This is a genomic window from Pseudomonas sp. TE31087, from assembly GCF_057284075.1.
Map to the genome: position 1 here is coordinate 2598306 of NZ_JBXVNN010000001.1, position 54904 is coordinate 2653209.

Consider the following 54904-nt stretch of genomic DNA (forward strand, 5'->3'; position numbering starts at 1 on the left):
GCCGCGCAGCACGCCCTTGGACAGACGGTAGAGGCTGTTGAGGTTGGTGTCGATCACATCGAACCACTCGTCGTCCTTCATCCGCAGCATCAGGTTGTCGCGGGTGATGCCGGCGTTGTTGACCAGGATAGCCGGCGCGCCAAACTGCGCGCCGATGGCGCCCAGCACCGCGTCCACGGACTCAGCGCTGGTGACGTTCAGCTCAAGGCCGGTGCCGTTGATGCCGTGCTCTTTCAGGGTGGCGGCAATGCGCTCGGCGCCCGACGCGGTGGTGGCGGTACCGATCACGGTCGCGCCCTGGCGGCCCAGCTCGAGGGCGATGGCCTGGCCGATACCACGGCTGGCGCCGGTGACCAGTGCAACTTTACCTTGCAGGCTCATGCAAGCTTCTCCGAATTCAGGCCAGCGCCGCACGGGTGGCGGCGACGGCGTCTGGGGTGTTGAGGTTGTAGGTGGTCACGCCGTCGGCGCAACGCTTGTTCAGGCCGGCCAGGACCTTGCCCGGGCCGCATTCGACCAGGTTCACCGCGCCGCGCTCGGCCAAGGCCTGCACGCACTCGACCCAACGCACCGGCTGGTACAGCTGCGCCAGCAGGTCCTGCTTGAGGGCGTCGAGGTCGGCGGCGATGGCGGCGGTGACGTTCTGCACCACCGGGATCTGCGGGGCCTTCCATTCGATGGCGTTGACCGACTCGGCGAAACGCTCGGCGGCCGGCTTCATCAGCGCGCAGTGCGACGGCACGCTGACCGCCAGCGGCAGGGCGCGCTTGGCCCCGGCCTCTTTGCACAGCTCCATGGCGCGATCCACCGCCGCCTTGTTGCCGGCGATGACCACCTGGCCAGGGGAGTTGAAGTTCACCGCGCTGACCACTTGGTCTTCGGCGGCCTTGGCGCAGATCTCGACCACGACCGCGTCGTCCAGGCCGAGGATCGCGGCCATGGCGCCGTGACCGGCCGGCACAGCTTCCTGCATCAGCTGACCGCGGCGCTCGACAAGGCGCACGGCGTCTTTGAGCGACAGGCTGCCAGCGGCGACCAGGGCGCTGTATTCACCCAGGCTGTGACCGGAGACAAACGCAGGCTGCGCGCCACCCTCTTCCAGCCACAGGCGCCACAGGGCGATCGAGGCGGTCAGGATGGCCGGCTGGGTCTTGTCGGTCTGGTTGAGTTGTTCTTCCGGGCCTTCCTGGACCAACTTCCACAGGTCGTAGCCCAGGGCCTCGGACGCTTCCTTGAAGGTCTCGACGATTACCGGTTTTTCGGCGCCCAGCTCTTTGAGCATGCCCAGCGACTGGGAACCTTGACCAGGAAAGACGAATGCGAGGGATGCAGACATTGAACAAGCCCTTATGATCTTGTCGTCGGATAGGGTGCGCCGGGCCATGGGCCGGGCGCGCAATCTGAAAGCTTGGATGGAGCGGCGGACCAAGCGGTCACATTTAAGCACTTCATGGGCGACATGCCCAAAGGCTTTGTATTTCCAGTCATGGCCTCATCGCGGGGCAAGCCCGCTCCCACGCCACTCAGGGCAACAGGTCTTCGAGGCGCCCATGCAGGCGCTGCGGCAGGTTCTCCTGGATCTCGATCAGCGCGCGCTGGATCGCACTCTGCAACCCCTGCACGCCCGCCGAGCCATGACTCTTGATGACGATGCCCTGCAACCCCAGGAAGCTTGCGCCATTGTGTCGCGCCGGCGCCAGGTCGGCCTGCAGGCGCTTGAGCAACGGCATGGCCATGGCCCCCGCCGCCCGCGCCAGCAGCCCGCCACGGAACAACGCCTCGATGCGCGCACCGATCATGGTTGCCAGGCCTTCGCTGGACTTGAGCAGGATATTGCCGACGAAACCGTCGCACACCACCACGTCCGCCTCGCCACGGTACAGCCCGTCGCCCTCGACGAAGCCGATGTAGTTCAGGCCCCGGGCGTTCTGCAGCAGACTGGCGGCCAGCTTGACCTGCTGGTTGCCCTTGATGTCCTCGGTGCCGATATTGAGCAGCGCCACCCGCGGCCGCTGCACGCCCAGGGCCTGCGCGGCCACCGAGCCCATCACGGCGAACTGGTAGAGGTTTTCAGCGCTGCAATCAACATTGGCGCCGAGGTCGAGCAGCTGGCAGTAGCCGGCCTGGGTCGGAATCGCCGCCACCATCGCCGGGCGATCGATACCAGGCAGGGTCTTGAGCACCAGGCGCGACAAGGCCATGAGCGCACCGGTATTGCCGGCACTCACGCAGGCCTGGGCCTTGCCATCGCGCACCAGTTCGAGGGCGACGCGCATCGACGAGTCCGGCTTGCCCCGCAACGCCTGCGATGGCCGCTCGTCCATGCCGATCACTTCGCTGGCCGCAACAATCTGCAGGCGCGCGCGATCCGCAGCCGCAAGGCCGCTGACGAGATCTTCAAGGAGGGAGGGTTGACCGACGAGGGTCAGGTGCAGCGAGGGGGTAGCCGAAAGGCAGGCAATGCTAGCCTGGACAATGTTGCGGGGACCGAAGTCCCCGCCCATTGCGTCGATCGCGATGATCTGAGCGGACAAGGATTACTCGTCGGCGCCCTTGTCGATCACTTTGCGACCACGGTATACGCCTTCTGGCGATACGTGGTGACGCAGGTGTACTTCACCGGTGCTCTTCTCTACCGACAGAGCTTCTGCCGACAGGGCGTCGTGCGAACGGCGCATGTCACGGGCAGAGCGGGATTTTTTGTTCTGCTGAACAGCCATAATTGATTAACTCCTAAACGTTTGGGTCACGCTTTAACTGCGCCAATACACTGAACGGGTTGGACCGCGATACCTCGTCCTTGCTCGGCTCGGGCTCATCGAGTCCCGCCGGCTGCTGGCATTCTTCCGGATGATGAGCAGGCACGATCGGCAGGGCGAGCAACAGCTCTTCCTCGACCAACGCCTGCAGATCCAAAGGATCTTCGCCCAGTTCCAGCACGTCATAGCCTTTCGGCAACGACTGGGTGTTCGCACCCTCCTTCACCACGGCGTATGTACATTCGCTGTGGATCGGTAGGGTGACCAGCTCAAGACAACGCTGGCAAACCATCTTGACTTCGACATCCAGCGCGCTGTGGATTACCACTACGTGCTGTTCATCTCGTTCAAAATCGAACTTCGCCTGCACCGTACCGACATTGTCGGAAAGCGGGTCGCAGAGTCTTTCCAAATCAGCGAGTTGCAGCGAACCTTCGAGGGTTACGCCACGATCAGCCAATTTGCGCGGGTCAACGTGAGGTGGAATCGGGTCATTCAACATAGGCGCAGCATTCTAGGGATGCACCCCCTCCCTGTCAAAGGAAATTAGGTGTCATCTCGCATGTTAGAATTCGGGGTAATTGCCCAGGAGTCTACCATGCTTCCCTTGTTACTGGCTTCCAGCTCTGCGTACCGCCGCGAACTGCTCACCCGCCTGCGCCTGCCCTTCACCTGGGCGAGCCCCGACCTTGACGAACGGCGCCTCGATGGCGAGCCCGCCGTCGAGCTGGTCCGCCGCCTGGCCCGACAGAAGGCCGAGGCCCTGGCCGCCAGCCACCCCGACCACCTGATCATCGGCTCCGACCAGGTGGCGGTGCTGGGCGAGCAGATCCTCGGCAAGCCCCACACCTTCGAACGCGCCTGCGAGCAGTTGCTGGAGGCCAGCGGGCAGCAGGTCACCTTCCTCACCGGGCTGGCGCTGCTGAACAGCGCCACAGGCCACTGCCAGGTCGATTGCGTGCCGTTTACCGTGACGATGCGCGAGCTGGATCGGGAGCGCGTGGAGCGCTATGTGACAGCCGAGCAGCCGCTGGACTGCGCCGGCAGCTTCAAGGCGGAGGGATTGGGGGTCAGCCTGTTCCAGAGCACCCATGGCTGCGATGCCACGAGCCTGATCGGGCTGCCTCTGATTAGACTGGTGGACATGCTGCACAAGGAAGGTGTGCGGGTGCCCTGAGCACCAGCCCTCTCAAGGCATTAAAAATTAGCGCCTGACTTGGAATTGCCGGGGCTGCTTTGCAGCCCTTTCGCGGCACAAGGCCGCTCCTACAGGCGAGCGTGCCCCCCCCTGTAGGAGCGGCCTTGTGCCGCGAAAGGGCTGCAAAGCGACCCCTGCATCTTGGACCGACCCACGACGATGAACCTTCAGCTCAACGCAGCGAAGGCCCCTGGAAGCCCATGTACAGCGCCAGGCGCTCCGCCACGCTGGCACCGATACGCTTGGAGAAGCGATCGAACGGCGACTCCTGCACGGTGAAGTCCACCAGTTCCTTCTCCCCCACGATGTCGCGGGCGACATAGCTGGCACTGCCCAGCCCATCCACCAGCCCCAGCACCTTGGCCTGCTCGCCGGACCAGATCAGCCCGCTGAACAGCTCCGGATGCTCCTTGTCCTTCAACCGCTCGCCGCGCCCCTGCTTGACCATGGCAATGAACTGGCGGTGTGTGGTGTCCAGCACGCCCTGCCAGAACGCGGTCTCCTCGGGTTTCTGTGGCGAGAACGGATCGAGGAACGCCTTATGCTCGCCAGCCGTATAGGTACGACGCTCCACCCCCAGCTTGTCCATGGTCCCGACGAAGCCATAACCGGCCGCGGTGACACCAATGGAGCCGACCAGGCTGGCCTTGTCGGCATAGATCTCGTCGGCGGCGCTGGCGATGTAGTAGGCGCCGGAAGCACCCAGGTCGGCGATCACCGCATACAGCTTGATGGCCGGGTACTCGGCGCGCAGGCGACGGATCTCGTCATACACGTAGCCCGACTGCACCGGACTGCCGCCCGGGCTGTTGATGCGCATGACCACGGCCTTGGTCTTCGGGTCCTTGAACGCCTCGCGCAGGCTCTTGACGATATTGTCGGCACTGGCCGGCTCCTGGTCGGCAATCACCCCGCGCACCTCGACCAGCGCGGTATGGTTGCCGCTGCGCGAGGCCGCCTTGTCCACATCCATCAACGGCGTGAACAGGAACAGGATGCCGAACAGGTAAACGAAGGTCAGCAGCTTGAAGAAGATCCCCCAGCGCCGCGCCCGGCGCTGCTCCTGGACGCCGGCCAGCAAGGTCTTCTCCAGCAGTTTCCAGCTCTTGCGCTCCTCGCCGGTTTCGTCCGGCTCGGGCGCCTTCCATTCGTCAGTCATGCTCACCTACCTTGGAAATTGATCTGCGCAGGCTCGGCCAGCCATTCGCGCAACTGGGAAAAATGCTCGATGCACACTTGCGGACCGAATTCGGCCAGGGCCTGCAGCGACATGGCGCCGTAGCCCACGGCAACCGAATGCATGCCGGCATTGCTGGCCATCTGCAGGTCGAACGCCGAATCTCCGACCATCAGCGCCCGTCCAGGTTCGACCCGGCAATGGGCGAGAATTTGTTCGAGCATCAGCGGATGCGGCTTGCCACGGGTTTCGTCGGCCGCCCGGGTGATATCGAAATAACCTTCCCAGCCATTGGCCTTGAGCACCCGATCCAGGCCGCGTCGCGCCTTGCCGGTGGCCACCGCCAGGCGATAGCCCTCGGCACGGAACGCTTCCAGCGACTCGACCACGCCGTCGAACAACGGCGACGGCTGTTGGTCCAGCGCCATGTAGACGTCGGCGTAGTGCTGACGGAACGCCTCGACCTGCGGTGCATCTAGGTGCGGGTACAGGGTAGCGATCGCCTCCCCCAGCGCCAGGCCGATAATACCCTTGACCGCCTCGTCGCTACTGGCGACCTCGCCGGCACGCCCGGCGGCCACGTTCATCGCCTCGACGATGCGCCCGATGGAATCGGCCAGGGTGCCATCCCAGTCGAAGATCAGCAGGTCATAACTTTTATTCATGGATCAGGACGCCAGCCGCTCGATGGTCTTGGCCCACATCTCGTCCACCGGCGCCTCGAGCTTGAGCTCGCCACCGTCGGGCAGCGGCACGGTCAGCTGGTAGGCATGCAGGAACAGACGCTTGCCGCCCAGCTCGCGGATCTCGCGACTGAAGTCTTCATCGCCGTACTTGCTGTCGCCGGCGATCATGTGCCCGGCATGCAGGGTATGCACGCGGATCTGGTGGGTACGCCCGGTGATCGGCCGCGCCTCGACGATGGTGGCGAACTCGCCGAAGCGACGCAGCACGCGGAACATCGTCAGCGCGTCCTTGCCCTCGTCATTGACCTCGACCATGCGTTCGCCGGAACGCAGGTTGCTCTTTTGCAGCGGCGCGTTGACCTGCTTCTTCGAGGTCGGCCAGTGGCCGCGCACCAGCGCCATGTAGCGCTTGTCGACGCCATCACCGCGCAGGGCGGCGTGCAGGTGGCGCAGCATGCTGCGCTTCTTGGCGATCATCAGCAGGCCCGAGGTGTCGCGGTCCAGGCGATGCACCAGCTCGAGCTCCTTGGCGTCCGGGCGCAACTGGCGCAGCGCCTCGATCACGCCGAAGCTCAGGCCGCTGCCGCCATGCACGGCGATGCCGGCCGGCTTGTTCATCACGATCAGCGCCTTGTCCTCGTAGACAATCGCGGCCTCCAGGCGCTGCAGCAGCCCCTGGGCCACCGGCGCCGGCTCGTCGCGCTCGGGCAGGCGCACCGGCGGCACGCGCACGATATCGCCGGCCTGCAGCTTGTACTCGGGCTTGATCCGGCCCTTGTTGACCCGCACCTCACCCTTGCGCAGGATGCGGTAGACCAGGGTCTTGGGCACGCCCTTGAGGGCCGTGATGAGGAAATTGTCGATGCGCTGGCCGGCAAGCTCCGGCGGGACTTCGATCAGCTGAACGCCGGAAGTCGGGGGGGTATTGGTCGTCATGGCGGGATCATAACAATTTTTTATGGAATTGAAGCACTTAATCATTGCTGCTATAGTCGCGAACGCCGCCAAAAGCGGCAGGCCAGCGGCACCAGGCTCTACGCCGGCCCTGACCATCGCAATTCCCGAGGACGCGAGGCCGTCCTACGGAGCGTTCGCCAGTTTAACTAAATGCCTGGAATCGCCACCAGCGCTGTGTAGAGAAGACCGAAAAAAAACGACAAGTGCGGTGTTTCACCTGCTTATCCCGATTCTTTTCGCCGTACCTCTGCCCGCCACCGTCGTTTCCGCGCATTCGGGTGAATGCCTCGGAAATACCTGCCTTGGATATGTTATGGCGCCAGCCCGGAACCGGGCTGGCGAAAAATGCAACCCGTTGCGGATTCAGCGCGCGGCAGCACCGAATTTTCAGGGATACGTGCAGGGTGGAGATGTACAGCCCTCGGACCGTGTGGCACCGAACCCGTCCCAGCGCCCCACTCAACGGGCGATGAGCGGACAAGGTCCTCAACAGACGCCCTAGTGGCGTCCACGGCCGACCGGTTGATTCCTCCTCCTGACTGAGTGCACCAGGCCCGCTCGATTGATTCGGATAACCTTCGAAAAGCTCGACAGGTCTTTTGGCACCGCAAAACAGGACGCGTCGTCGCGACAACGGCAGGCTGGGCAACCGGCTGGTGCCGAACGTCGCCAGACACGGGGGTGGCCCGCCACCCTTTGCGCACCTTGGCACCGACCCTGAGAAGTCGTGTGTGCCGCACGCCGTTTCCGGCAGCCCGGAAACCGACGGTACAACATGAAAAGAATGCTGATTAACGCAACTCAGCCCGAAGAGTTGCGTGTAGCCCTGGTGGACGGCCAACGTCTCTACGACCTGGACATCGAGTCCGGCGCCCGCGAGCAGAAAAAGGCCAACATCTACAAAGGCAAGATCACCCGGATCGAGCCCAGCCTCGAAGCCGCCTTCGTCGACTTCGGCTCCGAACGTCACGGCTTCCTGCCGCTGAAGGAAATCTCCCGCGAATACTTCAAGAAAGCTCCTGAAGGCCGGGTCAACATCAAGGAAGTCCTGAGCGAAGGCCAGGAAGTCATCGTCCAGGTCGAGAAGGAAGAGCGCGGTAACAAAGGCGCCGCCCTGACCACCTTCATCAGCCTGGCCGGCCGCTACCTGGTGCTGATGCCCAACAACCCGCGTGCCGGTGGCATCTCCCGCCGCATCGAAGGCGAAGAGCGCAACGAACTGCGCGAAGCGCTGAACGGCCTGACCGTTCCGGGCGACATGGGCCTGATCGTGCGCACCGCAGGCCTGGGCCGCAGCAGCGAAGAAATGCAGTGGGACCTCGACTACCTGCTGCAGCTGTGGACCGCCATCAAGGAAGCCTCGCAAGACCGCGCCGCGCCGTTCCTGATCTACCAGGAAAGCAACGTCATCATCCGCGCCATCCGCGACTACCTGCGCCAGGACATCGGCGAAGTGCTGATCGACAGCATCGACGCCCAGGAAGAAGCCCTGACCTTCATCCGCCAGGTGATGCCGCAGTACGCCAGCAAGGTCAAGCTGTACGAAGACAGCGTGCCGCTGTTCAACCGTTTCCAGATCGAAAGCCAGATCGAAACCGCCTTCCAGCGCGTGGTCGACCTGCCGTCCGGCGGCTCGATCGTCATCGACCCGACCGAAGCCCTGGTGTCCATCGACATCAACTCGGCGCGCGCCACCAAAGGCAGCGACATCGAAGAAACCGCCCTGCAGACCAACCTGGAAGCGGCCGAAGAGATCGCCCGCCAGCTGCGCCTGCGTGACATCGGCGGCCTGATCGTCATCGACTTCATCGACATGACCCCGGCCAAGAACCAGCGCGCCGTCGAAGAACGCGTGCGCGAATGCCTCGAGGCCGACCGTGCCCGTGTGCAGGTAGGCCGCATCTCGCGCTTCGGCCTGCTGGAAATGTCCCGTCAGCGCCTGCGCCCATCGCTGGGCGAAAGCAGCGGCATCGTCTGCCCGCGCTGCTCCGGCACCGGCATCATCCGTGACGTCGAGTCGCTGTCGCTGGCTATCCTGCGCCTGATCGAAGAAGAAGCACTGAAGGACCGCACCGCCGAAGTGCGCGCCCAGGTGCCGATCCCGGTGGCCGCCTTCCTGCTCAACGAGAAACGCAACTCGATCACCAAGATCGAACTGCGTACTCGCGCACGCATCATCATCCTGCCGAACGATCACCTGGAAACCCCGCACTTCGAAGTCCAGCGCCTGCGCGACGACAACCCGGACGTGCTGACCAACCAGTCCAGCTACGAGATCGCCTCGGCCGAGACCGAAGAAGCGCCGCAGCCGACCGCCACCCGCACCCTGGTGCGCCAGGAAGCCGCGGTCAAGACCGCGCCGGCCCGTGCCAACGCACCGGTTCCGGCCACCGTTGAAGAACAGCCTGCCCCTGCCGCGCCGGTCGCTGCCCCTGCCGCCGCCGAGCCGAGCCTGTTCAAGGGCCTAGTCAAGTCGCTGGTCAGCCTGTTCGCCGGCAAGGAAGAGCCCGCCGCCGCACCGGCCGCCGCCACCGAGAAGCCAGCCACCGAGCGCTCGCCACGCAATGAAGAGCGTCGCAACGGTCGCCAGCAGAGCCGCAACCGCAACGGCCGTCGCGAAGAAGACCGCAAGCCACGCGAAGAGCGCGGCGAGCGCGCCCCGCGTGAAGAGCGCCAGCCTCGCGAAGAGCGTGCCCCGCGTGAAGAACGCGCGCCACGTGAAGAGCGCCAACCGCGCCAGCCGCGTGAAGACCGCCGCGGCAACCGCGAAGAGCGCGTGCGCGAACTGCGCGAGCCGCTGGACGCCGCACCGGTCGCCCGCGAAGAACGCGCCCCGCGTGAAGAGCGTGCCCCACGCGAAGAGCGCGCTCCACGCGAAGAACGCACTCCTCGCGAAGAGCGCGCACCGCGTGAAGAACGCGCCCCTCGTGAAGAGCGTGCACCGCGTGAAGAACGCGCCCCTCGTGAAGAGCGCGCCCCACGCGAAGAGCGTGCACCACGTGAAGAACGTGCCCCTCGCGAAGAGCGTGCACCGCGTGAGGAACGTGCCCCTCGCGAAGAGCGCCAGCTGCGCCCTGAGGTGCAGGCCGCCGAACAGGCCGTGGAGCTCGCCGAGGAGCAACTGCCGAACGAAGAGCTGCTGCAGGACGAGCAGGAAGGCGCCGATGGCGAGCGTCCACGCCGCCGCTCCCGTGGCCAGCGTCGTCGCAGCAACCGTCGTGAGCGCCAGCGCAACGCCAATGGCGAGCTGATCGAAGGCGGTGACGAAGACGCCGGCGAAGAGCAGCCACAACAGCACCAGGCCACCGAGCTGGGTGCCGAACTGGCCGCCGGCACTGCCGTCATCGCTGCCGTTGCCACCAGCAACATCAGCGCCGACGCCGAGGCCGAAGCCAACCAGCAGGCCGAGCGCGCCAGCGCCGCTGTCGCCGAGACCCAGGTGGAAATCACCGAAGTCGTGGCCGAGCAGGTCGCCATCGCCCCGGTGGTCGAGCAGCCTGTCAGCGAGCCAGTGGTCGCCGCCGAGCCGAGCATCGAGCCTGTCGTCGAAGTGGCGCCGCAGCCAGTGGTCGAAGAAGCCGCCGCCGAGCAGCCGGCCGCCGCCGTTGTCGAGGCAGCCGTCGAGCCTGCAGCGGTCGTGGAAGCCCCTGTGGTGGAAGCGGGCGAGATCGAGAAGGCACCGGTTGCCGAAGTGGTCGAAGCCCAGGCGCCAGTCGCCGAGCAACCTGCTCCGGTGGTCGAAGCCGTCGAAGCTCAGCCTGAAGTGGTCGAAGCCCCGGTGGCCGAGCCTGCGCCAGCCGTGGTTGCCGAAGAAGCGCCGGTCGAGCCGTCCACCATCATGCTGCCGAACGGCCGTGCGCCGAACGACCCGCGTGAAGTGCGTCGCCGCAAGCGTGAAGCCGAAGCAGCCGCTGCTGCCCTGGCCGCCGCTGCCCCGGCCGAAGCCCTGGAAACCGCTGATGAGCACAAGCCTCATCACGGTTGATAGCCTCGGCTGAATGAAAAAGCCCCGCCAGTGCGAACTGGCGGGGCTTTTTCTTTGCCGGTGTGGATGGCACCGGCTCTGCCGGTGATCGCGGGGCAAGCCCGCTCCCACGCAGTCCCTCTCAGCCGCGGGACGGTGGCGTGGGAGCGGGCTTGCCCCGCGATAGGGCTGGCACAGGCCAACCCATCAGTACAGGTTCGGCTCCATCTCCAGCTCCACCCCGAAGCGCTCGAGGATATCCGCCTGGATCCGCCGAGCCAGCGCATGCAACTGCGCCCCGCTCGCCTGGCCGTAGTTCACCAGCACCAGCGACTGCAAGCGGTGCACCCCGGCATCACCATCGCGATAGCCTTTCCACCCCGCCTGCTCGATCAGCCAGCCGGCCGCCAGCTTCACCTGGCCATCGGCCTGGGGATAGGCCACCACGCCAGGGTGCCCGGCACGGATGCGCTCGACCAATTCAGCGGGCACCACGGGGTTCTTGAAGAAGCTCCCAGCGTTACCCAGCTCAGCCGGATCCGGCAGCTTTTCCCGACGGATACTGCAGATCGCGTCGCTGATCGCCTGCGCGCTCGGCTGCTCGACGCCCTGCTCCGCCAGGCGCTGACGCACCGGGCCGTAGTCCAGGTGTGCCTGCAAGGTGCGGCTCAAGGCAAAGCGCACGCGCAGGATCAGCCAGCGCCCGGGGCTGCGCTTGAACAGGCTGTCGCGATAACCGAACGCGCAGTCCTCCAGCGAGAAGTCCCGCAGCTCGCCGGTCTCGCGGTCCAGCGCGGTCAAGCCGGCGAACACATCCTTGATCTCCACGCCATAGGCACCGACGTTCTGCATCGGCGCGGCGCCCACGGTGCCGGGGATCAGGCTGAGGTTTTCCAGCCCGCACAGCCCCTGCCCAAGGCTCCACTGCACAAACGGGTGCCAGGGCTCGCCGGCCTCGGCCTCGACCACCACCCGCTCGCCGTCGTCGCTGAGCAGGCGTCGGCCACGGCTGGCCATATGCAGCACCAGGGCCTCGACATCGCGTGACAGCAACAGGTTGCTGCCGCCGCCGATCACCAGCACCGGCACCTGCCACTCGGCGGCCTGGGCCAGGGCCTGGCGGACTTCGTCGTCGTCATGGGCCTGGGTGAAGTAGCGGGCACTGACATCGATGCCGAAGGTGTTGTAGGGCTTGAGCGACACCCGCTCCTGCCAGTGCGTCGTCATAACCGCCCCTTGATTTCCACGACCAGCTCGCGACAGGCCGCCTCGATCAGATCCAGCACCTGCTCGAAGCCTTCGGCACCACCGTAGTAAGGGTCTGGCACTTCGTCCAGGGCCGCGCCATAGCGGCGCAGGAACAGGTCGAGCTCGCCCTTGGCGTTGTGCGGGCGCAGGGCCTGCAGGTTGCCCAGGTTGCTCTTGTCCATGGCCAGGACCAGGTCGTACTCGGCGAAGTGCGCCGCCTTGACCTGCTGGGCGCGCTGGCGCGACAGGTCGTAGCCACGGGCCAGGGCGGCCTTGCAGGTACGGCTGTCGGGCGCCTTGCCGACATGCCAGTCGCCGGTGCCGGCGGAGGCCACCTGCACCACATCACCCAGGCCTGCGGCCTCGAGCTGGTGGCGCAGCACGCCTTCGGCGGTCGGAGAACGGCAGATATTGCCGAGGCAGACGAACAAAACGCGCATCAGGCCTCCAGCAAGCGCCGTACGCGCTCCAGGTCTTCAGGGGTGTCCACGCCCACGGCCGGCGCCTCGATGGCGTCGGCGACATGGATGCGCACGCCGTGCCACAGGGCGCGCAGCTGCTCCAGCGATTCGGTCTGCTCCAGCCAGCACGGGCCCCAGGCGACGAAGTCCTGGAGGAAGCCCACGCGGTAGGCGTACATGCCGATATGGCGGCGATAGGGCACGCCCTCCGGCAACTGGTCGCGGTTTTTGGCGAAGGCGTCGCGGGCCCAGGGCAGCGGCGCGCGGCTGAAGGTCAGGGCCAGGCCGTGCTTGTCGCTGACCACCTTGACCGCGTTGGGATTGAAGATGGTTTCTGGCGCGTGGATCGGCTCGGCCAGGGTGGCGATGCCGGCTTCCGGGTGCGCCGCCAGGTTGGCCGCCACCTGGTCGATGATCACCGGCGGAATCAGCGGCTCGTCGCCTTGCACGTTGACCACGATGGCATCGGCGGCCAGGCCCAGCTGGGCAGCCACCTCGGCCAGGCGATCGGTGCCCGACTCATGGTCGGCGCGGGTCAGCAGCACTTCGGCGCCGAACGCTTGGCAGGCTTCGACAATGCTGGTGTCGTCGGTGGCGATGACCACGCGGCTGGCACTGCTCTTGCGCGCCTGCTCCCACACATGCTGGACCATCGGCTTGCCGGCGATCGGCAGCAATGGCTTGCCCGGCAGGCGCGTGGAGCGCAGCCGGGCGGGAATCACCACGGTGAAGTCCAGGCTCATTTGTCCAGGCGCTCTTCATCGGTCAGGGTGCGCGCCTCGCTTTCCAGCATCACCGGGATGCCGTCGCGGATCGGATAGGCCAGGCCCGCGCCCTTGCTGATCAGCTCGGTCTTGTCGGCGCTGAGCTTGAGCGGGCCCTTGGTGATCGGGCAGGCCAGGATATCGAGCAGTTTGGTGTCCATGGAGGTGTCCTTGCGACGGAAAATGAAAAAAGGCTCAGGGGCGGCCGGGCAGCAGGCGGTCGAGCTGGGCGTCGAACCAGGCGCTGAAGGCGGGCGTCGGCACGGCGTCGACCGCCAGGTACCACCAGTCGTCGGCGGCGAAGGGCCGGCATTTCACCGCATCCTTCTCGGTCATCACCAACGGCAGCGGCGGGCTGAACGACAGCACTTCACGGCTGTAGGGCGCATGGTCGGCGAAAGGGTGCGGCACCGGCTGCCAGTGTAGCCCCAGCAGGGTGTTGAAGAAACGTTGCGGATTGCCGATGCCGGCCACGGCGTGCAGCGCCTGGCCAGCCGGGAACAGGTCGAGCTCGCGGCGTTCGCCGCTGCGCAGGTTGATCAGCGCCGAGGGTTGCAGGCGGAAGGCAAAGCCATCGTCGCGGTCGGCCTCGGCGCCGTTGAACAGCACCGCGTCCGCCTCGCCCAGCCGCTCGGCCGGTTCACGCAACGGGCCGGCCGGCAGGCAGCGGCGATTGCCCAGGCCCCGGGCGGCGTCGATCAGCACCAGCTCCAGGTCACGGGCCAGGCGGTAATGCTGCATGCCGTCGTCGCACAGAATCAGGTCGGGTGCGTCACTGGCCAGCAAGGCCTGCACGGCGCGGGAACGGTCGGGGTCGATCACCAGCGGCACGCCGGTGCGCTGGACGATCAGCAAGGGCTCGTCGCCGGCCTGCTCCGCAGGCTGGTCAGCCTGGACGCGCCAGGGATAGTGCGGCGGCTTGGCGCCATAGCCACGACTGACCACGCCGACCTTGAGCCCCTGCCGGCGGCAGTGCTCGATCAGCCAGAGGATCATCGGTGTCTTGCCGGTACCGCCGACGGTGATGTTGCCCACCACGATCACCGGTACCGGGGCACGGTAGCTGGGGCTTTCGCCGCTGAGGAAGCGCGCGCGCTTGCGCGTCACCACGCGCCGGTACAGCGCCTCCAGCGGACGCAGCAGGGCCAGCGCCGGATGCCCGGCGTACCAGGCGGCGAGCAGACGGTCGGCGAAGGCCATCAGGGCTTGCCCTGCGCGGCCTCGACGGTGGTCATGCGCAACTTGCTGAAGCCGAGCTTGCCGGCCGCGTCCATTGCGGTGATCACAGCCTGGTGCGGGGTCTTGCCGTCGGCGCTGATGGCCAGCGGCAGGGTGATGTCACCGCCGGACTCCTTCTCGATCGCCTCGGTCAGGGTGTCCAGGTCGCTCTTGGGCAGCAAGTGGTTGTTCACCGAGTACACGCCGTCGGCGCTGATGGTGATCTCCACCAGCTTGCCCTGATCGGCCGGCGGCTGCTCGGCGCTACTGGCCTCGGGCAGCTCGACGCGCAACTGGGTCTCGCGGGTGAAGGTGGTGGTGACCACGAAGAACAGCAGCAGCACGAAGACCACGTCGATCAACGACGCCAGGTTGATGTCGACGTTCTCGCGCTGGCGATTGCGCCGGAACTTCACGCCTTGCCTCCGGCCACTTCCACTTCGCGGTCGCCCTGCAGCACTTCCACCAGCTTGATCGCTTCCTGCTCCATGCCCACCACCAGCTCATCGATGCGGCGCAGCAGGAAGCGGTGGAAGAACACCGCCGGGATACCGACCATCAGGCCGGCCGCGGTGGTAACCAGGGCCTTGGAGATACCCCCGGCCAGAACGGCGGCGTTGGCGGTCATCTGCGAGCCCATGAAGGCGCTGAAGATGTCGATCATGCCCAGCACGGTGCCCAGCAGGCCCAGCAGCGGGGCCATGGCGGCGATGGTGCCGAGGGTGCTGATGTAACGTTCCAGCTCGTGGATGACCCGCGAGGCGGCCTCCTCGATGCACTCCTTCATGATCTCGCGGCCGTGGCGCGAGTTGGCCAGGCCCGCGGCGAGGATCTCGCCCAGCGGCGAGTCGGCGCGCAGGGCCTTGAGCTTGTCACTGGTGAGTTGTTTGTCCTTGATCCACATCCACACCTGGCCCAGCAGGTGCGGCGGGGTGACACGGCTGGCGCGCAGGGTCCACAGGCGCTCGACGACGATCGCCATGGCGGCGATGGAGCTCAGGATGATCGGCAGCATCATCCAGCCACCGGACTTGACCAATTCCCACACAGTTAGCATCCCCTCGGAAAAAGGCCGCCACTCTACCATAGGACCGCCTGGGGCTCATCTGCCGGAGGTCAGGGAAACGTTCGGTCCGCGTAATCGCGGGGCAAGCCCGCTCCCACGCCAGCATGGAACCCTCGTTGGAGCAGGCTTACGTGGGAGCGGGCTTGCCCCGCGATGGCGTCGGCTCAGCCCTCGTCAACCTCTCGCCAGAACCGCCACCCCCTGCGCACACCCTCCACCCCACCCCGACTCCCCAGCACCAACCGCAACGCCCCCTCCACCGCCGTGTCATGCACCGCCACCCCATCCCGCCGATAACGCTCGATCACCTGCCCATGGGGATGCCCGAAGCCATTGTGCCGCCCTCGGGAAATCAGCACCCCACGCGGCGCCGTGGCCTGGACGAACGGTTCGCTGGACGACGTGCGGCTGCCATGGTGCGGCGCCTGCAACCAATCCAGTCGAGGATCGTCGGTCGCCGCCAGCCACGCCCGCTCCGCGCCGGCCTCCATGTCCCCGGCCAGCAGCAGGCGCTCGCCCTTGGCCTGCACCCGCAACACACAGGAGCGCTCGTTGCTGGAAGCCCCCTGCGGCCAATGCCAGAGCTCGAAATCAACGCCATCCCACCGCCAGCGCTCGCCACTGCGGCACAGCGACGCCGCCTCAAGCCCGGCGACCTCGCCGGCCAGCACTCGCGCCACCGGCAGCCCACGCCGCACGGCCGCCGCCCCACCGGCATGGTCGGCATGGCCATGGCTGATCAGCATCACATCCAGCGCCTTAACCCCGAGCTTGCGCAAGGTCGGCAGTACTACCGTCTCGCCCAGGTCACTGCCACCCTGGGCCGGACCTGCGTCATACAGCAGCGCGTGATTTCGCGTACGCAGCAACACCGCCAGGCCCTGCCCCACATCCAGCTGCCAGACTTCCGCCTGGCCCAAAGGCAGCTGTTCGCGTGGCGCCCATAGCGCCAACAGCATGACCGCGCCCGGTGCCCGCAACGGCACGCCACGGGGCAGCAGCACCAGCAAGGCGCCAAGGCATACCAGCAGCCAGGCGAACAACGGCAGTGGCTCGGGTATCCAGGCCGGCTGCAGGCCCGCCAATCGCGTCAGTACGGCAAACAAGCCGTCCAACGACAGGCCTGCCAGCCACAGCATCCCCTCCCCCAGCCCAGGCACCGGCAGCAGGGCCGTACCCAGCAACGCCAACGGCAGCACGCCCAAACTAAGCCACGGCACCGCCAGCAGATTGGCCAGCGGCGCGCTGAGGCTGACGGGCAGCCCCAAGGCCAGCAATACCGGCAACAACCCTACGGCGATCACCCACTGGGCACGGGTCCAGGCCTGCCAGGGCCGCCAGGCGCCCAGCCGTGCGGCAAAACACAACACCAGCACCGCCACGGCAGCGAACGACAGCCAGAATCCCGGCAACAGGCTGGCCAGCGGCTCGACCAGCAGCACGCCCGACAGCGCCATCAGCAACGGCACCCAGGCGCCCAGATGGCGAAAGCGCAAGCGCCAGAGCAGCACCACCGCCAGCATCAGGCACGCCCGCTGCACCGGCACGCCGAACCCCGCCAGCCAGCCGTAACCCAGTGCCGCTGTCATCGCCAGGCCGCAGGCCCAGGGCAGCCACGGCAACCGCCGGGGCCAGCCCCCCAGGCGCGCCAGCCCCGCCACCAGCCCGTAGATCAATCCAGCCAGCAAGCCAATGTGCTGCCCGGAAATCACCAGCAGGTGCACCGTGCCGGTGGCCTGCAGCACCTGCCAGTCCTCCCGCGCCAGGCCTGCGCCATCCCCGAGCACCAACGCGGCCAACGCCGCCTCCCGGCCATGGGCATCGGTGGTCAGCAAGCGCTGGCGCAGGCCGTCGCGCCAACTACTGGCCTCCTCACCCTGGCGCGTACCGGCCTTGACCGTGCCGGTGGCACCGACCCGCCGCGCCAACAGCGTGGCCTCCTGATCAGGACCATATGGGTTGAGCAGGCCCTGCGGCCGGCGCAGGTTGACCGCCAGCCGCCACTGTTCCCCCGCCCGCAGCGGCGGCCCGTCGAACCAGCTCAATTGCACCCGCTGCGGCAACCGGGCCCGGCGCGACTGCGGCTGCTCCAACTCGAAACGCACGCCGCGCTCGGTGCGGGTCGGCAGGCCCACCACCCGCCCCTCCAGCCACAGCGTGCGGCCGTCCAGCGCGGCAGGCAGGCGGTCGTCCAGGGCCTGCTGCGCCGACCAGCAGGCCCAGCAAACACCCAGCAGGAACCCGCCCAGCGGCCAGGCCCGGGTACGCAGGCAGGCCAGGGCCAGCAACAGCAGTGGAATCAACCATCCGACCGGTGGCAAGGCAGGCAAGAAGCGCAGGCTCAACAGCCCGAGGACCAGCGCCAGCATCCCTGTGCGCATGAGATAGAGCTCCAGAAGCGAAAACGCCCCCTGAGGCTTAGCCGATTGGCGGGAAAAACCTGCTAATCAATTGTCACAAACTCTGAACGAGGTTGCGCTTGAATGAAGGCATACTGACGCCCTTCAACCCCGCCGGGAGCCCACATGCCGCGCCGTCTGTTCAAACGCTACATGCCGGACCCGACCAGCATCCGCGAACACAAGTCCTTACGCTTTTTCGGCAAGCTGCTGCACGACCCCAACCTGTGGCACCTGAATCGCCATTCGGTGGCGCGGGCCATGGGCGTCGGCCTGTTCGCGGCGCTGATCCCGATTCCCATGCAGATGCTGCTGGCCGCCGCGCTGGCGATCCCGGTGCGCGGCAACCTGCCGATCGCGGTGAGCCTGGTGTGGCTGACCAACCCGCTGACCATGCCGCCGGTGTTCTTCGTCACCTACATGACCGGCGCCTGGCTGATGCAGGTGCCGCCGCGCACCCTGCCCGAGGAAATCACCGTCGACTGGGTCACCGACCAGCTGGCGACGATCTGGCAACCGTTCCTGCTCGGCTCGGTGGTGTGCGGGGTGGTGCTCGGCGTGCTCGCCTACTTCACCACCATGGGCTACTGGCGCTGGTGGGTGGGCCGGCAGTGGCGCCGGCGCCAGTGCCGCTGTGCCCTCACCCGCAGCTCAGGCACGCATGCCGCGGCCGCTGACCAGCAGGCGCACGCACAGCAGGTAGAGCAGCGCGGTGGCCACCAGCATGAAGCTGATCGCCGTGCCGATGCTGATGTCCGACACCCCTAGGATGCCGTAGCGGAACGAGTTGACCATGTGCAGCACGGGGTTTGCCAGCGACACGGTCTGCCAGAACGGCGGCAGCAGGTTGATCGAGTAGAACACCCCGCCCAGGTAGGTCAGCGGCGTCAGCACGAAGGTCGGAATGATCGAGATGTCGTCGAAGTTGCGGGCGAATACTGCGTTGACAAAGCCCAGCAGCGAAAAGATCGTCGCCGTCAGCAGCACCACGATGACCGTCACCCCCAGGTGATGCACCTGCAAATCGGTGAAGAACAGCGACAGGAAAGTCACGATCACCCCCACCGCCAAGCCGCGCAGCACGCCACCCAGCACATAACCGACGAGGATGGTGTGCGGCGACACCGGCGAGACCATCAGTTCCTCGATGGAGCGCTGGAACTTGCTGCCAAAGAAGCTCGACACCACGTTGCCGTAGGAGTTGGTGATCACCGACATCATGATCAGCCCTGGCACGATGTACTCCATGTAGGTGAAGCCGCCCATGTCGCCGATCTGCCGGCCGATCAGGTTACCGAAGATCACGAAGTACAGGACCATGGTGATCGCCGGCGGCAGCAGGGTCTGCGGCCAGATGCGCAAGAAGCGCCGCACTTCGCGGTAGACGATGGTGTTCAGGGCGACCCAGTTGGTGCGCAGCTCCACACTCATACGGCCACCTTCGACAGGTTCTTTTCCACCAGGGACACGAACAGCTCCTCGAGTCGGTTGGTCTTGTTGCGCAGGCTCTGCACCTCGATGTTCTTCAGCGCCAGCTGGCCGAACAGCGCGGTGATGCCGATGTCCTTGTCCACCTGCACCTCCAGGGTGTGCGGGGTGATCAGCCGGCACGGGTAGCCCTGCAGCTCAGGCGCGGCGGGCAAGTCATGCTTGAGGTCGAGGACGAAGGTCTCGACATGCAGCTTGCCCAGCAGCTGGCGCATGCTGGTGTTCTCGACGATGGTGCCGTGGTCGATGATGCCGATGTTGCGGCACAGCTGCTCGGCCTCTTCGAGGTAGTGGGTGGTGAGGATGATGGTGATGCCCTTCTGGTTGAGCTCGGTGAGGAAGCTCCACATCGAACGGCGCAGCTCGATGTCGACCCCGGCGGTCGGCTCGTCGAGGATCAACAGGCGCGGCTCGTGGATCAGCGCCCGGGCGATCATCAGCCGGCGCTTCATGCCGCCGGACAGCGAACGCGACGGCACGTCGCGCTTGTCCCACAGCCCGAGCTGCGTCAGGTACTGCTCGGCGCGCTCCTTGGCCACCTTGGGCGGGATGCCGTAGTAGCCGGCCTGGGTGACGACGATGTCGAAGGTCTTCTCGAACTGGTTGAAGTTGAACTCCTGGGGCACCACGCCCAGGCAGCGCTTGAGCGCCGCAGGCTCGCGGTCCAGGTCGTGGCCGAACACGTTGACCGTGCCGCTGGTCTTGTTCACCAGGGTCGAGAGAATGCCGATGGTGGTGGACTTGCCGGCGCCGTTGGGGCCGAGCAAGGCGAAGAAGTCGCCTTCGGAAACGTCCAGGTCGATGCCCTTGAGGGCCTGGAAACCGTTGCCGTAGGTCTTGGTCAGCTGTCGGATGGACAGGGCGGAACTCATAGCGGGTCGGGTACCGAGAAAAGGGTGCGGGACACGCCAGGTGAAGTCACTGGCGCAGTGAGTGCGGCCATGGTGCAAGGGCTGGCCGCACAAGTACAGTCACATCTATTGATAATGACTATCGAAGTGGCGTCACGTCAGGGCGGTCATCACCGCTGCCTGGTAGGCCGGGCGCTGCTTGAGGAGCGCGTACCAGGCTTCGAGGTGGCGCATGGCCGGGCGTTCGATGGGCATTTCGAACCAGGCGTAGATGAAGCTGCCCAGGGGAATGTCGCCCATGCCGATCTGCTCGCCGGAGAGGTACGGCTGTTTGGCCAGGGTCTCGTCGGCGATGGCCAGCAGTTGCGCGCACTGTTTGTGCGCGGCGTTGATCGCCACCCAGTCGCGCTGGTCCTCGGCGGTGCGCAGCAGGCCCCAGAACAGCGGACGGAAGGGACCGGCGAAGGACGAGGTGGTCCAGTCCATCCACTTGTCGGCCAGGGCGCGCTGGCGCGGGTCGTCGAGGTACCAGCCTTGTTCTTCGCCGTACTCGGCGCACAGGTAGCGCACGATGGTGTTGGACTCCCACAGCACCAGGTCGCCGTCTTCGAGCATGGGCACCAGGCCGTTGGGATTGAGTGCCCGGTAATGCGGTTCGTTGACCACGCCGAAGGCGCCGCCGGCATCGATGGACTCGAAGTCCAGGCCCAGCTCGTGGGCGATCCACAACGCCTTGCGCACATTGCTCGAATTCTTGCGGCCCCAGATCTTCAGCATGGCAACGTCCTTAATGAATGCGGGAGAGGGGTCAGTCTACTCCAAGCGGTGGGCGGTGCCAGTGAAAGCGGGGGGCCGCTTTGCGGCCCTTTCGCGGCACAAGGCCGCTCCTACAGGGACCGCACCACGGCAGAACTGGCGCATATCCTGTAGGAGCGGCCTTGTGCCGCGAAAGGGCTGCGCAGCAGCCCCAGCGACCTCAGAGACTGTCAGATCTTTCCGAACCTGAAACCAAATGCTTCAGCCAGCAAAGCTTGGGAACTATCCTACGCGCTTGCCGGAAGCCGCCACGTTGTCGGGGAAATACCCCGGGGATAACTTCATCGGGTCGCCACATTGGGTGACCGGGTGTGAGAAACCCGACTACATATGACAACCAGCGGCTTCGTCATGGTGGCCGTGTGCGGGCAGGCTTCGGTCTGGCCGGGTTTGTCCTATGTCCCGGTTTTCTCACCTCGTACACGGCCGCCACCCTTACCTCGTGAGAAAGGACCTGGCTGGTGGTTTTCAGTAACCACATAGGACTCTTGACCATGAAAAAAATCGTCCCAGACCCACCCCGTCTCTGCCACTTCATCACCATCCGCCCCACCCTCCCCCGCGACGACGCCATGGCCGCCGCCGTCGAAGTGGCCACCGCCATCTCCGATGTCCTCGACATCTACTTCAAGACCGAGCCCGGCGAAGCCCAGGACCGCCTGTTCACCGCCAGCGACTACCTCGGCCAGCTCGCCTGCGCCCTGCTCGAGCACAAGCCGCAGGTGCAGCCATGAGCCGCGGGCATACCGCAGGCCGCACCACCTGCCTGGACCTGTTCAAGGTCGAGCCGGGCGTTACCTTCGAAGACGCCTTCAGCGAGTTGTCGGTGCTGCTCGGCTGCATCCGCCACCTGACTTGCGAAGCGGAGATGGAAGGCGACCTGCTGGCCGGCAGCTCGGCGCGGATCCTCAGCGCGATGGCCAAGGCGCTGATCGATGACATGGAGGTGGGGTTGAACCGCTCCAGATGATCTGATGACCGCATCGCGGGGCAAGCCCGCTCCCACGCCCGCATTGCATATCTGGCGTGGGAGCGGGCTTGCCCCGCGATGACTGCATGACATTCCCCACCGAACTCCCAGCGCCCCACCCTGTCATTTCCTAGGCAGGCCATCCACCCCAACACGTCTAAGCTCTGTGGATCGCCCCCGCCCCCCGCTTCCAAGGAGGAAGAATCATGCTGCTGTTGTGGTTGCTGGTCCTGGTGCTAGGCGCCGCGTATCTACTGCATCGACGCCTGGCGCCGTTGCAGATCCTCGCGGCAATCGCCGCCTACACACTGCTCATGGGCCTGTTCAGCACGGCGCCGGGCTGGCTGCTGACGCTGATCTGGGTGGTGATCGCCCTCAAGGTCGCCTTCTTCGTCCTGCCAGAAATGCGCCGCAAACTGTTCACCGCGCCGATGTTCAGCTGGTTCCAGCGCACCCTGCCGCCGATGTCGCAGACCGAGCGCGAAGCCATCGACGCCGGCACCGTGTGGTGGGACGGCCACCTGTTCAGCGGCCGCCCCGACTGGAACACCCTGCTCGACTACCCCGCGCCCAAGCTCAGCGAGGAGGAACAGGCCTTCATCGACGGCCCCACCGAGCAGCTGTGCGCCATGGTCAGCGACTGGCAGATCGGCCAGGACCTCGACCTGCCGCCGCAAGCCTGGGACTTCATCAAGCAGCACGGCTTCTTCGCCCTGATCATCCCCAAGGAATACGGCGGCAAGGGTTTCTCGGCCTACGCCCACTCCCAGGTGGCGATGAAACTGGCCACCCGCAGCGGCGACCTGGCCTCCACGGTGATGGTGCCCAACTCCCTGGGCCCGGCCGAACTGCTGCTGCACTACGGCACCGACGAACAGCGCAGCCACTACCTGCCGCGCCTGGCCCGTGGCGACGACATCCCCTGCTTCGCCCTCACCGGCCCCCTGGCCGGCTCCGACGCCGGGGCCATGCCCGACACCGGCGTCATCTGCAAAGGCCAGTGGCAGGGTGAAGAAGTCATCGGCCTGCGCCTGAACTGGGAAAAGCGCTACATCACCCTCGGCCCGGTCGCCACCCTGCTGGGCCTGGCCTTCAAGGCCTACGACCCCGACCACCTGTTGGGAGAGCAGACCGAGCTGGGCATCAGCCTGGCGCTGATCCCCACCGACCTCCCCGGCGTGGAGATCGGCCAGCGCCACCTGCCGCTGGGCGCCGCATTCATGAACGGCCCCAACAGCGGCAAGGACGTATTCGTGCCGCTGGACTGCCTGATCGGCGGCCAGGCCATGCTCGGCAAGGGCTGGATGATGCTGATGAACTGCCTGTCAGTGGGCCGCTCGATCTCCCTGCCGGCGGTCGGCACGGGCGCGGCCAAGTACACCAGCCTGGTCACCGGCCAATACGCCCGCGTGCGCGAACAGTTCAACGTACCGCTGGCCGCCTTCGAAGGCATCCAGGAATCCCTGGCACGCATCGGCGGCAACGCCTGGCTGATGGACAGCGCCCGCCTGCTCACCGCCAAGGCTGTCGACCTGGGGGAAAAACCCTCGGTGCTGTCGGCGATCCTCAAGTACCACCTCACCGAGCGCGGCCGCGAGTGCATCCAGCACGCCATGGACGTGCACGGCGGCAAGGGCATCATCATGGGCCCGAACAACTACCTGGGCCGCAACTGGCAAGGCGCGCCGATCTTCATCACCGTCGAGGGGGCCAACATCCTGTCGCGCAACCTGATGATCTTCGGCCAGGGCGCAATCCGCTGCCACCCGTTCGTGCTCAGGGAAATGGCCCTGGCCGGGCGCGAGGACCACGACCAGGCGCTGAACGAGTTCGACGACCTGCTGCTGCAGCACATCCTGTTCGCCGCCGGCAACGCCGCCAGCACCCTGGTGCTGGGCCTGGGCCTGGGGCATTTCGAGAAGGTCCCGGGCGATGCCTTGAGCCAGGGCTACTTCCGCGCCCTCAACCGCCAGGCGGCGGCGTTCGCCCTGCTGGCCGACCTGTCGATGATGCTGCTGGGCGGCGCGCTCAAGCGGCGCGAACGCCTGAGCGCCCGGCTGGGTGATGTGCTCAGCTACCTGTACCTGTCCAGCGCCGCGCTCAAGCGCTACCACGACCTCGGCTCGCCCGAGCATCTGCGCCCCCTGCTGCGCTGGGCCCTGGAGGAAAGCCTGGGGCAGGCCGAGAAAGCGCTCGATGCGTTGCTCGACAACTTCCCCAACCGCTTCCTGGGCTGCGCCCTGCGCGTGCTGGTGTTCCCGTTCGGCCGCCGGCATACCGGGCCCAGCGATGAACTGGATGCCGAGGTGGCGGCGCTGATCGGCCGCCGCAAAGGCGACCCGGCGCTGGAAGAGCTGCTGGCGGGCTGCTTCAGGCCTCAGGCCGACGGCGACCCGGTGGCCGCGCTGCAGACCGCCTGCGACCTGCTGGACGATGCCGCCCCGCTGCACAAGGCGCTGCATCAGGCCATCAAGGAAGGTAAGGTGCAGGCGACACCAGGGCAATCGGTGATCGACGCCGCCATCGAAGCGGGCGCCTTGCAAGCGGAGGAAGGCCAACGCCTGCATCAGGCCGAGCAGGCGCGGCGGGTGGTGATCGATGTGGATGCGTTCGACAAGGAAGTGCTGTTGCCCGAAGCAGGCAAAGTGCGCTGAACATTCATCGACAACATCGCGGGGCAAGCCCGCTCCCACGAACAAGCCGTGAACATGTGTTCGTGGGAGCGGACTTGCCCCGCGATAGCGCCAGCACAGGCAGCTACGCTGCCAGCCTATGCAAAACCGGCGTATACTCCGCCCCCCGTTTCAACCACCCCGAGGACCGCCGCCATGGCCAACCCCCACCTGGAATACCACCTGCAACTGCTCCACCACCTGCGCACCATCCTGGCGGCGCTGGGTGAAGCCGAACAGGTCCCGGAGGAAAGCCACGCCCTGTTCCTCGAGCGCTTCGACGAACTGCTCACCCTGCTGCCCCAGAACCCGCTGCAAAGCCAGTACCTGGGCCAGGACCTGATCTGCCAGGTGATCCAGCGCTACCCGCAGATCGCCCACCTGGTGCCGCGTGACCTGCTGTGGTTCTTTGGTGGCGATTGCCTGCATTTCATGCCGGATGAAGAGTTGGAGCTTTACCAAACGCTGGAAGAGCGCCGCTACGAGGCCGAGCAGAACGGTGAACCGTTTGATTGGCACCAAGAAAAGCAACTGCTAGCCAAGCCTGCTCAGGGTGATATTCACTGATATAGATGCATCCCGGCCCCATCTGGGCCGGGAACCCCAATCACCTGAGCGGGACAAGTGAATTCACTCCGCCAAATCACGATCTAGCAAGTCAGGGGGAATCCTAGCCTCACCCCCGAAAAAATGATGCGCCGAAGAACATAAGAACTCTGCTTCCAGTCGAAGTCGTTCTACCTGCGAAGGGGGCTGCTTCCCTTTACTTTCTTCATAACGCCTCCACGCATCGACCGCCCGTTTACATATCTCCAGCTGGACTTCCAAATCCGTCGTTTCGATCGTCACGGTCATTGCTCCTTCCTTGTTCAAGGCAGAATGGAGTGTGATCAGGCGCGCCCAACATTCTCCCCCGACAGAGTAATAACTGATGGTATGAGTACGAACATCGGGCGTAACGAGTAGCGCCATGCCGTTGTACGCCCCCAGACGACATTAGCCAACTAGTAAAATTGATAGGTGTGCAGAGCCAGCTCGCCCCAAAAAACCAATCTCGCGAGCAAAAAAAAACGCCACTTCAAACGAAGTGGCGTTTTCAATTTGGAGCGGGAAACGAGACTCGAACTCGCGACCCCGACCTTGGCAAGGTCGTGCTCTACCAACTGAGCTATTCCCGCAGGGTGAAGCTTTACCGCATGTGGCGTGAAGCGCCTTGACGACCTTCACCACCTGCACCGTCGGAAACGATGCGTTGAAACTGGAGCGGGAAACGAGACTCGAACTCGCGACCCCGACCTTGGCAAGGTCGTGCTCTACCAACTGAGCTATTCCCGCAAATATGGCGTCCCCTAGGGGACTCGAACCCCTGTTACCGCCGTGAAAGGGCGGTGTCCTAGGCCACTAGACGAAGGGGACTAAGCCGACGCTTTTCAGCGCACCAGAACATGAACCTCACGATTCAGCCTGGATTTTCTTTTCCTGCCCTGCCGAAGCAGTGCCGGAGAAACTGGAGCGGGAAACGAGACTCGAACTCGCGACCCCGACCTTGGCAAGGTCGTGCTCTACCAACTGAGCTATTCCCGCAATATGGCGTCCCCTAGGGGACTCGAACCCCTGTTACCGCCGTGAAAGGGCGGTGTCCTAGGCCACTAGACGAAGGGGACACGCTGCTCGCATTACCTATTAAAGTACTGCTTGCTTTCACTCCCTGCCGCGTTTCGCTGTGTGCTTTACGCTGCAAGTGGCGCGCATTCTATGGATGCCTTGGAAGGTCGTCAACCCCTTTGTAGAAATTTATTTAAATCAATGACTTCCCGTCGTCATGGGCGGTGGTGCAGGATGCGTCCGGGGATTGGCGTTGCTTTTCTGACGTTGGCTCGGCAAGCTCGTAGCGATGTGCCACTATCTGTAGGTTTTGGATTACGGGCCGATAGATAGAGGTAAGGCTGAGGGCCCCATCGCGGGGCAAGTCGCATCGGCGCACCGCCGCTCCCACGAATCCGCCACAGGTTCAATGGAGCGCAGGACTGTCCGCCAGGCTGCACTGTTCGCTTTCGGGCGGACTCACTACACTCTCGATAGATGCAAAACTTCTTCATGAGGCGTTAACGGTGACACCACTTCTGATCACCCTGCTTATCGTTGCGGGTATCGCGCTGCTGATCGTGATCGGCTACCTCAACAATGTGGTCGAGAACGGCAAGCTCGAGCGTGCACGGCTCAAGGTCGAGCTGGCCGACCGCCTGCGCCGCTGCGGCGAAATCACCGAGACCTTCCCCGGGCAGTTCATGACGCCTGCGCTCAAGCTGCTGTTGACCCGCCTGGAACTGAACCTCAACCAGCGCCAGCTGGCGCTGGACAAGCACAGTGGTGACCTCAAGGCACGTATCGCCGAGCTGGAGGGGCTGATCGGCCAGGGTGAGAGAATCCCGGTCAGCAACCCGCCCTCGCCGATCCAAACCGAGGTCAAGGCCAAGGATGTGCGCTTTTTGCTGGAGCTGCTGCACAACCAGATCGTGCGCGCCACCCAGGAAGGGTTCCTCGCGACCAACGAGGGCAAGTACTGGGTCAAGGAGATCCGCCATATCCTGGTGTTGCTGCATATCGAGTTCTTCAACAACCTCGGCCAGCAGGCCCTGCAGCAAAACCAGCCGGGGCAGGCGCGCCTGGCGTTCGAGCGTGGCGTGCAGTACCTGCGCAAGCAGCCTGAGCCCAAGCAGTATGAAGAGCAGCTGACTTACCTGGAGAAACTGCTGAACCGGGCCAACGCCCAGGTGCTGGACCAGATGGAGCCGGCGGAGAATGAACAGAATGCGCTGACCCAGGGGCTCAAGACTGATGAGGATGAGACCTGGAAGAAGAAGGTTATTTACGACTGATTGGTTGCCTGACGGATCCTGGGGGCGCTTTGCGCCCCTTTCGCGACACAAGGCCGCTCCTACAGGGGATCGCGGTTGCTTGGACCGGCCGGCAAGGGCTGCAAAGCAGTCCCAGCGATCTTGAGATAGAAAGGGGCCTTCGCAGGCCCCTTCTTCATTTCAGCAATCGGTCAACTCGAGGAACACCTCGACCAACCGCTCCAGCCCCACCTGGTCGGCCTCGCTGAAGCGCGCCAGCTTCGGGCTGTCCAGGTCGAGCACGCCGATCAGCCTGCCGGCCTTGACCAACGGGATCACCAACTCGCTGTTGGACGCGCTGTCACAGGCGATATGCCCGGGGAACGCATGCACATCCTCGACCCGCTGGGTCGTGCGGGTAGCCGCCGCGGCACCGCACACGCCCCGGCTGAAGGGGATGCGCACGCAGGCCACCTGGCCCTGGAACGGGCCGAGCACCAGTTCTTCGTTGCGGTTGATATAGAAGCCCGCCCAGTTCAGGTCCTCTACCTGGTTGTACAAAAAGGCCGAGAACTGCGCGGCGTTGGCGATGAAGTCGCGCTCGTCGGCGAACAGCGCCTGCACTTGCGCGGCCAGCAGGTCGTAGCCATCGAGGCCTTGGCCACTGGCGTTGAGGTCGATCATTTATTTCTGCTCCAGCAATTGCAGCCCGACCCAGTAGCGGGCGAACTGATAGGCACAACGGCCATTACGGTTGCCGCGGCCGGTGGCCCAGCGCACGGCGAGGATGTCGAGCGCTTCGCTGCGCTGCCACTGCAGCCCGGCCGGGCGCGCCAGCTGGCCGATCCAGTGCTCGACCACGTTGAGGAAATGCTCCTGGCTGAACGGGTAGAACGACAGCCACAGGCCGAAACGGTCGGACAGGGCGATCTTGTCCTCCACCGCCTCGTTGGGGTGCAGCTCGCCGTCGACCATCTTCCAGTTCTCGTTGTCGCTCTGCTTCTCCGGCACCAGGTGGCGGCGGTTGGAGGTGGCGTACAGCAGCACGTTGTCCGGGGCTTGCTCCAGCGAGCCGTCGAGCACGCTCTTGAGCACCCGGTAGTCGCCCTCCCCGGCTTCGAACGACAGGTCGTCGCAGAACAGGATGAAGCGTTGTTCAAGTTTTTGCAGTTGCTCGACCACCCGCGGCAGGTCGGCCAGGTGGTCGCGCTCGATTTCGATCAGGCGCAGGCCCTGGCCCGCATGCTCGGCCAGCAGCGCACGCACCAGCGACGACTTGCCGGTGCCGCGCGAACCCCACAGCAGGGCGTGGTTGGCCGGCATGCCGTTGATGAACTGGTGGGTGTTGCGGCCCAGCTGCTCACGCTGCTGGTCGACGCCGATCAGGTCGGACAGGCGGATGTCGAGGCTGACTTCGAGGGGCATCAGGTAGCCGCTGCGGCCGTCGCGTTGCCAGCGGGCGGCCAGGGTACGGGTCCAGTCGATGTCCGGGCGCGGGGCCGGCAGCAGGGGTTCGAGGCGGGCGAGGACGGATTCTGCGCGGTCTAGGAAAGCGGTAAGGCGGGTGTCCATGAGGGCTCCTGCAAATCAGGTTTCGGTACCGTGCCGGCCCCTTCGCGGGTAAACCCGCTCCCACAGCAGGCAGTGGCCCCTGTGGGAGCGGGTTTACCCGCGAAGGGGCCGGCACGGACAAAAGCTGAATGTTCGACAGACCCGCCAGCAGCCAGGGCTGATCGGCTATGCTTGCGCAGCGCACGGAGCAAGTAACCGGCTTGGGACCCATGGATATCAAGTTCACCAATCGCCTGTCATACAAGCAAGCCCGGTTGACAGTCCTGGTCGGCTTCATCCTGGGAACATTGCTCAGTCTCATCCAGATCGGCATCGATTATGCCAGCGAAGACGCGTCCATCAACCGTGAAATTCAGGCACTGCTGAAGATCAGCCACGACACGGCCTCGCGCATCGCCTACAACATCGACACGGAGCTGGCCCAGGAGCTGACCGGCGGCCTGCTGAAATCGCCGGCACTGATCCGCGCGCGGCTGATCGACAACAACGACACCGTGCTGGCCGACGTACAGCGCCCCAGCACGGAGAGCCGCTACCGACCGCTGTCGGACTTCCTGTTCGGCGAGCAGCGCCAGTTCCAGGACCGGCTGTTCCTCGCCCACATGCCCGACGAATACCTCGGCACCCTTTACCTGGATGTCGACACCTACACCTTCGGCGGGCGCTTCCTCGACCGCGCCGGGGTCACCCTGGTCAACGGCTTTGCCCGCAGCCTGGTGCTCACCGGCATCCTACTGGGGCTGTTCTACCTGATGCTGACCAAGCCACTGGTGACGGTGATCGGCGCGCTCAGCGGCAACGATGCGCGCACGCCCAGGCAGAACCGCGTGGACTGCCCCAAGGGCCACGAGAACGACGAGATCGGCGTGCTGGTGCGGGTCGCCAACCAGCAGTTCGTCAGCATGGCCACCGAGATCCAGCAGCGGCGCACCGCCGAGAACCGTCTGACCCAGTACCTCAACGAGCTGGAGGACATCGTCTCGGCGCGTACCACCGAGCTCAAGGCCAGCAACAGCCGCCTGAGCCTGTCCAACCAGGAGCTGGACGAGGCGCGCCAGCGCGCCCTGGACATGGCCCAGGCCCGCGCCGCCTTCCTGGCCAACATGAGCCACGAGATCCGCACCCCGCTCAACGGCATGCTGGGCATGATCGCCCTGGCCCTGGACAGTGGCCTGGCGCCCGAGCAGCGCCAGCAGCTGTCGATCGCCCACGACTCGGGCAAGGTACTGGTGGAGTTGCTCAACGATATCCTCGACCTGTCCAAGTTCGACGCCGGCCAGCTGGAGCTCGAGCGCATTCCGTTCGACCTCGGCGCCATGGTCGAGGACACCGCCAACCTGCTGTCGCAAAACGCCGCGCCCAGCGTCGAACTGACCTGCCTGGTCGCCCCGGACTTCCCCAGCACGGTGCTGGGCGACCCGACCCGGGTGCGGCAGATCGTCAGCAACCTGCTGTCCAACGCCCTCAAGTTCACCCGTTTCGGCCGCGTCGACGTGCGCCTTTGCAGCATCGTCGGCGGTATCCGCCTGGAGGTGAGCGACACCGGCATCGGCATCCCCGAGGAGGCCCAGGCGCGGATCTTCCAGCCGTTCACCCAGGCCGGCGCCGGCATCACTCGCCAGTACGGCGGCACTGGCCTGGGCCTGGCCCTGACCCGCAACCTGTGCAAGGCCATGCAGGGGCATCTGCATATCCAGTCCGAAACCGGCTTCGGCAGCCGCTTCAGCGCCGACCTGCCGCTACCGGCGCACACCGAGGCGATCCCGCCGGCGCCATTGAACGGGCGGGTGGTGGCCCTGGGCAACCCCGGCAGTGGCCTGGCCGAGCTGCTGGAGGGGCTGTTGCCGCGCTGGGGGCTGGAATACGTGCGTCATGAGGATGCCAAGGACCTGGCCGGCACGGCTGTCGACCTGCTGATTACCGACGACCTGGACCACGTGCTCGACCTGCGCCCGGCCATCGAGGCACCGATCCTGCTGGTGACCGCCTACGGTAACTTCCTGCCCACCGAGCAGGCCGAGCAACTGGCGCCCTTGCAGCAACTGGCCCGCCCCCTGGCACGCAATGCCTTGTACCAGACCCTGCGCCGCACCTTGCAGGGCGAGCCCAACGCGCCACTGCCCCACGAGGTACCGGCCTCCAGGGAGCTGAGGGCGCGCATCCTGCTGGTGGAGGACAACCCGGTGAACCAGCTGGTGGCCAAGGGCATGCTGGGCAAGCTCGGCTGCCAGGTGCAGGTGGCTGCCCACGGCCAGGAGGCCCTGGACTGCCTGGAGCGGGACAGCTTCGACCTGGTGCTGATGGACTGCAACATGCCGGTGATGGATGGCTACGAGGCCAGCCGACGGATCCGCCAGAGCAGCCGCTGGCCGGAGCTGCCGATCGTCGCGCTGACCGCCAACGCCATGCCCGAGGAGCGCGAGCGCTGCCGCGCCGCAGGCATGAACGACTACCTGGCCAAGCCGTTCCGCCGCGAGGAACTGCTGGCGCTGATCGAGCACTGGGTGCCGGTCAGCGGTTGAGCAGCGGCTCGATCGCCGACTTCAGCGCCTCGGGCTTGGTGGTCGGGGCAAAGCGGCTGACCTTGCCGGTGCGCGGGTCGACCAGGAACTTGGTGAAGTTCCACTTGATCTTCTGCGTGCCCAGCACGCCCGGCGCCCGGCGCTTGAGCTCGGCGAACAGCGGGTGGGCACCGGGGCCGTTGACCTCGACCTTGCGAAACAGCGGAAAACTCACGCCGAAGTTGAGCTCGCAGAACTGCGCGATCTCCCGGGCGTCGCCCGGCTCCTGCTTGCCGAACTGGTTGCAGGGGAAGCCCAGCACCACCAGGCCCTGGTCGCGGTACTCCTGCCACAGGCGTTCGAGGCCCTTGTATTGCGGGGTGAAACCGCACTGGCTGGCGGTGTTGACCACCAGCAGCGCCTTGCCGGCGAAGTCGCCCAGCACTTTCTGTTCGCCACCGAGGGTGACGCAGGGGATGTCCAGCAGCGCATCGGCCATGTTCGCTCTCCGTCAATCGCGTGGCTTGAGGTCCAGGCACACCGAGTTGATGCAGTAGCGTAGCCCGGTCGGCGGCGGGCCGTCGGGAAATACATGGCCCAGGTGGGCATCACACTGCGCGCAAGTGACTTCGGTGCGGATCATGCCGTGGGAGGTGTCGCGGATCTCGATCATCGCGGCTTCTTCGATCGGCTCGTAGAAGCTCGGCCAGCCGCAGCCGGAATCGAACTTGGCCTTGGCGTCGAACAGCGGCAGGTCGCAGCAGATGCAGTGGTAGATGCCGTCGCGGCGCTCGCTGTTGTACTTGCCGCTGAACGGCCGCTCGGTGCCCTTGAGCCGGCACACCTGGTACTGGGCCGGATCGAGCATGGCGCGCCATTCGTCCAGGGTTTTGTCGATCTTTTGCATGATGGGACCTCGGCAGGCTGAATTTCACCTCGCACCGGCTTTTCCCTGGCGCGGGTGGCACGTATATTAGTTGGCTTCGTGTGCAAGGCAGCCAGTCTGGCACCCGCTTCCCGCCCTTTCAAACCTTTCGAGCAAGGGCGGCGCGTATTCTCACTCGGGATCTCATCATGCAGTTCAGCAAATCGAACAAGCTCGCCAATGTCTGCTACGACATTCGCGGCCCAGTGCTCAAGCACGCCAAACGCCTGGAAGAGGAAGGCCACCGCATCCTCAAGCTGAACATCGGCAACCCGGCGCCGTTTGGTTTCGAGGCGCCGGACGAAATCCTCCAGGACGTGATCCGCAACCTGCCCACCGCCCAGGGCTACAGCGACTCCAAGGGTCTGTTCAGCGCGCGCAAGGCGGTGATGCAGTACTGCCAGCAGAAGGAAATCGAAGGCGTCACCATCGAGGACATCTACCTCGGCAACGGTGTGTCCGAGCTGATCGTGATGTCGATGCAGGCGCTGCTCAACAACGGCGACGAGGTGCTGATCCCGGCCCCCGACTACCCGCTGTGGACCGCCGCGGTGAGCCTGGCCGGCGGCAAGCCGGTGCACTACCTGTGCGACGAGCAGGCCGACTGGTTCCCCGACCTGGACGACATCAAGGCCAAGATCACCCCGAACACCAAGGCCCTGGTGATCATCAACCCGAACAACCCGACCGGCGCTGTGTATTCCAAGGAATTGCTGCTGGGCATGCTGGAGCTGGCGCGCCAGCACAACCTGGTGGTGTTCTCCGACGAGATCTACGACAAGATCCTCTACGACGAGGCCGTGCACATCAGCACCGCGTCGCTGGCCCCGGACCTGCTGTGCCTGACCTTCAACGGCCTGTCCAAGTCGTACCGGGTGGCGGGCTTCCGCTCCGGCTGGCTGATCATCTCCGGGCCCAAGCACCACGCCCAGAGCTACATCGAAGGCATCGACATGCTGGCCAACATGCGCCTGTGCGCCAACGTGCCGGCCCAGCACGCGATCCAGACCGCCCTGGGCGGCTACCAGAGCATCAACGACCTGGTGCTGCCGCCGGGGCGCCTGCTGGAGCAGCGCAACCGTACCTACGAGCTGCTCAATGCCATCCCCGGGGTGAGCTGCGTCAAGCCGATGGGCGCGCTGTACGCGTTTCCGAAGATCGACCCGAAGGTCTGCCCGATCTTCAACGACGAGAAGTTCGTGCTCGACCTGCTGCTGTCGGAGAAGCTGCTGATCGTCCAGGGCACGGCGTTCAACTGGCCATGGCCGGACCACTTCCGCGTGGTGACGCTGCCGCGGGTGGATGATCTGGAACAGGCCATTGGCCGGATCGGTAATTTCCTGCGCACTTATTCGCAGTAAGCGATACCGTCATCGCGGGGCAAGCCCGCTCCCACGCCTACCCCATACGGGCTGGCGTGGGAGCGGGCTTGCCCCGCGATGATTTTGCCTTACATCCTGCAACGCTCTCCCCCACAGCCCTCACGGCATCCTCTGCCATACTCCTCGCGTACACAGTTTGAAATAGTCGCCCGGTTGAATAGCCGCGCCCTCCCCCTTATATACCCCGCAGTACGCAACGAACTTATCCGTCAGGAGAACGTAACAACCATGATGCGCATTCTGTTGTTTGTAGCCACCAACCTCGCGGTGGTGCTGGTTGCAAGCATTACCCTGAGCCTGTTCGGCTTCAATGGGTTCATGGCGGCCAACGGGGTTGACCTCAACCTCGGCCAGCTGCTGGTCTTCTGCGCCGTGTTCGGTTTCGCTGGCTCGCTCGTCTCCCTGTTCATCTCCAAGTGGATGGCGAAGATGACCACCGGCACCCAGATCATCACCCAGCCCCGCACCCGTCACGAACAGTGGCTGTTGCAGACCGTCGAGGAACTGTCCCGCGAGGCCGGCATCAAGATGCCCGAGGTGGGTATCTTCCCGGCCTACGAGGCCAACGCCTTCGCCACCGGCTGGAACCGCAACGACGCGCTGGTCGCCGTCTCCCAGGGCCTGCTGGAGCGCTTCTCGCCCGATGAGGTGCGTGCGGTTCTGGCCCACGAGATCGGCCACGTGGCCAACGGCGACATGGTCACCATGGCGCTGGTGCAGGGCGTGGTGAACACCTTCGTGATGTTCTTCGCCCGCATCATCGGCAATTTCGTCGACCGGGTGATCTTCAAGAACGAAGAAGGCCACGGCATTGCCTACTTCATCGCGACCATCGTCGCCGAGCTGGTCCTGGGCATCCTCGCCAGCATCATCGTCATGTGGTACTCGCGTCGCCGCGAATTCCGCGCCGACGAAGCCGGCGCCCACCTGGCCGGTACCGGCGCGATGATCGGCGCACTGCAGCGCCTGCGCTCCGAACAAGGCCTGCCGGTGCACATGCCCGACACCATGAAGGCCTTCGGCATCAATGGCGGCCTCAAGCATGGCCTGGCCGGCCTGCTGATGAGCCACCCGCCGCTGGAAGACCGCATCGACGCGCTGCGCCGTCGCGGTTGATCCAGGCAGCAACACGAGAGGGCGACTTCGGTCGCCCTTTTTCATTGCCAGGACCGACCACATCGCGGGGCAAGCCCGCTCCCACGCCAGCCCGCTTGGTGCAGGCGTGGGAGCGGGCTTGCCCCGCGATGGCTTCAACGCCGAACGCTGTAGACTCGCTCAACCAGGCTTTCAACACCGGCCTTCAGAAACTTCGGGCTCTCGTCCGAAATCTCCCGCGCCTCGACCTCCTCGACCCACCACCCGGCAAACCCTGCCCGCACTTCGGCGTCCGGCACCGAAAACGGCGGCCCGTCGATCAATCCCTGGTCGTAATCCAGGGTCACCAACAGCCCGCGACAGGCCGCCGGCAACTGCTCACCCAGCAACGCCATGTAGCGCTCGCGCATCGCCACCGGCAAGGCGATCAGCGCCGCCCGGTCATATACCCCCGCGCAGTCCGCCAGATCCTCGGCGCACAGGGCGAACACATCCCCGCACCACAGCTCCACCTCGTCGCTGCGCCACACCTCGAAGGCACCGTGCCGGGCAATCTGCGCCACCAGGCCATGTTCGGTGAAGAAGTCCGCCACCGCCCTGCGCGACAGCTCCACCCCCAGCACCCGATAACCCTGGGCGGCCAGCCAGAGCAGGTCCAGGCTCTTGCCACACAGCGGCACCAACACCCGAGCGCCCGGGGCCAGCCCCAAGGTCGGCCAGTGCGCCTGCAGGTACGGGTTCACCTGGGATTGGTGAAAGCCGATCTGGTTGTCCGCCCACCGCTTGTGCCAGAACGCTGGCTCCATGATTCCTCCCGGTTTTTCGATAAAAGCCTGTGAAAACTTATATTGGATCTCGATCGAAGGCTGATCGAAGATGGCAGCATCTTACCTGCCAGGACCCCGCCATGCTGCCCAGCCTGTTCATCTCCCACGGATCGCCCATGCTCGCCCTGCAACCCGGTGCCAGTGGCCCGGCCCTGGCCGCGCTGGCCCGTGCCCTGCCCCGGCCGAAGGCGATCGTGGTGGTGTCGGCGCACTGGGAAAGCCGCGAGCTGCTGGTGATGGGCAACGCTCAGCCGCAGACCTGGCATGACTTCCATGGTTTTCCGCCGGCGCTGTATGCCGTGCAATACCCCGCGCCCGGCGCGCCGGAACTGGCCCAGCGGATCGCCGAGCGCCTGGGCGCGCAGCTGGACTCGCAGCGACCCTTCGACCATGGTGCCTGGGTGCCGCTTTCACTGATGTATCCCGAGGCGGATATTCCGGTGGTTCAGGTGTCGCTGCCCAGCCAGGCCGGCCCTGATCTGCAACTGAAGGTTGGCCGGGCGCTGTCGACACTGCGCGAGGAAGGCATCCTGCTGATCGGCTCGGGCAGCATCACCCACAACCTGGGCGAGCTGGACTGGCATGCCGGGCCGGATGCGGTCGAGCCCTGGGCGCTGGCGTTTCGTGACTGGGTGGTGGAGCGGTTGAACGCTGGGGATGAGGCGGCGCTGGTGGATTATCGGCGGCAGGCGCCGTTTGCGCTGCGTAACCATCCCAGTGATGAGCATCTGTTGCCGTTGTTCTTTGCCATGGGGGCTGGTGGGCGGTGTGGGGTCGTGCACCAGGGGTTTACGCTGGGGGCGCTGGGGATGGATACCTATCGGTTCGACTGACGGGCCTCTTCGCGGGTAAACCCGCTCCCACAGGTACAGCGCGATACCTGTGGGAGCGGGTTTACCCGCGAAGAGGCCGGGACAGGCAAAAAAAATCCCCGACCAAAAGGCCGGGGATTTTTTATTGCAGCGCCAGGATCAGTCTTCGCGGTAACGGCGCAGCTTCAGCTGCTTGCCGGCCACGCGGGTGTCCTTGAGCTTGGTCAGCAGGCGCTCGAGACCGTCTTCCGGCAGCTCGACCAGGCTGAAGCTGTCACGCACCTGGATACGACCGATGGCGTCACGCGCCAGGCCACCCTCGTTGAGGATCGCGCCCAGCAGGTTCTTGGCGGCGATGCCGTCACGGGCACCCAGGGCGGTACGGCAACGCACGCGGCCTTCGGCCAGCGGCATCGGCGCGCGGCGCTCGCGGTCACCACGGTCCGGACGCTCGCCACGCTCGGTACGCTCAGTGCGCTCACGCGGGCTGTAGGTCGGTACCAGCGGCTGCTCGCGCTCCACCGAAGCCAGGTCCAGCGCCTGACCGTTGGTGGCCTTGCGCAGCAGGGCCGAGGCCAGGGCACGGGCACTGCAACCCAGGTCGGCGGTCAGGCGGTCGAACAGCTCGCCGTGGCTGGCTTCGGACTCGGCCACCAGCGGCGCCAGGCTCTTGGTCAGCTTCTTGATGCGCGCATCCAGCACGGCTTGCGGGTTAGGCAGGCGGGCTTCGGCGACTTTCTGACCGGTGACACGCTCGATCACCTGCAGCATGCGACGCTCACGCGGGGTGACCAGCAGCAGCGCGCGGCCATCGCGACCGGCACGGCCGGTACGGCCGATACGGTGCACGTAGGACTCCGGATCGTACGGCATGTCGACGTTGAACACGTGGGTGATGCGCGGTACGTCCAGACCACGGGCAGCGACGTCGGTGGCGACGACGATGTCCAGGCGGCCGTCCTTGAGCGAGTCGATCACGCGCTCACGCTGGTTCTGGGCAATGTCGCCGTTCAGCGCGGCAGCCTTGTAGCCTTTGGCTTCCAGGGGCGGCGGCCAGGTCCAGGGTGGCTTGCTTGGTGCGCACGAAGGCGATCAGCGCGTCGAACTCTTCCACTTCCAGCAGGCGCAGCACGGCCGGGATCTTCTGGTCGGCGTGGACCATCAGGTGGGCCTGCTCGATCGCGGTCACGGTCTGGGTCTTGCTCTGGATCTTGACGTGCTTCGGCTCGCGCAGGTGGCGCTCGGCGATGGCACGGATCGAGGCCGGCAGGGTGGCGGAGAACAGCACGGTCTGGCGGGTGGCAGGGATGGCGTCGAAGATCACTTCGAGGTCATCCATGAAGCCCAGCTTGAGCATCTCGTCGGCTTCGTCGAGTACCAGGTACTGGACGGTGGACAGGACTTTCTCGTCGCGGCGCAGGTGGTCGCACAGGCGGCCCGGGGTGGCGACGACGATCTGTGCGCCATTGCGAATGGCACGCAGTTGTGGGCCCATTGGGGCACCACCGTACACGGCCACCACGTTAACGCCCGGCATCTGCTTGGCGTAGGTTTCGAAAGCGGTGGCTACTTGCAGCGCCAACTCACGGGTTGGCGCCAGGATCAGGGCTTGCGGTTCGCGCTTGCTCACGTCGATCTTGTTGAGGATCGGCAGGGCGAAGGCAGCGGTCTTGCCGGTGCCAGTCTGCGCCTGGCCGATCATGTCGTGACCGGCGAGGATGATCGGGATCGACTGTTGCTGGATGGCCGACGGCTCTTCATAGCCGGTGGCCAGGACGGCAGCAACGATGTTCGGATTGAGTTCGAGAGCGGCGAATCCGCCGGTTTCCTGGGTCATGGGTCTGCCTCTAGGTGCATCCGCAAAGACCCATGCTCCAAAGCTGCACATGCCTTGAAAGACCAGTCGGTCACCCAGGCAGCTTTGGCGGCGGGGATTTGCGAAAACGATTGAAATAGGAACGTCTTGGGAAGGTCCGCCTAGCGGACGCGCAGCCGAAGCTGGATTCGGAGGATTTGCACCACCTGATTTTGAGGTCCGCTAAAAGACCGGCGCGTACTATACCCGAAATAGCCGTGAATTGTGAGAAATATTTCGAAGATCAAGGGCCATATTGGATCCAGGCTGAATCGTTTCCCTGTAGGAGCGGCCTTGTGCCGCGAATGGGCCGCAATGCGGCCCCAGGATGTGTGCCTACCTCAAGATCGCCGGGGCCGCTGTGCGGCCCTTTCGCGGCACAAGGCCGCTCCTACAGGGGGCGCACACTCGGATCAGGTCGCCGGGCGGATTTCCTTGATCAGGTATTCCAGCGAATAGCCCAGACGCGGCGCCAACGCTTCGGCCCGCGCCCGCACGGCATCGATATCCAGCGTCTGCTCCAGGTCCGCCGGCACCAGCACGATCACGTTGCCCTCCTTCACCGGCAGCTCCCAGTAATGGCGGTGGTACAAACCACGCAACAAGGCTGCGCCCAGCGGCTTGCCGTCGTCCCCGGCCCACTGGTTGATCACCAGCCAGCCATCGGGGTTCAGCTGCTTCTGGCAGTTCTCCAGGAAGCCCCAGGCCAGGTGGCCGACACCGGGACCATAGTCGGTATAAAGGTCGACGAACAGCAGGTCGGCCTTCTCCGCGCTGGGCAAAAGCTCGAGGGCGTCGCCCACCCGCACATACAGCCGCGGGTCGTCGTCCAGGCCCATGTACTCCATGGCCAGGCGCGGCACGTCGGGGCGCAGCTCGATGGCCTCGACATCCTCCAGCGGCAGGAACTTCAGGCACGCCTGGGTCAGGGTGCCGGCGCCAAGGCCGAGGAACAGCGCGCTCTCCGGCTGCCCGTGGCACAGCGCGCCGACCAGCATGGCGCGGGTGTAGTCGTACTCCAGCCAGCTCGGGTCGGCGGTGAAGGTGCAGCTCTGCTCGATGGCGTCGCCGAACTCGAGGAAGCGATAGTCATCCACCTCGTACACGCTGATGACGCCAAAGGCGTCCTCGACCCGTGCCAGCAGCCGCTCTTCCCGCTCCGTCGCCATCCTTACCACCTGCCCGCGCAAAACGTGCATTGTCCGCCAATGCCGGTGGTGCAACAAGCACACCGGGGCGTACCATGGCTGGCAGGCCTTAACGACACTTATGGATAGAGCTTGCGATGACCCGACAATGGACCCCTGACAGCTGGCGCGCCCTGCCGATCCAGCAGCAACCGATCTACCCCGACGCCGCGCACCTGCTGAAGGTGGAGCAGACCCTGGCCAGCTACCCGCCACTGGTGTTCGCCGGCGAAGCCCGCGAGCTGCGCCGGCAGTTCGCCGAAGTGACCCAGGGCCGGGCGTTCCTGCTGCAGGGCGGCGACTGCGCCGAGAGCTTCGCCGAATTCTCCGCGGCGAAGATCCGCGACACCTTCAAGGTGCTGCTGCAGATGGCCATTGTCATGACCTTCGCCGCCGGCTGCCCGGTGGTCAAGGTCGGGCGCATGGCCGGCCAGTTCGCCAAGCCGCGCTCGGCCAATGACGAGACCATCGGCGACATCACCCTGCCCGCCTACCGTGGCGACATCGTCAACGGCATCGGCTTCGACGAAAAGAGCCGCGTTCCCGACCCCGAGCGCCTGCTGCAGGCCTACCACCAGGCCACCGCCAGCCTCAACCTGCTGCGCGCCTTCGCCCAGGGCGGCTTCGCCGACCTGCACCAGGTGCACAAGTGGAACCTGGACTTCATCGCCAACTCGGCGCTGGCCGACAAGTACCACCAGTTGGCCAACCGCATCGACGAGACCCTGGCCTTCATGCGCGCCTGCGGCCTGGACACCGCGCCGCAACTGCGCGAGACCAGCTTCTTCACCGCCCACGAAGCGTTGCTGCTCAACTACGAGGAAGCCTTCGTGCGCAGTGACAGCCTGACCGGCGACTACTACGACTGCTCGGCGCACATGCTGTGGATCGGCGACCGCACCCGCCAGCTCGACGGCGCCCATGTCGAGTTCCTGCGCGGCGTGCACAACCCGATCGGGGTCAAGGTCGGCCCGAGCATGAACCCCGAGGAGCTGATCCGCCTGATCGATGTGCTCAACCCGGACAACGACCCGGGCCGCCTGAACCTGATCGTGCGCATGGGCGCCGGCAAGGTCGGCGACCACCTGCCGGGGCTGATCCGCACCGTGCAGCGCGAGGGGCGCCAGGTGCTGTGGAGCTCCGACCCGATGCACGGCAACACCATCAAGGCCAGCAGCGGCTACAAGACCCGCGATTTCGCGCAGATCCTCGATGAGGTCAAGCAGTTCTTCCAGGTGCACCAGGCCGAGGGCAGCCACGCTGGCGGCATTCATATCGAGATGACCGGGCAGAACGTCACCGAGTGCATCGGCGGCGCCCGGCCGATCACCGAAGATGCCCTGTCAGACCGCTACCACACCCACTGCGACCCGCGGATGAACGCCGATCAGTCGCTGGAGCTGGCGTTCCTGATCGCCGAAACCCTCAAGCAGGTACGCCGCTGAGCAATGCCTGACGCAGCCGGCTGCCCTCGGCGCGGGGGCAGTTGAGCTGCACCTGCGCCAGGCCCAGCCAGTTGGCCAGCTGCCGCAGGCTGAGCGCCAGCGCCTGGTAGCCCGCCTCGTCCAGCCCCAACGCCTCTTCGTGCACCGCATGCACCGCCAGGCGCCCGTGGGCGCGCTCAGCACGCAGGTCCAGGCGGGCGGCGATGCGCCCGTCGTGCAGGAATGGCAGCACGTAGTAGCCGTACACCCGCTTATGCGCCGGCGTGTAGATCTCCAGGCGGTAGCGGAAATCGAACAGGCGCTCGGTACGCTCGCGCGCCCAGACCAGCGAATCGAACGGCGAGAGCAAGGCGCTGGCTTCGATGCGCCTGGGAATCCGTGGCCCCCCCGCGACATAGGCCGGTTGTTTCCAGCCCTGCACGGTGCAGGCCTGCAGGTGCCCGGCCTCGACCAATACGGCCAGGGCGGCCTTGCTCTGCTGCGGCGAGAGGCGAAAGTAGTCGCGCAGGTCCTGTTCGGTGGCCACGCCCAGGGCGCCGGCGGCATGCAGCAGCAAGCCCTGGTGCGCTTCGGCCTCGCTGGGCCGGGCCTGATCGAGGATGGCCGCCGGCAGCACCCGCTCGGGCAGGTCGTACAGGCGCTCGAAACCGCGACGCCCGGCCACGGTGACCTCGCCGGCGGCGAACAGCCATTCCAACGCGTGCTTCTCTTCGCTCCAGTCCCACCAGGGGCCGGCGCGCTCCTCGCGGGTGGACAGGCTGCCCGCGCCCAGCGCGCCCTGGTCGCGCACCGCCGCCAGCACCCGTTCGATCACCTCGCGCCGCTCGCGGCCGAACGCGGCCAGTTGCCGGTAGATGCCCTTGCCGTCGGCGGCGTGGGCCATGCGCCAGCGCATCAGCGGGTACAGCGCCAGCGGCAGCAGCGATGCTTCGTGGCCCCAGTATTCGAACAATCTGCGCTGGCGGCGCTGGCCCCAGGCGAGCTGGTCCAGCAGGTCGTGCGGGTAGTCGCCCAGGCGCGAAAACAGCGGCAGGTAGTGGGAACGCACCAGGGCATTGACCGAGTCGATCTGTACCACGCCCAGGCGCTGGAACATGCGGGTGAGGCTGGCGAGGGTCGGCGGGCTGCCGGGGGACTTGCCGAAGCCCTGGGCGGACAGGGCCAGGCGGCGGGCCTGGGAAATGGACAAGCTGAGGGGCATGAAGTGGGCTCCGTCTGATGTTCAGACAGTAAAGACGCAATCGCGGGGCAAGCCCGCTCCCACGCACGATTGTGGAAGCGGTCTTGTCCCGCGATTGCAAGCTCTCTTCATTTACGCAACGGGTCCTCCCAGAAATGCCGGTCGGCCTCCTGCTGGATATCGGCCCGCGACAACCCCAGGTCGTGCAGCGTGGCATCGCTCAGGCGCGCCAGTTCGTCGCGCTGGCGGTGCAGCTCGTACCAGCGCAGCAGCCGCCCGCCGGCATCGTGCAACAGGTGGCCGAGGGTAGACCCAGGCTGGTGAGCAACGTTGAAATGACCTTTCATCTTGACGCCCTCCTTGTGGATGGCTCCAGTCTCTGCCCAGGCCTAAGATCAATCCAACGAATGTTTCTGATGTCATGCATCTCGGAGATTGATGCCATGTCCCAGTATCAGAGTCTCGACGCGGACGTGCTGCGCACCTTCGTCGCCATCGCCGAGCAAGGCGGCTTCACCCGCGCCGGCGAGGTGGTCAACCGCACCCAGTCGGCGGTGAGCATGCAGATGAAGCGCCTGGAAGAGGACATCCTGCAGCGCCAGCTGTTCGAGCGCGACGGCCGCCAGGTGCGCCTCACCGCCGAGGGCCAGGTCCTGCTGGGCTATGCCCGGCGCATCCTCAAGCTGCACGGCGAGGTGTTCAACACCCTGCGCATGCCGCACATGGTTGGCGTGGTGCGCATCGGTACCCCGGACGACTACGCCATGCGCTACCTGCCGGGCATCCTCACCCGCTTCGCCCAGGCGTACCCGTTGATCCATGTCGAGGTGCACTGCGACTCGTCCAAGCAGCTGATGCTGCGCCAGGACCTGGACCTGACCATCGTCACCCGCGAGCCGGGCAACGAGGTCGGCCAGCTGCTGCGCCAGGAGCGCCTGGTGTGGGCCGCGGCCAAGGGCTTCTGCCCCCACGAGCAGCGGCCGATGCCGCTGGCACTGTTCAACACCGACTGTTTCTGCCGCGCCTGGACCTGCAACGCCCTGGAGCGCCAGGGCATCGAATACCGCATCGCCTACACCAGCCCGAGCCTGGCGGCGATCTTCGCCATCGTGCATGCCGGCCTGGCGGTGACCGCGCAGCTACAGAGCCTGATCGGCGGCGACCTGCGCATCCTCGGCGCGGACGACGGCCTGCCGCAGTTGCACATGGCCAATGTGATGCTGCTGCGCAACGACCAGCAGCATTCGCCGATCACCGACTGCATGGCCGAGTACATCGTCGAAGGGTTCAAATAAGCATCCCCCCACCCCGTGTAGGAGATCACACAGCCTTCCGGGCTGCGCTGTCGCGCAGGGAACAAGGTTCCAGCGTGGGAGCGGGCTTGCCCCGCGATCACCGGCGAAGCCGGTGCCAAACGCCGCATCGCGGGGCAAGCCCGCTCCCACGCTGCCCCAGTCAAATCAAAGAATTATGTTTTGTTCCATGAGAGCGGGCTTGTCCCGCGATGGGCCGCAACGCGGCCCCGGCTATCTAGAGCTCGAACCCAAGCATCACCGCACACACCACCAAAAACCCGCAGAACAGCGTGCGTAACACCCTCTCCGGCAACGCATGGGCCAGCTTCACCCCCCAGCTGATGCTCAGCAAGCCACCCACAGCCAGCGGAACCCCGATGCTCCAGTCGACACTCTGGTGCAGCCCATAGGTCAGCAAGGTCACCATGGTGCTAGGCGCCGCCAACGCCAGCGATAACCCCTGGGCCACCACTTGGGTGGTGCCGAACACCGAGGTCAAGATCGGTGTGGCCACCACCGCCCCGCCCACGCCGAACAGCCCGCCCATGGTCCCGGCGAAGCTGCCCAGCACGCCCAGCCAGGGCCACGGATAACGCAGTTGGTTGCTCGGCGGCCTGACCGGCAGAAACATCCGCGCCACGTTCCAGATCGCCAGCGCCACCAGGAAACCGACGAAGTACAGGCGCATCGACTGGGCATCGATGCCCACCGCCCAGATCGACCCCAGCCAGGCGAACACAAAGCTGCACAGCGACAACGGCACCGCGTGGCGCAGCTCGATGCGGTTACGCTGGTGATAGCGCCACAGCGCCAGCAACACGTTGGGCACCACCATCACCAGGGCGGTGCCCTGGGCCAGCTGTTGGTCAAGGCCGAACAGCACGCCCAGCACCGGAATGGCGATCAACCCGCCGCCGATGCCGAACAGCCCACCCAGGGTGCCGAGCGCGGCACCCAGCACGATATACATCACCCACTCGATCATCAGCGCCTCTTCCGCCTGCTTTCAGAGAATGAGGGCATGCTAGTCAGTCACGGCTGGCGGGGAAACGCACAGCAGCGCACAATGGCTTTGCGTATTTCGCACAAGCACCGAGCCGCCATGAGCCCCGACATCCTTACCGAACAACTCAGCCTGTTCCTCGACGTGCTGGAAACCGGCAGTTTCTCCGCCGCCGCCCGGCGCCACCCGTTGACGCCCTCCGCCGTGGCGCGGCGCATCGACAACCTGGAAAGCGCGGTGGGCAGCCGCCTGTTTTCGCGCAGTACCCACGCCGTGCGCCCGACACCGGCCGGCAACGCCTTCGCCGAACGGGCCCGGCGCATCATCGAAGAGCTGCGCCTGGCGCGCGCCGAGGCGGTGTCGTTGAGCAACGCCCCGGAAGGCTTGATCCGCATCGACGCACCGGCCGCCTTCGGCCGTCGTCACCTGGCCCCGGCCATCGCTGACTTCCTGGTGGCCTACCCCGGTCTTGACGTGCAGCTGCGCCTGATCGACAGCTTCGTCGACCTGCACGGCAGCCACCTGGGCGAAGTGGACCTGGTGCTGCGCGCCGGCCCCCTGGCCGATACCCGCCTGGTGGCCACGCCCCTGGCCTACATGGTGCGCATCGCCTGTGCCAGCCCTGCGTACCTGGCCAGCCGCGGGGTGCCGGCCTGCCCCAGCGAACTGCCCGGCCACGACGGCCTCGACTGGGACGGGCTGGCCCCGCCGTTCGCCTGGCGTTTCGCGGTTGACGGCCAGACCCGCCTGTACCGTCCGGCGCGCATGCGCATGGCCGCCAACAACGCCGAGACCCTGCTGTTCGGCGCCCTGGCCGGCCTGGGCATCGCCCACCTGCCGACCTGGCTGATCAGCGACTACCTGCTGCGCGGCGAACTGGTCCCGCTGTTCTGCGACAACGGCCTGCCGCAACCTGAGACCAGCGGCATCTATGCCCTGCGCCTGGAACATGAAACGAACTCTCGCAGCCGCTTGCTGCTCGAATTTCTCAAGAGCCGTTTCAGCCCGGTGCCGCCCTGGGACCTGGCGCTGAGAAGCGAGCTGCGCTGGCAATGAGCGCACCAAGCTTTGGCGTGCTAGATTTTAACCCTTACCGATTCCAAGGACCTGCATGAACGCCGACACCCAAGCCCCCTGCAACGCGCTGCTGCTGGACAACCAGGTCTGCTTCGCCCTGCACTCGACCTCGTTGCTGATGACCAAGGTCTACAAGCCCCTGCTGCAGGCGCTGGGCCTGACCTACCCGCAGTACCTGGCCATGCTGGTCCTGTGGGAACAGGACGGCCTGACCGTGGGCGAGATCAGCCAGCGCCTGCTCACCGACCCCGGTTCGCTGACGCCGCTGCTCAAGCGCCTTGAGAGCGAAGGCCTGCTCAAGCGCAGCCGCAGCCGCGAGGATGAACGGGTGGTGCTGGTGCAACTGACCGACAAAGGCCGCGTCCTGCAGGTCGAGGCCCAGCGCGTGCCACAGTGCATTCTGCAGGCCAGCGGCCATAGCGCCGAGCAACTGCGCAAGCTGCAGGCCGACTTGCTCGCCCTGCGTGCGCAACTGCAAGAAAACCTCTGACGTCTATGCTGTGAGATGGCTGTTCGGATGAATGGTCGAATATTTAACTTGCGCGCTAAATAATTGCGCGCTAAGTTAAGCCCATACCCACTCAGCGCCGACGGCGCACAGCACCCAAGCGAGGCTCAAGATGCAAAAGGTCACTCCGCTGTACATCGCAGAAGCCACTTCCACCGGTGGTCGTGATGGCAAATCCCGCTCCAGCGACGGCAAGCTGGAAGTCAAGCTGAGCACCCCCAAGGAGCTGGGTGGCGCGGGCGGTGACGGCACCAACCCCGAGCAGATGTTCGCCGCCGGCTACTCGGCCTGCTTCATCGGCGCGCTGAAATTCGTCGCCGGCCAGGAGAAAAAGGCCCTGCCGGCGGATGCGTCGATCACCGCCAAGGTCGGCATCGGCCAGATCCCGGGCGGTTTCGGCCTGGACATCGACCTGCACATCAACCTGCCGGGCCTGGTCCAGGCCGACGCCGAAGGGCTGGTGGAGAAGGCGCACAAGGTCTGCCCTTACTCCAACGCCACCCGCGGCAATGTGGATGTGCGGTTGCATGTGACGGTGTGATACACGATCGATGTGTAGGAGCGGCCTCGTGCCGCGAAAGGACCGCAGAGCGGTCCCGGAATGCACGAGGGCTGCTTCTTAGGTTTGCCTGATCCATGGTCGGGGGCGCTTCGCGCCCCTTTCGCGGCGCAAGGCCGCTCCTACAGGGGCCAGACAACCCGCCATAAAAAAACCCGGCCGAGGCCGGGTTTTTTTATGCTTATCGCAAGAAGGATTACTTCTTGGAACGGCCCTTGAAGCTGTTGTCGCGAGTGTCGATGTCGATCCACTCGTCGATCTGGATGAAGTCGGCAACCGAGATCTCGGTACCGTTCTTCAGCTTGGCAGGCTTCATGACCTTGCCCGAGGTGTCGCCACGTGCGGCGTTCTCGGTGTAGACGACCTGACGGCTGATGGTGGTCGGCAGTTCTACCGAGACCAGGCGGCCTTCGAAGAACACGGCTTCGCAGATGTCTTCCATGCCTTCTTCGATGTACGGCAGAACGGCGTCGATGTCTTCGGCGTTCAGTTCGTACATGGTGTAGTCGGTGGTGTCCATGAAGGTGTACGAGTCACCGCTGATGAACGACAGGGTCGCTTCTTTGCGATCCAGGATCACGTCGTCCAGCTTGTCGTCCGCACCGTATACGGTTTCGGTCTTGTAGCCGGTCAGCAGGTTCTTCAGCTTGGTCTTCATGATCGCGCTGTTACGGCCCGACTTGGTGAACTCAGCTTTCTGAACCAGCCACGGGTCGTTGTCGATCCGCAGTACGGTACCGGGTTTCAGTTCTTTACCAGTTTTCATTACGAAGTATCCGAATCTGGATGGATTTATAAAAATCGAGGCCGCGTATCATAGCGAATTTCGGTAAAACTGTACCAGCCTCGTAGCAAGGTCCGGCCGAGCGGCCTGCGCGGCCTGCCACTGGCGGGCATGTTCGCGCACTTCGTCCCAGTGCGGCTGCAGCGCCTGCCAGGCCTGGCCCATCGGGCGATCCATGTTCCAGGCGCGCCACAGTTCGGTCAGCGCCTGCCCGGCGGCGGCCGACAGGCCTTGGCGATAAAGGGCGAGGAATGCCTCGAGCTTTTCCCAGTGGGCGTTCTCTTCCTGGATGTAGATGTGCCAGAGCATCGGCACGCCAGCCCATTGCGCGCGCACGAACGAGTCTTCGCCGCGCACGGCGTTGAAATCGCAGCTCCACAGCAGCCGGTCGTAGTCCTCCTGGCTGACGAAAGGCAGCACCTGCACGGTCAAGGCTCCGCGCCGATGCAGCGCGCCCACGGGCAGGTCAGCCACGCCCAGCCAGCTGCCGAGGTCTCCCAGGATGCGCCCCTGCGGTACCAGCAGATGGGTGGGATGCACATCGGCGGCCAGCACATCGAGCCAGTTGCCCAGCTGCGGGTTCTCGTAGGCGAACAGCGAGATCAGCCGGGCCCCTTCCTGGGGATGCACAGCCAATCCTGCCAGGAACTTCGCCCGCTCGCCGGGCGACTGCCGGAACGCCTGGCAACGCGGTAGCAAGGTGGCTTCACGCAGCAACCCACCGGTGTTCTCGGTGAAGCCCGGGAAGAAGAAGAACTTGCGCAGCCCATTGGCCTGGGGCGAGGGCAAGCCATGGCAGCCCTCCACCCAGTCTTCGGCACTGAGGTAGTCCAGGTTCAGCCACAAAGGCGGCGTGGGCTGACGGGCCATGGCCTCGACGTAGCCGTCCGGCAGTTGGCAAGCAAAGGCGCCTACCACCACCTGGGCTGGCTCCGCCCCTTGCCACGTGACAGGCCAGTGGCGTACCTCGACCCCTTGCCGCCACTGCTGCCCGGCCTGGCTGTCGGCGTCCGGACACAGGCGCGCGAAAGCCTGCAGGTCGTCCACCCACAGGCGCACCGCCAGGTCGTGCTCGGCCGCCAGCTGGCGCGCCAGGCGCCAGGTGACGCCGATGTCGCCATAGTTGTCGACGACCGTGCAGAAGATGTCCCTAGGTGGTTTTCATCGCCACGTTCCGTTACCTGCGAAAAAAGACCGCGGATTTTGCGGATATTTACCCGTCAGCAAAAGCGCGGCGCTGAAAAAACCTGTCGCGCCATGCGAGAATGGTCCCTCGAACCGCCTGCCAGGAGGCCGCCATGCCCCGCCCCCGCGAATTGAAGATCACCCTCAGACCCGTGCAACTGGTGCTGTGCGTCGCCCTGGGTCTGTGGCTCGGCGCCGTGGCCATCGCCTTGAGCCTGTGGCTGGCCCTGCGCCTGTGGCCGGCACAGGTGCAGCCACTGGTCGAGGCCGCCGTCCCCGCCGTGGTCCAGCCTGCGCCTGCCGCCGCGCCAGCACAACCGGCCGACGCCCAGGCGCAGATGTTCGAGCACTACAAGGAGATCCTGCACAAGCAGGAACTGCAACAGGCCGCCGAGGCCGCCCAGGGCAATCCGCGCAACCTGAACAGCCCCAAGTGCCAGTTCTGGCTGCAGCAGAACCGCACCGCGCCGACCGACAAGAGCCAGGCCAACGTGCTGGAGTTCTGCTACTGACCATGGACAAGGCCTGCCTGCTGCAATGCATCATCGCCACCCTCGAGCTCGACATGGAGGTGCTGCGCCGTGCCGCCCAGACCGCCTACGAGGCCGCCACCGCCGAAGAGAACATCGCCGAGAACAAGTACGACACCCTGGGGCTTGAGGCGTCGTACCTGGCCACCGGGCAGGCGCGGCGCACGGCCGAGATCCGCCAGGCGTTGCACACCTACCAGCAGTGGGTGCTGCGCGACTATGACCCGGCGCGGGGGATCCAGATCGGTTGCCTGGTGACACTGGAGGATGAGGCGGGTCAGCGGCGCCGGCTGTTCCTCGGACCGGAAGGGGCCGGGCTGAAGGTTGGCGAGGGGGATGGGCTGGTGACGGTAATCACGCCGCGCGCACCGCTGGGGCAGCAACTGCTCGGCAAGCGGGTGGATGACGAAGTGGGCCTGGTGGTGGCTGGGGTGGCGCAGGTGCAGTTCATCATCGATATCACCTGATAGAGCGCCATCGCGGGGCAAGCCCGCTCCCACGCAGCCCACAGGAGCCTGAGTCATCATGCAAGACCGTGACTCCTGAGCTCGATGCAGTGCCGTCGTGGGAGCGGGCTTGCCCCGCGAAAGGCCATCAATGGCGCTGCAACGCATCGAACCGCCCCGCCAGCCCCTGCTCGGCGAACTGCTCCACCACGAAATCGATGAAGGCCCGGGTCTTACCCGGCAACAGCTTGCGCTCGGCGTAGTACAGGCTGATATGTCCATCGTCCACGTACCAGTCCGGCAACACCCGGCTCAGACGCCCGGCAGTCAGATAGGGCAAGGCGAACGGCAGGCTGACCAGGGCGATGCCCAGGCCTTGCTCGGCCACCGCGCAGGCGGCGTCTGAATCGCTCATGGTCAGGCGCTGGGGCAGTTGCAGCGGCTGTTGCTCCTGCCAGCGACTGGTCAGCGGCCAACTGCGCACCCGGCCGGTCTGCGGCGAGCGGATAAGGATGCCGGCGCACGCCTGCAACTGCTCCGGGCGGCTCAGTGGTCCGTGCTGTTGCAGGTAGCCCGGCGAAGCGACCAGCACTCGGTGTGCCGGGGTCAGCTTGCGCGCCACCACCCCCGGCGGCAGTTCGAAGCCGCCACCGATGGCGGCGTCGAAGCCCTGGCCGATCAGGTCGACCTGGCGATTGTCGAAGTGCCAGTCCGCCGTCACCGCCGGAAAACGGGCCAGGAACTCGCCCAGCAGCGGCAACACGTACAGGCGCCCGAATACCGTGCCCATGCTGACCCGCAACACGCCCGAGGGATGCCCTTCGCAGTTGGCGAGGTTGGCCACCGCGTACTGGATGGTGCGAAAGCTCTCGCTCACTTCGGCCAGAAAGCGCTGACCGGCCTCGGTCAGGGTCAACTTGCGCGTGCTGCGCAGGAACAACCGCACACCGAGCCGCGCCTCCAGCTGGGCGACGTTCTTGCCGACCGCCGCCGGGGTGAGCGACAGGCGCCTGGCCGCCTCGGCAAAGCTGCCAACCTCGGCGCTGCGGATGAAGCATTCCAGGCTGCTGAAGGATTCCATCACGGCCATTATCAACTCCTGGTTTATTCTGAGTAACTCGATTGCCATCTTATCAACAGGTAATCGAGCGCCGATACTGCGTCCATCCCAAGGCATCCGGCCTTGCTTCACTGCAGGAGATCAGCATGTCCCAAGCACTTCCCCTCACCGGTAAGGTGGCCCTGGTCCAGGGCGGTTCCCGCGGTATCGGCGCGGCCATCGTCCGCCGCCTGGCCCGCGACGGCGCCAAGGTCGCCTTCACCTATGTCAGTTCCAGCGCCAGCGCCGAAGCCCTGGCGGGTGAAATCAACAACGCCGGCGGCCAGGCCCTGGCCCTGCGCGCCGACAGCGCCGACATCCAGGCCGTGCAACAGGCCGTGGCCGACACCGCCAAGGCCTACGGCGGTCTCGATATCCTGGTCAACAACGCCGGCGTGCTGGCGGTGGCGCCAGTGACCGAATTCGACCTGGCCGACTTCGACCGCCTGCTGGCGATCAACGTGCGCAGCGTGTTCGTGGCCACCCAGGCAGCGGTGAAGCACATGGGCAAAGGTGGACGGATCATCAACATCGGCAGTACCAACGCCGAGCGCATGCCGTTCGCCGGCGGCGCACCCTATGCCATGAGCAAGTCGGCGCTGGTCGGCCTGACCAAGGGCCTGGCCCGGGACCTGGGGCCGCAGGGGATCACCGTCAATAATGTGCAGCCGGGGCCGGTGGACACCGACATGAACCCGGCCAGCGGCGAGTTCGCCGAGAGCCTGATTCCGTTGATGGCCATCGGGCGCTACGGGCAGGCGGATGAAATCGCCAGCTTTGTTGCCTACCTGGCGGGGCCTGAAGCAGGGTACATCACCGGGGCGAGCCTGCTGGCCGATGGTGGGTTTGCGGCCTGAGGTGCCATTCCCCTGTAGGAGCGGCCTTGTGCCGCGAAAGGGCCGCGCAGCGACCCCTGCGATCCATGCGTCGACGCTGAGATCCTGGGGCTGCCTTGCAGCCCTTTCGCGGCGCAAGGCCGCTCCTACAGGGGAGCATCAGGTCGGCGGGAGGCTCTGTTCCATGACGTCGAGGAACGCCCGCGCCGCGGGCGTGGGGCTCGGCGACCAGACCGCATACAAATGCCGCACCGGCGCATCCACCAGCGGCACCATGGCCACCCCCTGAAAACCCCGGGCGACACGCTCGGGCACCAACCCCAGCGCCATCGCGCGCTGGACGAACTTTTCCACCAGGCGAATATGGCCAATCTCGAACTGCACCCGATGCTGCAACCCCGCCGCCTGGAACGCCTCATCGGTCTGCCGGCGCGCCCCGGTGCCCTCGGGAAAGTCCACCAGCACCTCGTCGGCCAGATCGGCCAGGGCCAGCCGCGCCCTGCCCGCCAGCCGATGACCGGGCGGCAACACCGCCACCAGTTCCTCCCGCGCCAGCAGGCGATGCTGCACGCCATGCAGCGCCTCGCCCTGCCACAGGCCGATGAAACCCACGTCCAGGCGCCGTTCGCAGACGTCCGCCATCAGCAACTCGCTCTTGGCGGTCAACCAGCGCACGTCCACATCCGGATAACGCTCATGGAACACCGCCAGCAGATCGACCAGGTCGAGCGCTGTGAGCGAGCTGATCTCGCCGATCGACAGGCGTCCACGCACCTGTCCGCAGGCGGCGGCGACATCCTCGGCCACCCGCCGCGCCGCCGCCACCGCCGGCCGGGCGCTGAGCACGAAGGCCTCGCCGGCCGGAGTCAGGCGCACGCGCCGCGAACTGCGCTCGAACAGGCTCACCCCCAACTGTGCCTCCAGCCGCGCCACCTGGTGGCTGAGGGCCGACTGCACCACATGGCAGCGCTCGGCGGCGCGGGTGAAACTGCCGGTGTCGGCCACGGCCAGGGCGTATTCGAGCTGCTTGAGGTTCATCAATCTATCTGCTTTCAAGATGGATAAGTTGAAAACTATACATTGGCGTCATGCAAGACACTTCCTGATACTTGTCGCCACACAACCTTGCCTGCAACGAGACAACCCATGAACACCCCGACTCTCGGCCGCGCCCTGATCCTGCTGATGGCTACCGCAACCGGCCTGGCCGTGGCCAGCAACTACTACGCGCAACCGCTGCTGCACAGCATCGCCCAACAGTTCGGCCTGAGCACCGCCAGCGCCGGCACCATTGTCATCGCCGCCCAGCTCAGCTACGGCGCCGGGCTGCTGTTGCTGGCGCCGCTGGGTGACCTGTTCGAGCAGCGCCGGCTGATCGTCACCATGGTGCTGATCGCCACCGCCGGGCTGCTGATCAGCGCCTGCGCGCCAAGCCTGCCGTGGCTGCTGTTCGGCACCGCGCTGACCGGGCTGTTCTCGGTGGTGGCCCAGGTATTGGTGCCCATGGCCGCCGCCCTGAGCGCCCCGGAGCAACGCGGCCGCGCCGTGGGCACGCTGATGAGCGGGCTGTTGCTGGGCATCCTGCTGGCGCGCACCGCCGCCGGCTTCATGGCCGAGCTGGGTGGCTGGCGCAGCATCTACGTGCTGGCGGCGGTGCTGATGGCAATCAGCGCCCTCGCTCTTTACCGCAGCCTGCCGCGGCACCACAGCCACGCAGGGCTCAAGTACCCGGCGCTGATCGGCTCGGTGTTTCGCCTGTTCGCCGAGGAGCCGGTACTGCGTCTGCGCTCGCTGCTGGGGTTGCTGGCGTTCAGCCTGTTCGCGCTGTTCTGGACGCCGCTGGCGTTCCTGCTGAGCAATGCGCCCTATCACTATTCCGACGCGGTGATCGGCCTGTTCGGCCTGGCCGGGGCGGTCGGTGCGCTGGCAGCCAACTGGGCCGGGCGCCTGGCTGATCGAGGCAAGGGGCCGCTGGGCACCACCGTGGGGCTGGTGGCGCTGCTGCTGTCGTGGGTGCCGCTGGGTTTCGCGCAGCAGTCGCTGGTGGCGTTGCTGGTGGGGGTGCTGCTGCTCGACCTGGCGGTGCAACTGGTACACGTGAGCAACCAGAACGCGGTGATCGTGCTGCGGCCAGAGGCGCGTACGCGGCTCAATGCCGGGTATATCACCTGTTACTTCATTGGTGGGGCGCTGGGGTCGTTGCTGGGGACGCAGCTCTTCGAGGTGCATGGCTGGGACGGGATCGTGGTGGCCGGGCTGGTGATCGGGGCGCTGGCGTTGGTGGTGTGGGGGTTGGCTGAGCGCAAGCGGGGAAAGGCAGCGGTGACAGCCTGAATGCTTGTCAGTGACTCGCCTACTAGCGTGGGAGCGGGCTTGCCCCGCGATTCGATATATGGCACCGGCTTCGCCGGTGATCGCGGGGCGAGCCCGCTCCCACGCTGGTAGGCGGTCAGGGCATCAACCGGATTTGGCCTCGATGAACGCTTCATCCACCCGCGCCAGCTGCGTCTCGCTCAACACCCCGGCCTGGTAATGCAGTTTGATCCACGCCAGCAGGTAGTCGTAGCGCGCCTGGGCCAGGTCGCGGCGGGTGGTGGCCAGCTGCTGTTCGGCATTGAGCACGTCCAGGTTAACCCGCTCGCCGCCCTGCACGCTCTTGCGCGTGGACACTACCAACGCCTCGGCCGCCACCAGCGCCCGCTCGTAGGCGCGCAGGCGGCTGGCGCCGGACTCGCAAGCGTTGTACTGCCTGCGCAGCTCGATCAGCGCGCTGCGGGTGTTGCCATCAAGCTCGTACTCGGCCTGCTCCAGGTGCCGGCTGGCCTGGCGGGTCGAGGCCAGCACGCCGCCCCCGGCGAAGATCGGCACGCTGACTTCGATACCCACGGTATTGGTGTCGTAGCGCTGGTTGTAGGTGTTACCGCTGTCCGACTCCTGGCGCCGCGAGGTGGCGAACGCGGTGACCTTGGGCAGGTGCCCGGCACGGTTGCGCTCGACTTCGTAACGCGCCACTTCCAGCGCCTGGCGTGACGAGGCCAGTTGTGGGTTGTTGGCCAGGGCCCGCTCCTGCCACGCCTCGTAGCCGCTGGGGTCGACCACCGGCAGGGCGAAGCCCAGGCGCAGCGGCGCCAGGTCCTCGACCCGCACCGCCGGCTCGCCGATCAACGCGCCCAGCTCGCGCAGCGCGGCATCCTGCTCGTTGCGCGCCTTGATCTCCTCGGCGTCGGCCAGCTCGTAGCGGGCCTGGGCTTCGAGGATGTCGGTGCGGGT

55 protein-coding genes, 5 tRNA genes and 1 pseudogene (2 of these 61 only partly in view) are annotated in these 54904 nt (G+C 65.7%); 21 read left to right on the forward strand and 40 right to left on the reverse strand.

The features are described from left to right. From fabG to ACZ899_RS11615, 5 genes are all read right to left on the reverse strand, one after another. On the reverse strand, positions 1–381 hold the 5' portion of the coding sequence (fabG, locus tag ACZ899_RS11595; protein ID WP_234561557.1) for a 3-oxoacyl-ACP reductase FabG. 360 nt of this gene lie to the left of the window's left edge; only the first 381 of its 741 coding nucleotides appear in the window; its start codon is at positions 379–381; the stop codon falls past the left edge of the window. A 16-nt stretch (positions 382–397) separates the two neighbouring features. Then, complete coding sequence (fabD, locus tag ACZ899_RS11600) at positions 398–1336, reverse strand: ACP S-malonyltransferase (protein ID WP_234561556.1); 939 nt, start codon at positions 1334–1336, stop codon at positions 398–400. A gap of 187 nt (positions 1337–1523) precedes the next feature. After that, positions 1524–2534 carry a phosphate acyltransferase PlsX gene (gene plsX / locus ACZ899_RS11605; protein WP_267967161.1) on the reverse strand — a complete coding sequence of 337 codons (1011 nt, stop codon included), beginning with the start codon at positions 2532–2534 and terminating at the stop codon, positions 1524–1526. A gap of 3 nt (positions 2535–2537) precedes the next feature. Beyond that, positions 2538–2720 carry a 50S ribosomal protein L32 gene (gene rpmF / locus ACZ899_RS11610; RefSeq protein ID WP_028690987.1) on the reverse strand — a complete coding sequence of 61 codons (183 nt, stop codon included), beginning with the start codon at positions 2718–2720 and terminating at the stop codon, positions 2538–2540. 13 nt (positions 2721–2733) lie between these two features. Next, entirely contained in the window at positions 2734–3261 is a 528-nt protein-coding gene (locus ACZ899_RS11615; protein ID WP_023630499.1) for a YceD family protein, read from the reverse strand. A gap of 96 nt (positions 3262–3357) precedes the next feature. Here ACZ899_RS11615 and ACZ899_RS11620 point away from each other — a divergent pair, with 96 nt between their 5' ends. Further along, the gene (locus tag ACZ899_RS11620) at positions 3358–3936 is read left to right on the forward strand and encodes a Maf family protein (protein ID WP_203647549.1); all 579 of its coding nucleotides are present in this window, start codon (positions 3358–3360) and stop codon (positions 3934–3936) included. 193 nt (positions 3937–4129) lie between these two features. Here the strand turns inward: ACZ899_RS11620 and ACZ899_RS11625 are convergent, their stop codons facing one another. The 3 genes from ACZ899_RS11625 to rluC are packed head-to-tail and all read right to left on the reverse strand — an operon-like array spanning position 4130 to position 6756. Next, complete coding sequence (locus ACZ899_RS11625) at positions 4130–5116, reverse strand: S49 family peptidase (RefSeq protein ID WP_232857560.1); 987 nt, start codon at positions 5114–5116, stop codon at positions 4130–4132. 2 nt (positions 5117–5118) lie between these two features. Next, complete coding sequence (locus ACZ899_RS11630) at positions 5119–5799, reverse strand: HAD family hydrolase (RefSeq protein ID WP_234561555.1); 681 nt, start codon at positions 5797–5799, stop codon at positions 5119–5121. 3 nt (positions 5800–5802) lie between these two features. Next, positions 5803–6756, reverse strand: coding sequence for a 23S rRNA pseudouridine(955/2504/2580) synthase RluC (gene rluC / locus ACZ899_RS11635; RefSeq protein ID WP_203647551.1), 954 nt, complete (start codon positions 6754–6756; stop codon positions 5803–5805). 796 nt (positions 6757–7552) lie between these two features. Here rluC and rne point away from each other — a divergent pair. Continuing rightward, positions 7553–10762 carry a ribonuclease E gene (gene rne, locus ACZ899_RS11640; protein ID WP_234561554.1) on the forward strand — a complete coding sequence of 1070 codons (3210 nt, stop codon included), beginning with the start codon at positions 7553–7555 and terminating at the stop codon, positions 10760–10762. A 186-nt stretch (positions 10763–10948) separates the two neighbouring features. Here rne and murB read toward each other — a convergent pair whose 3' ends face one another. From murB to ACZ899_RS11680, 8 genes are all read right to left on the reverse strand, one after another. Next, a complete protein-coding gene (gene murB / locus ACZ899_RS11645) occupies positions 10949–11968 on the reverse strand; it encodes a UDP-N-acetylmuramate dehydrogenase (protein ID WP_234561553.1) in 1020 nt (339 codons plus the stop codon). Beyond that, positions 11965–12429: a low molecular weight protein-tyrosine-phosphatase gene (locus tag ACZ899_RS11650; RefSeq protein ID WP_110739310.1), complete on the reverse strand. Its 465-nt coding sequence runs from the start codon at positions 12427–12429 to the stop codon at positions 11965–11967. Before ACZ899_RS11650 ends, murB begins: the two co-directional genes overlap by 4 nt. Then, on the reverse strand, positions 12429–13193 hold the full coding sequence (gene kdsB, locus ACZ899_RS11655) for a 3-deoxy-manno-octulosonate cytidylyltransferase (RefSeq protein ID WP_203647554.1): 765 nt from the start codon (positions 13191–13193) through the stop codon (positions 12429–12431). Before kdsB ends, ACZ899_RS11650 begins: the two co-directional genes overlap by 1 nt. Next, a complete protein-coding gene (locus tag ACZ899_RS11660) occupies positions 13190–13375 on the reverse strand; it encodes a Trm112 family protein (protein ID WP_011532874.1) in 186 nt (61 codons plus the stop codon). The genes kdsB and ACZ899_RS11660 overlap by 4 nt, the downstream gene beginning before the upstream one ends. Positions 13376–13409: 34 nt before the next feature. Then, on the reverse strand, positions 13410–14414 hold the full coding sequence (gene lpxK / locus ACZ899_RS11665) for a tetraacyldisaccharide 4'-kinase (protein ID WP_234561552.1): 1005 nt from the start codon (positions 14412–14414) through the stop codon (positions 13410–13412). Continuing rightward, on the reverse strand, positions 14414–14848 hold the full coding sequence (locus tag ACZ899_RS11670) for an ExbD/TolR family protein (protein ID WP_028690977.1): 435 nt from the start codon (positions 14846–14848) through the stop codon (positions 14414–14416). The genes lpxK and ACZ899_RS11670 overlap by 1 nt, the downstream gene beginning before the upstream one ends. Next, positions 14845–15480, reverse strand: a complete 636-nt coding sequence (locus tag ACZ899_RS11675; RefSeq protein WP_028690976.1) for a MotA/TolQ/ExbB proton channel family protein — start codon at positions 15478–15480, stop codon at positions 14845–14847. Before ACZ899_RS11675 ends, ACZ899_RS11670 begins: the two co-directional genes overlap by 4 nt. A gap of 182 nt (positions 15481–15662) precedes the next feature. Next, positions 15663–17879: a DNA internalization-related competence protein ComEC/Rec2 gene (locus ACZ899_RS11680; protein ID WP_234561551.1), complete on the reverse strand. Its 2217-nt coding sequence runs from the start codon at positions 17877–17879 to the stop codon at positions 15663–15665. Between the two features lie 144 nt (positions 17880–18023). Here ACZ899_RS11680 and ACZ899_RS11685 point away from each other — a divergent pair, with 144 nt between their 5' ends. Beyond that, entirely contained in the window at positions 18024–18665 is a 642-nt protein-coding gene (locus tag ACZ899_RS11685; RefSeq protein ID WP_139121109.1) for a DUF2062 domain-containing protein, read from the forward strand. On the opposite strand, the gene ACZ899_RS11690 is transcribed toward ACZ899_RS11685, so the two are convergent. From ACZ899_RS11690 to ACZ899_RS11700, 3 genes are all read right to left on the reverse strand, one after another. After that, a complete protein-coding gene (locus tag ACZ899_RS11690; RefSeq protein WP_186716199.1) occupies positions 18549–19328 on the reverse strand; it encodes an ABC transporter permease in 780 nt (259 codons plus the stop codon). The genes ACZ899_RS11685 and ACZ899_RS11690 overlap by 117 nt on opposite strands. After that, the gene (locus ACZ899_RS11695; protein ID WP_028690973.1) at positions 19325–20257 is read right to left on the reverse strand and encodes an ABC transporter ATP-binding protein; all 933 of its coding nucleotides are present in this window, start codon (positions 20255–20257) and stop codon (positions 19325–19327) included. The genes ACZ899_RS11690 and ACZ899_RS11695 overlap by 4 nt, the downstream gene beginning before the upstream one ends. A 132-nt stretch (positions 20258–20389) precedes the next feature. Then, the gene (locus ACZ899_RS11700; protein WP_234561550.1) at positions 20390–21013 is read right to left on the reverse strand and encodes a glutathione S-transferase; all 624 of its coding nucleotides are present in this window, start codon (positions 21011–21013) and stop codon (positions 20390–20392) included. A gap of 533 nt (positions 21014–21546) precedes the next feature. Here ACZ899_RS11700 and ACZ899_RS11705 point away from each other — a divergent pair. The 4 genes from ACZ899_RS11705 (at position 21547) to ACZ899_RS11720 (ending at position 25261) form a co-directional block, all read left to right on the forward strand. Then, positions 21547–21786, forward strand: a complete 240-nt coding sequence (locus tag ACZ899_RS11705) for a hypothetical protein (RefSeq protein WP_267967160.1) — start codon at positions 21547–21549, stop codon at positions 21784–21786. Continuing rightward, complete coding sequence (locus tag ACZ899_RS11710) at positions 21783–22022, forward strand: DUF3077 domain-containing protein (protein WP_028690971.1); 240 nt, start codon at positions 21783–21785, stop codon at positions 22020–22022. The genes ACZ899_RS11705 and ACZ899_RS11710 overlap by 4 nt, the downstream gene beginning before the upstream one ends. Before the next feature lie 206 nt (positions 22023–22228). Then, positions 22229–24676 carry an acyl-CoA dehydrogenase gene (locus tag ACZ899_RS11715; protein WP_203647564.1) on the forward strand — a complete coding sequence of 816 codons (2448 nt, stop codon included), beginning with the start codon at positions 22229–22231 and terminating at the stop codon, positions 24674–24676. Between the two features lie 174 nt (positions 24677–24850). Then, complete coding sequence (locus ACZ899_RS11720) at positions 24851–25261, forward strand: PA2817 family protein (protein ID WP_234561549.1); 411 nt, start codon at positions 24851–24853, stop codon at positions 25259–25261. 63 nt (positions 25262–25324) lie between these two features. Here ACZ899_RS11720 and ACZ899_RS11725 read toward each other — a convergent pair whose 3' ends face one another. The 6 genes from ACZ899_RS11725 to ACZ899_RS11750 all read right to left on the reverse strand — a co-directional run bounded on the left by ACZ899_RS11725 (position 25325) and on the right by ACZ899_RS11750 (position 26358). Then, the gene (locus tag ACZ899_RS11725; protein WP_232857574.1) at positions 25325–25549 is read right to left on the reverse strand and encodes a hypothetical protein; all 225 of its coding nucleotides are present in this window, start codon (positions 25547–25549) and stop codon (positions 25325–25327) included. Positions 25550–25796: 247 nt separating this feature from the next. Further along, positions 25797–25872, reverse strand: a tRNA-Gly gene (locus ACZ899_RS11730). Positions 25873–25953: 81 nt separating this feature from the next. Beyond that, positions 25954–26029: transfer RNA gene (locus tag ACZ899_RS11735), tRNA-Gly, on the reverse strand. Between the two features lie 5 nt (positions 26030–26034). After that, positions 26035–26110: transfer RNA gene (locus ACZ899_RS11740), tRNA-Glu, on the reverse strand. 92 nt (positions 26111–26202) lie between these two features. Further along, positions 26203–26278 (reverse strand) — tRNA-Gly (locus ACZ899_RS11745). A 4-nt stretch (positions 26279–26282) separates the two neighbouring features. Next, positions 26283–26358 (reverse strand) — tRNA-Glu (locus ACZ899_RS11750). A gap of 447 nt (positions 26359–26805) precedes the next feature. Here ACZ899_RS11750 and ACZ899_RS11755 point away from each other — a divergent pair. Next, on the forward strand, positions 26806–27573 hold the full coding sequence (locus ACZ899_RS11755) for a hypothetical protein (RefSeq protein WP_050704683.1): 768 nt from the start codon (positions 26806–26808) through the stop codon (positions 27571–27573). A 159-nt stretch (positions 27574–27732) separates the two neighbouring features. Here the strand turns inward: ACZ899_RS11755 and ACZ899_RS11760 are convergent, their stop codons facing one another. Beyond that, entirely contained in the window at positions 27733–28215 is a 483-nt protein-coding gene (locus tag ACZ899_RS11760) for a GAF domain-containing protein (RefSeq protein ID WP_203647566.1), read from the reverse strand. Further along, the gene (locus ACZ899_RS11765; protein WP_234561548.1) at positions 28216–29103 is read right to left on the reverse strand and encodes an ATP-binding protein; all 888 of its coding nucleotides are present in this window, start codon (positions 29101–29103) and stop codon (positions 28216–28218) included. 167 nt (positions 29104–29270) lie between these two features. Here ACZ899_RS11765 and ACZ899_RS11770 point away from each other — a divergent pair, with 167 nt between their 5' ends. Beyond that, on the forward strand, positions 29271–31625 hold the full coding sequence (locus ACZ899_RS11770; protein WP_203647568.1) for a response regulator: 2355 nt from the start codon (positions 29271–29273) through the stop codon (positions 31623–31625). Here ACZ899_RS11770 and ACZ899_RS11775 read toward each other — a convergent pair. Together ACZ899_RS11775 and msrB are read right to left on the reverse strand one after the other, a co-directional pair. After that, on the reverse strand, positions 31615–32103 hold the full coding sequence (locus tag ACZ899_RS11775; protein WP_203647569.1) for a glutathione peroxidase: 489 nt from the start codon (positions 32101–32103) through the stop codon (positions 31615–31617). The two genes, ACZ899_RS11770 and ACZ899_RS11775, sit on opposite strands and share 11 nt — an antisense overlap. A gap of 12 nt (positions 32104–32115) precedes the next feature. After that, a complete protein-coding gene (msrB, locus tag ACZ899_RS11780; protein WP_110736678.1) occupies positions 32116–32511 on the reverse strand; it encodes a peptide-methionine (R)-S-oxide reductase MsrB in 396 nt (131 codons plus the stop codon). Positions 32512–32678: 167 nt separating this feature from the next. On the opposite strand from msrB, the gene ACZ899_RS11785 reads away from it, so the two are divergent. Both ACZ899_RS11785 and htpX read left to right on the forward strand, forming a co-directional pair. Continuing rightward, positions 32679–33890 (forward strand): pyridoxal phosphate-dependent aminotransferase, encoded by a 1212-nt coding sequence (locus ACZ899_RS11785; protein ID WP_050704677.1) that lies wholly within the window; start codon positions 32679–32681, stop codon positions 33888–33890. A gap of 249 nt (positions 33891–34139) precedes the next feature. Further along, on the forward strand, positions 34140–35027 hold the full coding sequence (gene htpX / locus ACZ899_RS11790) for a protease HtpX (protein ID WP_038705666.1): 888 nt from the start codon (positions 34140–34142) through the stop codon (positions 35025–35027). A 134-nt stretch (positions 35028–35161) separates the two neighbouring features. Here htpX and ACZ899_RS11795 read toward each other — a convergent pair whose 3' ends face one another. Further along, a complete protein-coding gene (locus tag ACZ899_RS11795; RefSeq protein ID WP_485627596.1) occupies positions 35162–35812 on the reverse strand; it encodes a thiopurine S-methyltransferase in 651 nt (216 codons plus the stop codon). Positions 35813–35913: 101 nt separating this feature from the next. On the opposite strand from ACZ899_RS11795, the gene ACZ899_RS11800 reads away from it, so the two are divergent. Next, the gene (locus ACZ899_RS11800) at positions 35914–36666 is read left to right on the forward strand and encodes a DODA-type extradiol aromatic ring-opening family dioxygenase (RefSeq protein WP_234562533.1); all 753 of its coding nucleotides are present in this window, start codon (positions 35914–35916) and stop codon (positions 36664–36666) included. A 138-nt stretch (positions 36667–36804) separates the two neighbouring features. Here ACZ899_RS11800 and ACZ899_RS11805 read toward each other — a convergent pair. After that, a pseudogene (locus ACZ899_RS11805) lies at positions 36805–38482 on the reverse strand (DEAD/DEAH box helicase). Positions 38483–38913: 431 nt separating this feature from the next. Beyond that, positions 38914–39669: a spermidine synthase gene (locus ACZ899_RS11810; protein WP_234562532.1), complete on the reverse strand. Its 756-nt coding sequence runs from the start codon at positions 39667–39669 to the stop codon at positions 38914–38916. Positions 39670–39785: 116 nt separating this feature from the next. Between ACZ899_RS11810 and ACZ899_RS11815 the strand changes: the two genes are divergently transcribed. Then, the gene (locus tag ACZ899_RS11815) at positions 39786–41132 is read left to right on the forward strand and encodes a class II 3-deoxy-7-phosphoheptulonate synthase (protein ID WP_028691729.1); all 1347 of its coding nucleotides are present in this window, start codon (positions 39786–39788) and stop codon (positions 41130–41132) included. Here ACZ899_RS11815 and ACZ899_RS11820 read toward each other — a convergent pair. Then, entirely contained in the window at positions 41113–42333 is a 1221-nt protein-coding gene (locus ACZ899_RS11820) for a winged helix-turn-helix domain-containing protein (RefSeq protein ID WP_234562531.1), read from the reverse strand. The genes ACZ899_RS11815 and ACZ899_RS11820 overlap by 20 nt on opposite strands. 107 nt (positions 42334–42440) lie before the next feature. Next, positions 42441–42659, reverse strand: a complete 219-nt coding sequence (locus ACZ899_RS11825) for a DUF1127 domain-containing protein (protein ID WP_028691731.1) — start codon at positions 42657–42659, stop codon at positions 42441–42443. A 96-nt stretch (positions 42660–42755) separates the two neighbouring features. On the opposite strand from ACZ899_RS11825, the gene ACZ899_RS11830 reads away from it, so the two are divergent. Further along, on the forward strand, positions 42756–43607 hold the full coding sequence (locus tag ACZ899_RS11830) for a LysR substrate-binding domain-containing protein (RefSeq protein ID WP_028691732.1): 852 nt from the start codon (positions 42756–42758) through the stop codon (positions 43605–43607). 235 nt (positions 43608–43842) lie between these two features. Here ACZ899_RS11830 and ACZ899_RS11835 read toward each other — a convergent pair whose 3' ends face one another. Further along, on the reverse strand, positions 43843–44592 hold the full coding sequence (locus ACZ899_RS11835; protein WP_234562530.1) for a sulfite exporter TauE/SafE family protein: 750 nt from the start codon (positions 44590–44592) through the stop codon (positions 43843–43845). 117 nt (positions 44593–44709) lie between these two features. On the opposite strand from ACZ899_RS11835, the gene ACZ899_RS11840 reads away from it, so the two are divergent. The 3 genes from ACZ899_RS11840 (at position 44710) to ACZ899_RS11850 (ending at position 46736) form a co-directional block, all read left to right on the forward strand. Next, positions 44710–45666 carry a LysR family transcriptional regulator gene (locus ACZ899_RS11840; RefSeq protein WP_232856398.1) on the forward strand — a complete coding sequence of 319 codons (957 nt, stop codon included), beginning with the start codon at positions 44710–44712 and terminating at the stop codon, positions 45664–45666. Positions 45667–45721: 55 nt separating this feature from the next. After that, complete coding sequence (locus ACZ899_RS11845; protein WP_234562529.1) at positions 45722–46177, forward strand: MarR family winged helix-turn-helix transcriptional regulator; 456 nt, start codon at positions 45722–45724, stop codon at positions 46175–46177. 130 nt (positions 46178–46307) lie between these two features. Further along, positions 46308–46736 (forward strand): organic hydroperoxide resistance protein, encoded by a 429-nt coding sequence (locus tag ACZ899_RS11850; RefSeq protein WP_234562528.1) that lies wholly within the window; start codon positions 46308–46310, stop codon positions 46734–46736. 214 nt (positions 46737–46950) lie between these two features. Here the strand turns inward: ACZ899_RS11850 and efp are convergent, their stop codons facing one another. Further along, positions 46951–47520: an elongation factor P gene (efp, locus tag ACZ899_RS11855; RefSeq protein WP_060483780.1), complete on the reverse strand. Its 570-nt coding sequence runs from the start codon at positions 47518–47520 to the stop codon at positions 46951–46953. A gap of 48 nt (positions 47521–47568) precedes the next feature. Next, positions 47569–48684, reverse strand: a complete 1116-nt coding sequence (gene earP / locus ACZ899_RS11860; RefSeq protein WP_485628015.1) for an elongation factor P maturation arginine rhamnosyltransferase EarP — start codon at positions 48682–48684, stop codon at positions 47569–47571. Positions 48685–48836: 152 nt separating this feature from the next. Between earP and ACZ899_RS11865 the strand changes: the two genes are divergently transcribed. After that, positions 48837–49235, forward strand: a complete 399-nt coding sequence (locus ACZ899_RS11865; protein WP_234562527.1) for a hypothetical protein — start codon at positions 48837–48839, stop codon at positions 49233–49235. Positions 49236–49237: 2 nt separating this feature from the next. Beyond that, a complete protein-coding gene (locus ACZ899_RS11870) occupies positions 49238–49720 on the forward strand; it encodes a GreA/GreB family elongation factor (RefSeq protein WP_234562526.1) in 483 nt (160 codons plus the stop codon). Between the two features lie 127 nt (positions 49721–49847). Here the strand turns inward: ACZ899_RS11870 and ACZ899_RS11875 are convergent, their stop codons facing one another. Beyond that, on the reverse strand, positions 49848–50780 hold the full coding sequence (locus ACZ899_RS11875; protein ID WP_234562536.1) for a LysR family transcriptional regulator: 933 nt from the start codon (positions 50778–50780) through the stop codon (positions 49848–49850). A 125-nt stretch (positions 50781–50905) separates the two neighbouring features. Between ACZ899_RS11875 and ACZ899_RS11880 the strand changes: the two genes are divergently transcribed. Beyond that, positions 50906–51655 (forward strand): 3-oxoacyl-ACP reductase family protein, encoded by a 750-nt coding sequence (locus tag ACZ899_RS11880; RefSeq protein ID WP_234562525.1) that lies wholly within the window; start codon positions 50906–50908, stop codon positions 51653–51655. Positions 51656–51793: 138 nt separating this feature from the next. Here ACZ899_RS11880 and ACZ899_RS11885 read toward each other — a convergent pair whose 3' ends face one another. Next, positions 51794–52672, reverse strand: a complete 879-nt coding sequence (locus tag ACZ899_RS11885; RefSeq protein ID WP_203647582.1) for a LysR family transcriptional regulator — start codon at positions 52670–52672, stop codon at positions 51794–51796. Positions 52673–52780: 108 nt separating this feature from the next. On the opposite strand from ACZ899_RS11885, the gene ACZ899_RS11890 reads away from it, so the two are divergent. Next, a complete protein-coding gene (locus ACZ899_RS11890) occupies positions 52781–53968 on the forward strand; it encodes an MFS transporter (RefSeq protein WP_234562524.1) in 1188 nt (395 codons plus the stop codon). A 123-nt stretch (positions 53969–54091) separates the two neighbouring features. On the opposite strand, the gene ACZ899_RS11895 is transcribed toward ACZ899_RS11890, so the two are convergent. Next, positions 54092–54904, reverse strand: partial view of a TolC family outer membrane protein gene (locus ACZ899_RS11895; RefSeq protein ID WP_442800042.1) — the 3' portion only. It continues 540 nt past the right edge of the window; only the last 813 of its 1353 coding nucleotides appear in the window; the start codon falls outside the window, past its right edge — the gene reads right to left on this strand; its stop codon occupies positions 54092–54094.

Bases quoted from the DNA above. Each gene is read 5' to 3' on its own strand.
- fabD (WP_234561556.1), bottom strand. From the start codon at position 1,336: ATGTCTGCATCCCTCGCATTCGTCTTTCCTGGTCAAGGTTCCCAGTCG.
- rpmF (WP_028690987.1), bottom strand. From the start codon at position 2,720: ATGGCTGTTCAGCAGAACAAAAAATCCCGCTCTGCCCGTGACATGCGC.
- ACZ899_RS11615 (WP_023630499.1), bottom strand. From the start codon at position 3,261: ATGTTGAATGACCCGATTCCACCTCACGTTGACCCGCGCAAATTGGCT.
- ACZ899_RS11620 (WP_203647549.1), top strand. From the start codon at position 3,358: ATGCTTCCCTTGTTACTGGCTTCCAGCTCTGCGTACCGCCGCGAACTG.
- ACZ899_RS11625 (WP_232857560.1), bottom strand. From the start codon at position 5,116: ATGACTGACGAATGGAAGGCGCCCGAGCCGGACGAAACCGGCGAGGAG.
- ACZ899_RS11630 (WP_234561555.1), bottom strand. From the start codon at position 5,799: ATGAATAAAAGTTATGACCTGCTGATCTTCGACTGGGATGGCACCCTG.
- rluC (WP_203647551.1), bottom strand. From the start codon at position 6,756: ATGACGACCAATACCCCCCCGACTTCCGGCGTTCAGCTGATCGAAGTC.
- rne (WP_234561554.1), top strand. From the start codon at position 7,553: ATGAAAAGAATGCTGATTAACGCAACTCAGCCCGAAGAGTTGCGTGTA.
- murB (WP_234561553.1), bottom strand. From the start codon at position 11,968: ATGACGACGCACTGGCAGGAGCGGGTGTCGCTCAAGCCCTACAACACC.
- ACZ899_RS11650 (WP_110739310.1), bottom strand. From the start codon at position 12,429: ATGCGCGTTTTGTTCGTCTGCCTCGGCAATATCTGCCGTTCTCCGACC.
- kdsB (WP_203647554.1), bottom strand. From the start codon at position 13,193: ATGAGCCTGGACTTCACCGTGGTGATTCCCGCCCGGCTGCGCTCCACG.
- ACZ899_RS11660 (WP_011532874.1), bottom strand. From the start codon at position 13,375: ATGGACACCAAACTGCTCGATATCCTGGCCTGCCCGATCACCAAGGGC.
- lpxK (WP_234561552.1), bottom strand. From the start codon at position 14,414: ATGGCCTTCGCCGACCGTCTGCTCGCCGCCTGGTACGCCGGGCATCCG.
- ACZ899_RS11680 (WP_234561551.1), bottom strand. From the start codon at position 17,879: ATGCGCACAGGGATGCTGGCGCTGGTCCTCGGGCTGTTGAGCCTGCGC.
- ACZ899_RS11685 (WP_139121109.1), top strand. From the start codon at position 18,024: ATGCCGCGCCGTCTGTTCAAACGCTACATGCCGGACCCGACCAGCATC.
- ACZ899_RS11690 (WP_186716199.1), bottom strand. From the start codon at position 19,328: ATGAGTGTGGAGCTGCGCACCAACTGGGTCGCCCTGAACACCATCGTC.
- ACZ899_RS11695 (WP_028690973.1), bottom strand. From the start codon at position 20,257: ATGAGTTCCGCCCTGTCCATCCGACAGCTGACCAAGACCTACGGCAAC.
- ACZ899_RS11700 (WP_234561550.1), bottom strand. From the start codon at position 21,013: ATGCTGAAGATCTGGGGCCGCAAGAATTCGAGCAATGTGCGCAAGGCG.
- ACZ899_RS11705 (WP_267967160.1), top strand. From the start codon at position 21,547: ATGAAAAAAATCGTCCCAGACCCACCCCGTCTCTGCCACTTCATCACC.
- ACZ899_RS11710 (WP_028690971.1), top strand. From the start codon at position 21,783: ATGAGCCGCGGGCATACCGCAGGCCGCACCACCTGCCTGGACCTGTTC.
- ACZ899_RS11715 (WP_203647564.1), top strand. From the start codon at position 22,229: ATGCTGCTGTTGTGGTTGCTGGTCCTGGTGCTAGGCGCCGCGTATCTA.
- ACZ899_RS11720 (WP_234561549.1), top strand. From the start codon at position 24,851: ATGGCCAACCCCCACCTGGAATACCACCTGCAACTGCTCCACCACCTG.
- ACZ899_RS11725 (WP_232857574.1), bottom strand. From the start codon at position 25,549: ATGACCGTGACGATCGAAACGACGGATTTGGAAGTCCAGCTGGAGATA.
- ACZ899_RS11760 (WP_203647566.1), bottom strand. From the start codon at position 28,215: ATGATCGACCTCAACGCCAGTGGCCAAGGCCTCGATGGCTACGACCTG.
- ACZ899_RS11765 (WP_234561548.1), bottom strand. From the start codon at position 29,103: ATGGACACCCGCCTTACCGCTTTCCTAGACCGCGCAGAATCCGTCCTC.
- ACZ899_RS11770 (WP_203647568.1), top strand. From the start codon at position 29,271: ATGCTTGCGCAGCGCACGGAGCAAGTAACCGGCTTGGGACCCATGGAT.
- ACZ899_RS11775 (WP_203647569.1), bottom strand. From the start codon at position 32,103: ATGGCCGATGCGCTGCTGGACATCCCCTGCGTCACCCTCGGTGGCGAA.
- msrB (WP_110736678.1), bottom strand. From the start codon at position 32,511: ATGCAAAAGATCGACAAAACCCTGGACGAATGGCGCGCCATGCTCGAT.
- ACZ899_RS11785 (WP_050704677.1), top strand. From the start codon at position 32,679: ATGCAGTTCAGCAAATCGAACAAGCTCGCCAATGTCTGCTACGACATT.
- htpX (WP_038705666.1), top strand. From the start codon at position 34,140: ATGATGCGCATTCTGTTGTTTGTAGCCACCAACCTCGCGGTGGTGCTG.
- ACZ899_RS11795 (WP_485627596.1), bottom strand. From the start codon at position 35,812: ATGGAGCCAGCGTTCTGGCACAAGCGGTGGGCGGACAACCAGATCGGC.
- ACZ899_RS11800 (WP_234562533.1), top strand. From the start codon at position 35,914: ATGCTGCCCAGCCTGTTCATCTCCCACGGATCGCCCATGCTCGCCCTG.
- ACZ899_RS11810 (WP_234562532.1), bottom strand. From the start codon at position 39,669: ATGGCGACGGAGCGGGAAGAGCGGCTGCTGGCACGGGTCGAGGACGCC.
- ACZ899_RS11815 (WP_028691729.1), top strand. From the start codon at position 39,786: ATGACCCGACAATGGACCCCTGACAGCTGGCGCGCCCTGCCGATCCAG.
- ACZ899_RS11820 (WP_234562531.1), bottom strand. From the start codon at position 42,333: ATGCCCCTCAGCTTGTCCATTTCCCAGGCCCGCCGCCTGGCCCTGTCC.
- ACZ899_RS11825 (WP_028691731.1), bottom strand. From the start codon at position 42,659: ATGAAAGGTCATTTCAACGTTGCTCACCAGCCTGGGTCTACCCTCGGC.
- ACZ899_RS11830 (WP_028691732.1), top strand. From the start codon at position 42,756: ATGTCCCAGTATCAGAGTCTCGACGCGGACGTGCTGCGCACCTTCGTC.
- ACZ899_RS11835 (WP_234562530.1), bottom strand. From the start codon at position 44,592: ATGATCGAGTGGGTGATGTATATCGTGCTGGGTGCCGCGCTCGGCACC.
- ACZ899_RS11840 (WP_232856398.1), top strand. From the start codon at position 44,710: ATGAGCCCCGACATCCTTACCGAACAACTCAGCCTGTTCCTCGACGTG.
- ACZ899_RS11845 (WP_234562529.1), top strand. From the start codon at position 45,722: ATGAACGCCGACACCCAAGCCCCCTGCAACGCGCTGCTGCTGGACAAC.
- ACZ899_RS11850 (WP_234562528.1), top strand. From the start codon at position 46,308: ATGCAAAAGGTCACTCCGCTGTACATCGCAGAAGCCACTTCCACCGGT.
- efp (WP_060483780.1), bottom strand. From the start codon at position 47,520: ATGAAAACTGGTAAAGAACTGAAACCCGGTACCGTACTGCGGATCGAC.
- ACZ899_RS11865 (WP_234562527.1), top strand. From the start codon at position 48,837: ATGCCCCGCCCCCGCGAATTGAAGATCACCCTCAGACCCGTGCAACTG.
- ACZ899_RS11870 (WP_234562526.1), top strand. From the start codon at position 49,238: ATGGACAAGGCCTGCCTGCTGCAATGCATCATCGCCACCCTCGAGCTC.
- ACZ899_RS11875 (WP_234562536.1), bottom strand. From the start codon at position 50,780: ATGGAATCCTTCAGCAGCCTGGAATGCTTCATCCGCAGCGCCGAGGTT.
- ACZ899_RS11880 (WP_234562525.1), top strand. From the start codon at position 50,906: ATGTCCCAAGCACTTCCCCTCACCGGTAAGGTGGCCCTGGTCCAGGGC.
- ACZ899_RS11885 (WP_203647582.1), bottom strand. From the start codon at position 52,672: ATGAACCTCAAGCAGCTCGAATACGCCCTGGCCGTGGCCGACACCGGC.
- ACZ899_RS11890 (WP_234562524.1), top strand. From the start codon at position 52,781: ATGAACACCCCGACTCTCGGCCGCGCCCTGATCCTGCTGATGGCTACC.